Origin of the sequence: Nostoc sp. (genome assembly GCF_036919895.1) — a bacterium.
Classification (GTDB): domain Bacteria; phylum Cyanobacteriota; class Cyanobacteriia; order Cyanobacteriales; family Nostocaceae; genus Nostoc.
Genome location: NZ_JBALBW010000085.1, coordinates 1 through 57,671 on the forward strand (window position 1 = coordinate 1; position 57,671 = coordinate 57,671).

Annotated in this window: 51 protein-coding genes and 2 pseudogenes (1 of these 53 running past the window's edge); 23 read left to right on the forward strand and 30 right to left on the reverse strand. The window is 42.1% G+C overall.

Going from position 1 to position 57,671, the window contains the following annotated elements; genetic code table 11:
- From V7K55_RS16920 to V7K55_RS16930, 3 genes and pseudogenes are all read left to right on the forward strand, one after another.
- Window positions 1-1,286: pseudogene (locus V7K55_RS16920) on the forward strand (calcium-binding protein); the annotation flags it as partial.
- Window positions 1,287-2,070: 784 nt separating this feature from the next.
- Window positions 2,071-2,499, forward strand: coding sequence for a hypothetical protein (locus V7K55_RS16925; protein WP_334833247.1), 429 nt, complete (start codon window positions 2,071-2,073; stop codon window positions 2,497-2,499).
- 211 nt (window positions 2,500-2,710) lie between these two features.
- Window positions 2,711-2,944, forward strand: a complete 234-nt coding sequence (locus V7K55_RS16930) for a DUF3134 domain-containing protein (protein WP_292704576.1) — start codon at window positions 2,711-2,713, stop codon at window positions 2,942-2,944.
- Window positions 2,945-3,074: 130 nt separating this feature from the next.
- On the opposite strand, the gene mltA is transcribed toward V7K55_RS16930, so the two are convergent.
- Window positions 3,075-4,346 carry a murein transglycosylase A gene (mltA, locus tag V7K55_RS16935; protein ID WP_334833255.1) on the reverse strand — a complete coding sequence of 424 codons (1,272 nt, stop codon included), beginning with the start codon at window positions 4,344-4,346 and terminating at the stop codon, window positions 3,075-3,077.
- 83 nt (window positions 4,347-4,429) lie between these two features.
- Window positions 4,430-5,773 carry a proton extrusion protein PcxA gene (locus V7K55_RS16940; protein ID WP_334833257.1) on the reverse strand — a complete coding sequence of 448 codons (1,344 nt, stop codon included), beginning with the start codon at window positions 5,771-5,773 and terminating at the stop codon, window positions 4,430-4,432.
- 87 nt (window positions 5,774-5,860) lie between these two features.
- Here V7K55_RS16940 and V7K55_RS16945 point away from each other — a divergent pair, with 87 nt between their 5' ends.
- The 3 genes from V7K55_RS16945 (at window position 5,861) to V7K55_RS16955 (ending at window position 9,495) form a co-directional block, all read left to right on the forward strand.
- Window positions 5,861-8,050: a recombinase family protein gene (locus V7K55_RS16945; RefSeq protein ID WP_334833259.1), complete on the forward strand. Its 2,190-nt coding sequence runs from the start codon at window positions 5,861-5,863 to the stop codon at window positions 8,048-8,050.
- 217 nt (window positions 8,051-8,267) lie between these two features.
- Complete coding sequence (locus V7K55_RS16950; protein WP_334833261.1) at window positions 8,268-9,104, forward strand: sulfite exporter TauE/SafE family protein; 837 nt, start codon at window positions 8,268-8,270, stop codon at window positions 9,102-9,104.
- Between the two features lies 1 nt (window position 9,105).
- Window positions 9,106-9,495, forward strand: coding sequence for a DUF1634 domain-containing protein (locus V7K55_RS16955; protein ID WP_334833262.1), 390 nt, complete (start codon window positions 9,106-9,108; stop codon window positions 9,493-9,495).
- 63 nt (window positions 9,496-9,558) lie between these two features.
- On the opposite strand, the gene V7K55_RS16960 is transcribed toward V7K55_RS16955, so the two are convergent.
- On the reverse strand, window positions 9,559-10,038 hold the full coding sequence (locus tag V7K55_RS16960) for a YidH family protein (RefSeq protein WP_334833263.1): 480 nt from the start codon (window positions 10,036-10,038) through the stop codon (window positions 9,559-9,561).
- A 173-nt stretch (window positions 10,039-10,211) separates the two neighbouring features.
- On the opposite strand from V7K55_RS16960, the gene msrA reads away from it, so the two are divergent.
- Complete coding sequence (gene msrA / locus V7K55_RS16965) at window positions 10,212-10,880, forward strand: peptide-methionine (S)-S-oxide reductase MsrA (protein WP_334833265.1); 669 nt, start codon at window positions 10,212-10,214, stop codon at window positions 10,878-10,880.
- 68 nt (window positions 10,881-10,948) lie between these two features.
- On the opposite strand, the gene V7K55_RS16970 is transcribed toward msrA, so the two are convergent.
- The gene (locus tag V7K55_RS16970) at window positions 10,949-12,142 is read right to left on the reverse strand and encodes a serine/threonine protein kinase (protein WP_334833268.1); all 1,194 of its coding nucleotides are present in this window, start codon (window positions 12,140-12,142) and stop codon (window positions 10,949-10,951) included.
- Window positions 12,143-12,383: 241 nt separating this feature from the next.
- On the opposite strand from V7K55_RS16970, the gene V7K55_RS16975 reads away from it, so the two are divergent.
- Window positions 12,384-12,704 (forward strand): addiction module antidote protein, encoded by a 321-nt coding sequence (locus V7K55_RS16975; RefSeq protein WP_334833270.1) that lies wholly within the window; start codon window positions 12,384-12,386, stop codon window positions 12,702-12,704.
- A 54-nt stretch (window positions 12,705-12,758) separates the two neighbouring features.
- On the opposite strand, the gene rfbB is transcribed toward V7K55_RS16975, so the two are convergent.
- The 4 genes from rfbB to V7K55_RS16995 all read right to left on the reverse strand — a co-directional run bounded on the left by rfbB (window position 12,759) and on the right by V7K55_RS16995 (window position 16,338).
- Complete coding sequence (gene rfbB / locus V7K55_RS16980) at window positions 12,759-13,820, reverse strand: dTDP-glucose 4,6-dehydratase (RefSeq protein ID WP_334833272.1); 1,062 nt, start codon at window positions 13,818-13,820, stop codon at window positions 12,759-12,761.
- 52 nt (window positions 13,821-13,872) lie between these two features.
- Window positions 13,873-14,868: a glycosyltransferase gene (locus V7K55_RS16985; RefSeq protein WP_334833274.1), complete on the reverse strand. Its 996-nt coding sequence runs from the start codon at window positions 14,866-14,868 to the stop codon at window positions 13,873-13,875.
- Between the two features lie 84 nt (window positions 14,869-14,952).
- Window positions 14,953-15,654, reverse strand: a complete 702-nt coding sequence (locus V7K55_RS16990) for a DUF6391 domain-containing protein (RefSeq protein ID WP_334833276.1) — start codon at window positions 15,652-15,654, stop codon at window positions 14,953-14,955.
- A gap of 420 nt (window positions 15,655-16,074) precedes the next feature.
- The gene (locus V7K55_RS16995) at window positions 16,075-16,338 is read right to left on the reverse strand and encodes a helix-turn-helix domain-containing protein (protein WP_012410583.1); all 264 of its coding nucleotides are present in this window, start codon (window positions 16,336-16,338) and stop codon (window positions 16,075-16,077) included.
- 555 nt (window positions 16,339-16,893) lie between these two features.
- Between V7K55_RS16995 and V7K55_RS17000 the strand changes: the two genes are divergently transcribed.
- Window positions 16,894-17,871, forward strand: a complete 978-nt coding sequence (locus tag V7K55_RS17000) for a carbohydrate kinase family protein (RefSeq protein WP_334833278.1) — start codon at window positions 16,894-16,896, stop codon at window positions 17,869-17,871.
- A 76-nt stretch (window positions 17,872-17,947) separates the two neighbouring features.
- On the opposite strand, the gene crtR is transcribed toward V7K55_RS17000, so the two are convergent.
- Window positions 17,948-18,838: a beta-carotene hydroxylase gene (gene crtR, locus V7K55_RS17005; protein WP_334833558.1), complete on the reverse strand. Its 891-nt coding sequence runs from the start codon at window positions 18,836-18,838 to the stop codon at window positions 17,948-17,950.
- Between the two features lie 478 nt (window positions 18,839-19,316).
- Here crtR and pyk point away from each other — a divergent pair, with 478 nt between their 5' ends.
- The gene (gene pyk, locus V7K55_RS17010; RefSeq protein ID WP_334833280.1) at window positions 19,317-21,086 is read left to right on the forward strand and encodes a pyruvate kinase; all 1,770 of its coding nucleotides are present in this window, start codon (window positions 19,317-19,319) and stop codon (window positions 21,084-21,086) included.
- A gap of 77 nt (window positions 21,087-21,163) precedes the next feature.
- Here pyk and V7K55_RS17015 read toward each other — a convergent pair whose 3' ends face one another.
- The 8 genes from V7K55_RS17015 to V7K55_RS17050 form a co-directional block, all read right to left on the reverse strand.
- Window positions 21,164-22,945, reverse strand: coding sequence for a M61 family metallopeptidase (locus V7K55_RS17015; protein ID WP_334833282.1), 1,782 nt, complete (start codon window positions 22,943-22,945; stop codon window positions 21,164-21,166).
- Between the two features lie 321 nt (window positions 22,946-23,266).
- Window positions 23,267-25,018: an ABC transporter ATP-binding protein gene (locus V7K55_RS17020; protein ID WP_334833284.1), complete on the reverse strand. Its 1,752-nt coding sequence runs from the start codon at window positions 25,016-25,018 to the stop codon at window positions 23,267-23,269.
- A gap of 207 nt (window positions 25,019-25,225) precedes the next feature.
- Complete coding sequence (locus V7K55_RS17025; protein WP_334833286.1) at window positions 25,226-26,443, reverse strand: lipid-A-disaccharide synthase-related protein; 1,218 nt, start codon at window positions 26,441-26,443, stop codon at window positions 25,226-25,228.
- Window positions 26,444-26,556: 113 nt separating this feature from the next.
- Window positions 26,557-27,240, reverse strand: coding sequence for a Crp/Fnr family transcriptional regulator (locus V7K55_RS17030; RefSeq protein WP_334833288.1), 684 nt, complete (start codon window positions 27,238-27,240; stop codon window positions 26,557-26,559).
- Between the two features lie 199 nt (window positions 27,241-27,439).
- Window positions 27,440-28,675: a pilus assembly protein PilB gene (locus tag V7K55_RS17035; RefSeq protein ID WP_334833290.1), complete on the reverse strand. Its 1,236-nt coding sequence runs from the start codon at window positions 28,673-28,675 to the stop codon at window positions 27,440-27,442.
- Window positions 28,676-28,946: 271 nt separating this feature from the next.
- Window positions 28,947-30,134 (reverse strand): HetZ-related protein 2, encoded by a 1,188-nt coding sequence (locus tag V7K55_RS17040; protein WP_334833293.1) that lies wholly within the window; start codon window positions 30,132-30,134, stop codon window positions 28,947-28,949.
- Between the two features lie 1,364 nt (window positions 30,135-31,498).
- Complete coding sequence (locus V7K55_RS17045; RefSeq protein WP_334833295.1) at window positions 31,499-31,849, reverse strand: carbon dioxide-concentrating mechanism protein CcmK; 351 nt, start codon at window positions 31,847-31,849, stop codon at window positions 31,499-31,501.
- Between the two features lie 86 nt (window positions 31,850-31,935).
- Window positions 31,936-32,247, reverse strand: coding sequence for a BMC domain-containing protein (locus tag V7K55_RS17050; RefSeq protein ID WP_334833297.1), 312 nt, complete (start codon window positions 32,245-32,247; stop codon window positions 31,936-31,938).
- 264 nt (window positions 32,248-32,511) lie between these two features.
- Here V7K55_RS17050 and V7K55_RS17055 point away from each other — a divergent pair, with 264 nt between their 5' ends.
- On the forward strand, window positions 32,512-33,426 hold the full coding sequence (locus V7K55_RS17055; protein ID WP_334833299.1) for an alpha/beta fold hydrolase: 915 nt from the start codon (window positions 32,512-32,514) through the stop codon (window positions 33,424-33,426).
- Window positions 33,427-33,623: 197 nt separating this feature from the next.
- On the opposite strand, the gene V7K55_RS17060 is transcribed toward V7K55_RS17055, so the two are convergent.
- On the reverse strand, window positions 33,624-34,244 hold the full coding sequence (locus V7K55_RS17060; protein ID WP_334833301.1) for a hypothetical protein: 621 nt from the start codon (window positions 34,242-34,244) through the stop codon (window positions 33,624-33,626).
- A gap of 2 nt (window positions 34,245-34,246) precedes the next feature.
- Complete coding sequence (locus V7K55_RS17065; protein WP_012409272.1) at window positions 34,247-34,879, reverse strand: ParA family protein; 633 nt, start codon at window positions 34,877-34,879, stop codon at window positions 34,247-34,249.
- A 232-nt stretch (window positions 34,880-35,111) separates the two neighbouring features.
- On the opposite strand from V7K55_RS17065, the gene V7K55_RS17070 reads away from it, so the two are divergent.
- A complete protein-coding gene (locus V7K55_RS17070) occupies window positions 35,112-36,494 on the forward strand; it encodes a cytochrome P450 (protein WP_334833560.1) in 1,383 nt (460 codons plus the stop codon).
- A 47-nt stretch (window positions 36,495-36,541) separates the two neighbouring features.
- On the opposite strand, the gene V7K55_RS17075 is transcribed toward V7K55_RS17070, so the two are convergent.
- Complete coding sequence (locus V7K55_RS17075; protein ID WP_334833305.1) at window positions 36,542-37,135, reverse strand: acyltransferase; 594 nt, start codon at window positions 37,133-37,135, stop codon at window positions 36,542-36,544.
- 256 nt (window positions 37,136-37,391) lie between these two features.
- Here V7K55_RS17075 and V7K55_RS17080 point away from each other — a divergent pair, with 256 nt between their 5' ends.
- The gene (locus tag V7K55_RS17080; RefSeq protein ID WP_334833307.1) at window positions 37,392-38,975 is read left to right on the forward strand and encodes a HEAT repeat domain-containing protein; all 1,584 of its coding nucleotides are present in this window, start codon (window positions 37,392-37,394) and stop codon (window positions 38,973-38,975) included.
- 89 nt (window positions 38,976-39,064) lie between these two features.
- Here V7K55_RS17080 and V7K55_RS17085 read toward each other — a convergent pair whose 3' ends face one another.
- From V7K55_RS17085 to upp, 3 genes are all read right to left on the reverse strand, one after another.
- Window positions 39,065-39,343, reverse strand: coding sequence for a YggT family protein (locus tag V7K55_RS17085; protein ID WP_334833309.1), 279 nt, complete (start codon window positions 39,341-39,343; stop codon window positions 39,065-39,067).
- A gap of 131 nt (window positions 39,344-39,474) precedes the next feature.
- Window positions 39,475-39,828, reverse strand: coding sequence for a hypothetical protein (locus V7K55_RS17090; protein WP_334833311.1), 354 nt, complete (start codon window positions 39,826-39,828; stop codon window positions 39,475-39,477).
- A gap of 77 nt (window positions 39,829-39,905) precedes the next feature.
- Window positions 39,906-40,556 carry a uracil phosphoribosyltransferase gene (gene upp, locus V7K55_RS17095; protein WP_334833314.1) on the reverse strand — a complete coding sequence of 217 codons (651 nt, stop codon included), beginning with the start codon at window positions 40,554-40,556 and terminating at the stop codon, window positions 39,906-39,908.
- A gap of 292 nt (window positions 40,557-40,848) precedes the next feature.
- Here upp and crtH point away from each other — a divergent pair, with 292 nt between their 5' ends.
- From crtH to V7K55_RS17110, 3 genes are all read left to right on the forward strand, one after another.
- Window positions 40,849-42,348 (forward strand): carotenoid isomerase, encoded by a 1,500-nt coding sequence (gene crtH, locus V7K55_RS17100; RefSeq protein WP_334833317.1) that lies wholly within the window; start codon window positions 40,849-40,851, stop codon window positions 42,346-42,348.
- A 176-nt stretch (window positions 42,349-42,524) separates the two neighbouring features.
- Window positions 42,525-42,659 (forward strand): hypothetical protein, encoded by a 135-nt coding sequence (locus V7K55_RS17105; RefSeq protein ID WP_334833319.1) that lies wholly within the window; start codon window positions 42,525-42,527, stop codon window positions 42,657-42,659.
- A 346-nt stretch (window positions 42,660-43,005) separates the two neighbouring features.
- A complete protein-coding gene (locus tag V7K55_RS17110; RefSeq protein ID WP_334833321.1) occupies window positions 43,006-44,352 on the forward strand; it encodes a serine hydrolase in 1,347 nt (448 codons plus the stop codon).
- 129 nt (window positions 44,353-44,481) lie between these two features.
- Here the strand turns inward: V7K55_RS17110 and purT are convergent, their stop codons facing one another.
- From purT to V7K55_RS17140, 6 genes and pseudogenes are all read right to left on the reverse strand, one after another.
- On the reverse strand, window positions 44,482-45,645 hold the full coding sequence (gene purT, locus V7K55_RS17115) for a formate-dependent phosphoribosylglycinamide formyltransferase (RefSeq protein ID WP_334833323.1): 1,164 nt from the start codon (window positions 45,643-45,645) through the stop codon (window positions 44,482-44,484).
- Between the two features lie 65 nt (window positions 45,646-45,710).
- Complete coding sequence (locus tag V7K55_RS17120; RefSeq protein ID WP_334833325.1) at window positions 45,711-46,190, reverse strand: pentapeptide repeat-containing protein; 480 nt, start codon at window positions 46,188-46,190, stop codon at window positions 45,711-45,713.
- A 103-nt stretch (window positions 46,191-46,293) separates the two neighbouring features.
- The gene (locus V7K55_RS17125; protein ID WP_334833327.1) at window positions 46,294-48,057 is read right to left on the reverse strand and encodes an ABC transporter permease subunit; all 1,764 of its coding nucleotides are present in this window, start codon (window positions 48,055-48,057) and stop codon (window positions 46,294-46,296) included.
- Between the two features lie 44 nt (window positions 48,058-48,101).
- Window positions 48,102-49,052, reverse strand: coding sequence for an ABC transporter ATP-binding protein (locus V7K55_RS17130; protein ID WP_334833562.1), 951 nt, complete (start codon window positions 49,050-49,052; stop codon window positions 48,102-48,104).
- 205 nt (window positions 49,053-49,257) lie between these two features.
- On the reverse strand, window positions 49,258-50,112 hold the full coding sequence (locus V7K55_RS17135; protein WP_334833330.1) for a mechanosensitive ion channel family protein: 855 nt from the start codon (window positions 50,110-50,112) through the stop codon (window positions 49,258-49,260).
- A 271-nt stretch (window positions 50,113-50,383) separates the two neighbouring features.
- Window positions 50,384-50,617, reverse strand: a pseudogene (locus V7K55_RS17140) (sensor histidine kinase); the annotation flags it as partial.
- A 359-nt stretch (window positions 50,618-50,976) separates the two neighbouring features.
- On the opposite strand from V7K55_RS17140, the gene V7K55_RS17145 reads away from it, so the two are divergent.
- The 6 genes from V7K55_RS17145 (at window position 50,977) to V7K55_RS17170 (ending at window position 56,139) form a co-directional block, all read left to right on the forward strand.
- Window positions 50,977-51,603, forward strand: a complete 627-nt coding sequence (locus V7K55_RS17145; protein WP_334833332.1) for a DUF1003 domain-containing protein — start codon at window positions 50,977-50,979, stop codon at window positions 51,601-51,603.
- Between the two features lie 112 nt (window positions 51,604-51,715).
- Window positions 51,716-53,194 (forward strand): alpha-amylase, encoded by a 1,479-nt coding sequence (locus tag V7K55_RS17150; RefSeq protein WP_334833334.1) that lies wholly within the window; start codon window positions 51,716-51,718, stop codon window positions 53,192-53,194.
- A 206-nt stretch (window positions 53,195-53,400) separates the two neighbouring features.
- Entirely contained in the window at window positions 53,401-53,625 is a 225-nt protein-coding gene (locus V7K55_RS17155; protein WP_334833336.1) for a hypothetical protein, read from the forward strand.
- A 76-nt stretch (window positions 53,626-53,701) separates the two neighbouring features.
- Window positions 53,702-54,790: a 3-isopropylmalate dehydrogenase gene (gene leuB / locus V7K55_RS17160; RefSeq protein WP_334833338.1), complete on the forward strand. Its 1,089-nt coding sequence runs from the start codon at window positions 53,702-53,704 to the stop codon at window positions 54,788-54,790.
- 90 nt (window positions 54,791-54,880) lie between these two features.
- Window positions 54,881-55,141, forward strand: coding sequence for a hypothetical protein (locus V7K55_RS17165; RefSeq protein WP_104908437.1), 261 nt, complete (start codon window positions 54,881-54,883; stop codon window positions 55,139-55,141).
- A 149-nt stretch (window positions 55,142-55,290) separates the two neighbouring features.
- Window positions 55,291-56,139 (forward strand): prepilin peptidase, encoded by an 849-nt coding sequence (locus V7K55_RS17170; protein ID WP_334833340.1) that lies wholly within the window; start codon window positions 55,291-55,293, stop codon window positions 56,137-56,139.
- Between the two features lie 385 nt (window positions 56,140-56,524).
- Here V7K55_RS17170 and V7K55_RS17175 read toward each other — a convergent pair whose 3' ends face one another.
- Entirely contained in the window at window positions 56,525-56,707 is a 183-nt protein-coding gene (locus V7K55_RS17175) for a hypothetical protein (protein WP_334833342.1), read from the reverse strand.
- Window positions 56,708-56,744: 37 nt separating this feature from the next.
- Here V7K55_RS17175 and accD point away from each other — a divergent pair, with 37 nt between their 5' ends.
- Window positions 56,745-57,671, forward strand: partial view of an acetyl-CoA carboxylase, carboxyltransferase subunit beta gene (accD, locus tag V7K55_RS17180; protein ID WP_334833344.1) — the 5' portion only. The gene runs 24 nt beyond the window's last position; only the first 927 of its 951 coding nucleotides appear in the window; the start codon lies at window positions 56,745-56,747; its stop codon lies beyond the right edge, outside the window.

A 57,671-nucleotide genomic window follows, 5' to 3' on the forward strand; every position in this document is an offset into this window, starting at 1 on the left:
TTCAGCTTGATGCTGAGAGAGGTGGCGATACTTCATCCTTGCTCTTCTTGAAGAATCCATCCGATGTTCAAAAAGCTGTAGCACTACTGAATGATCAGAATTACTCATTTGATAGTGCGATCGATCCAAATACTGGGATGGTCTTTTCTACAGAGGATGCTGCTGCTCAGGGAACGGTACTGTATGGTCAAGGAATTATCAATGCCGGATTGGGAGATCCAGCAACCAGCGATCGCACTCCTGATATTGTTGTCGAACTCAATAATGGCTACTTTTTTGGTAATGCTACGAAGAAACGTGCAGAGCATGGTGGATTTACTGATGCTGACACTCATGTAGCCTTAATTGCTGGTAGTACTGGATTAGCCAGCAGTCTCCAAGGGACGACCAACACTCAAACCGTTTCTACCACCCAAATTGCCCCGACTACACTACAGTCTCTAGGCTTAGATCCTAACCAACTTCAAGGTGTGCAGATTGACGGAACTAAGTTATTACCTGGCTTAACCCAGCCAGCGCCAGACATCACATTTGGTTCAACTAATAGCGATGATGTCACCGTCAACTCCAACCAAATTCTCTTCGCTGGGAACGGCGCAGATACAGTAGAATCTAACAATCCTAACACCACAGTTATGGCGGGTAACGGTGATGATACGGTGTTTGTAGGCAGTAACTCTTCAGTGTTTGGCAATGATGGCAACGATCAAGTCTTTGTTGGTGCAGACGGTCAAGCTGGTAATACCAATGTCGATGGTGGAAATGGTAATGATACCATCACCGTAGTAGAAGCCAAAGCAGATAATAATCTGTTTGGTGGTGCTGGTAATGACAACCTCCAAGTAGTTGAGGGTTCTGGACAATTCCTGTTTGGGGGTTCCAACGATGATACTCTCCGTAGTGGTGGCAGTAATAACCGTCTCTATGGTGGTTCTGGAAATGATATACTTTACGCCAATCACAATGACTTTCTGTCTGGTGGCGATGGTGACGATCGCCTATTTACTGGTAGTGGAGGTGGAAATCGCCTGACTGGTGGCGCTGGTGCTGACCAATTCTGGATTGCCAATGCCGGACTACCAACCAACAAGAATATTGTTACCGACTTCACTCCAGGAGTTGATCTGTTGGGAATTGGCGGTATTGCTAGTGCTACTAAATTCAGCGATCTAACGCTGTCACAAGTTGGCAGTGATACCTTACTGAAGGTAGGATCTACTGAATTAGTTTCACTGCTAGGTGTGACATCTAGTACGCTGACTGCTAACAACTTTACTTTCGCTTAGTATTGTGGTTTAGCCCCTGACTGTCTGATTGGTACACAACACAAATTTGAAAGCTTAAACATATCAATTAGACAGTCAGGGTACATAGACGCGGAGCGGCTTCCCGCAGGGGAGGACACAAAGGGAAGACGATTTAAAAGGGTTTTGCGTTAGTTCCGTATATTTTTGCCAAATTGGGATGCTCCCATTGGCTTTGCCTTCAGTAATACACATGGTGCGTTACGAACTTCGTTCTAAGAGGATGTTTGAAAAGTCCTATTGTAGGTATCAAAACGTTCTATAGGAATCCGATTTGATTTATGAAAAAATCTAAGTATATGTAGCGTGTGTTAGGCGTAAGCCGTAACGCACCTGATTCCAGGGTTTTTGGTGCTGTTATATCTTTAATTATCTAAAAGTCAGAATGGAATACAACCTTATTGCTGTGGTAGCTTAACATCCATAGGGTCATACATAGTTGAAAAAGTTCAATCGTCAACTATGTTATAATTAAATAGTTGAGAAATATTTTCGCTCATGTAACTGACTATCTAGAGGCTTCTCCGAATCTAAATCTCTACAAGCTTGGGTTCTGGAGGTGTTTTTTGTCAGTTTATATTGCAAATTTATCTTTTAAAGGTGAGATTATTTAAGTATTGCGAAAATTTAAATTTTTAGCGAACAGAAGTGTATTGCAATACCTTGCGCGAAATTGATACATCTCACGGTCAAAAAATGTGCTAAAAAGAACAGACAACTTTAGTGTGTCACAAATCCAGACAACATACAGATAGTACTTGAACTTATGTCAACGGATATAATTACCCGTCCTGAGTCCCTCACAGAAGATTGTTTCTTTACTTATGCCCTTGGGACTGATTTGCACGATACTCAATCGACAGCCCAATATTTACGCAGAATCAGAAAAGAAGATAAACCCTATATCGACATAGCTGTTTCTCCCAGACCGGGCTATCGGTTTGAGGTTTGCCTTATTCCTGTTGAAGGGTTCGCAAAGGAAACAATATTGACAAAAGACGGGTTCGCTAAAGCTTTAGCGATTATTTGTGCTGTATCTAATAAAGCTAGGAAACGATTCCCTTCAGGAAATGGACAAGAAATTGTCCGGTGTCAATTTAGCAACTTAGCTGATGCAGTCGCTGTGGCGAACAGATTGTCTGCATTACCCTCTGATATGTACGAAACTCTTGCCAAGCTACCAAATGCTTTGTAAGATTGTGTCCGCTTGAAGATTTATGATTAAGACTGACGCAAAGACATTTTAATGGTAAGTAAGTAGACGGACAAGAGAATAAAAAACTCAATAGTTTATATTTCGTCTCTTACGAAAAGTCTTGTATAACAAGCTTTTTAAGCTTAATGTACAATTTTTGTGTTTTTGTTGTTTTTGTACTGTTACCGATAATTCAAAGTGAGCCTTTTTTATGCCTATCAGTCCTTTGCGTGAAGAACCTCGTAACCAACGAGCGCCTGTAATTCGTACAAGTAATGAATTTATTCTTTTAGAATGGCTAAAGTCAACTGGTCGTCTAATCGAGCGCGAACATCAAGAATCTGAGTATCTAAATGAAGTAGAAGAAATTTCAGAAATGATCGACCTTGACGATATTCCTTACGATCATGATGATGACGATTCTGAAATGGAAATAGAAGCGTAATTCGTAATGGGCTACGCCCCGCGACGCTAACGTAATTACTGTCCAGTAGGCGTTTAATTTTCGCTGAAATGCTAAGATTCCCGATTTTTTTAGAGAAGTCGAGAATCTTAGTATTAAAATGCGAGTGGGTTTAATTCTTGGACTTGAGTAATAAATAAAATAATTGTCCATTGCTGACTGTGACACCAGCCCGATCGCCTGCTAATTTCCCAGTCCCTAAAAAATAATCTACCCTACCTGCACCTTTAATTGCACCTCCAGTATCTTGGTCAAGAACATAGCGGCTAACGATGCGCTCCTCCATTTTTCCGGTAGGATTAGGAAAGGGAATAGAAGCACGAATCAACGCTAAAGCACCAGGAGGCATGAGAGATTTATCTGTAGCGATAGAACGCTCTGCTGTTAGCGGTACGTTGATAGAACCTTGGGCTGGTTCGCCGTGATTTTCTTGAAAAAAAACAAAACTGCGATCGCGCGGAATATAAATATTTAATTCTTGGGGATACTTTTGAAAATAATCGAGAATAATTGGCATCGTCATCCCTTCAAGCGGCAATTTGCCATCATTCGCTAATTCTCGACCCAGACTTTTGTAATTATAAGCGTTATTGCCAGCATAGCCGATCGCTGTCTGAGTCCCATCGGGAAGCTGAAGTCGCGCTGAACCTTCAATTTGAGCTAAATATGGTTCAAGGCGATCGCGAAACCAAAACAACTCTAATCCTCGCAATTTCCCTTTTACAGCTTGTAACCCATCTGCTCCTTCTAACTCTAGGCGGGTAGGATGTGGCTTAGGCCAGGAGTTTAAATCAGGAGGTAATCGATAAACAGGATAACGATATTCTGGTGTGGGGACGCGACTGGCTGCGTAAAGTGGTTCATAATAGGCGGTGAATAAAACAGAACCTTTAGTATTTTTACCGATTGACTGGTAAAGAACAAATTCCCGCTCAATGGCTTGATGTAATTCTGTTGCAGAATTGGTTGTGAGTAGGAGTTCGCGGAATCTTTTCAAGCTTTTGAAGACGCGAACGCGGGTAATCCCAGCCACAGGATAGTTTTGATAAGCAGTCGCAGCATTAGCAGTTTGCAGGTATTGGAGACTGTGAGCGATCGCACTGACTAGCGCCTTTTTATCTGGTATTTTTCCATAGAGAAGTTCATCTAAACAAGAGGTATCACCTTGACAACAAGTAACTGGTAGTCTCTGGATTAATGGCGCTTTTTGGTTTTCACCAGTCAAGGAAACTGGTATATTCCACTTTTTCACCTGACATTCTGGTGAGATGAGTTCCTGATGCACCAAAGATTGCATTCGCACCAGGAAAATCGACAAAACTACAGGGAAGCTGATAGCGATAACTTTGCTAAACTTTCCTAACTCAGCAAGTATCTTTTTCATCAAAATTAAATTTTTTTGAGATTATCCCACTTTGCTCAAATTCAAAAACCAAAAACCAAAAATTTCCCCCATTCTCCATTCCCTTATTCATTCATATTCCGATAAGTGGCAACTGCGGAAGGCGATATCCGATTCAAATATCGGAATATCCAATATTTGAAAATGGTATCTAAAATAACTGGGAATGTAGCAATAAATAAGAAGATAAAATCTCGATTCGCTGGTAATCCCCAATGACGTGATACACCTTCTAACAGTACTTCCCAACCATGAGGAGAGTGGAAACCTACAAATATATCAGTAAACAAAATAATGATAAATGCCTTAGCACTATCACTAAGCCCATAGACGATATTATCAAAAAAATCTTTGACTACAGCAATAGAAGACTTGCTGACAAGCAAAAGCCAGATAAAAGAACCCACCGAGAACATATCTGCAAAAACATTTTTGATAGCATTTGAGCTTTCGTGACGAAATTCTTCAGCCAGTTCTACAGCCTTATTTGCCATTTCAGCTTCCATCTGTTCAGACGACAGTGGAGGAGCATTTCTAATAAGATTTTCAAACTTGAGCTTTTCTTCAAATCTTTCTAATTCTTCAAGAGCTTCCTCTTCCATTTCGGAATTGAGGAATATCTGCATTTGCTCGCTATTTCTAAAATGCTCAACAGATGGCCCTACCACGAAAGCTTTTGCTATCTGATGCGTCAAAAGTGGTACGATAATTAATAGTAAAATAAACCTGATAGATATTATTGTTCTTCTTTGAGTCTCACGAAAATTCTGAATTACTTCTTTTTCAGCATTAGGGTCTAATTCAACTTGCAGACGAGTGAGAGTACTTAAAATAGAACGGGGTAAAACGCCTGTTGTCTCGGCTTTACTCTTTGGTTGTGGTTTTTTATCCGAGTCTTGAGTTGGTATTTTGGGTGGTAAGGTTGGAGCATTAACGATCGGTGATTTTTCGTCAGATATAATATTAACTGGTAGATTTGGAGGTTTAACTACTAAAGCGTTAGAAGTTATTTGCTCAGAATTTATTGTGTATTTAGATATAACTAGATCGATAAAGTTTAGCTTTTCCAAAACTAAAGAAGGACTGGGATGCTCTATACCTGCTTTCTCAGCAGCTTTTTGATTCTCTTCATTTAGAAACCAGCGGCTTCCTCTAAACTCTGTCAGCCGCATTTTGGCAATTTTTAATAGCTTGTTGAGGTCTGACTCAAAATAATCCATCACGCTCTTACTGTACGTGGCTGAGTCAATGTCTATTTTATTACCATTGAAATGCTTATCTTCTATTTCCTTAATCTTTAATGCTGCATCGTAAGCTTCATGTAAAGAACGTTCAGGAGTCTGTAAGTACCATCGATAAGCAGCAAGCAAAAAAGAATAGATTTTTTGGCTAAAAACAGAATTTTTCATTGCAGATAATCATCCAGCATTATTTGGTGATTCTTAACCTTAAGTTAACGCACGAGGTATACTAGCAAATCTACAAGGAGAAAGTTTGTGGTTTCTCATTCGGTTTGGATTGTTGGCACTAGTCGCAGTGGTAAGACGGCTCGCTTGGTAGAGCAATTTTGTAGTTGGGTACAGCCAGAAGAAAAGCAGCATAACGAATCATTTTATACTAAAAAGCCGGGACATAAAAAAGGCGATCGCATACCAGAATTTTTATATCTTAAACAAACAGAGCCAGGAGTTTTAGTCTTAGCTGCCAACGATGATAATCGCCGAGAATTTGGAGATATAATTGTTACATCTACCTTGGGAAAATATCCGGTGCGTGCCAAGACACCGCTAGGTTTTTTCCAGGATGAAGTTATCTTATTTTGGCCGTTGCTAATTAACTCCTTGAACCTGAAAGCACAGTTTCCGGTAAGATTGCGACCAGAAACAGAGCAAGAATTAGCAACCAAACTTTGGCGTTCCCAATTAGACGAAGAAATTTTACGAATTGCGGGAGTGAATGAGTCTCGCTTGGTGCGTCGCATTTTAGACTTGTTGCAATTAGCTGCTTACAGTGGTGTACATTGCGAAGATATTGCTCAAATTTTGGCAAAGGGTCTGGGGGAAAACACTACAACTTTAGAGCCAGAATTTTTGGCATCTTTACTTATTGATTGGCGTAACTGGTGTTTAGAGAGGGGGTTACTTACTTATGGCATTATTACCGAACTCTATAGTCAATATTTGTTGAGCGATCGCAACTACCAACAGCACCTAACTAAACGCTATCAGGCGGTATTGGCGGATGATGTTGACGATTATCCTAGCGTAGCGCGTCTTTTGTTTGAATTGCTATTAGATCGAGGCGCAGTTGGCGCGTTTAGCTACAATCCCGATGGTGCAGTGCGATTGGGATTGGGAGCAGACCCTAATTATCTAGAAGGGTTAGCAAAGCGTTGTCGGGTAGAAATCTTGACCGGGCCGCCTCCAGAGTCCCTCGGAGAGCAAGCTAAACAGATGGTGGAATTAGTTACAGAACCGATGGTGCTGGTGAGTTTACCTGAGATTGTCCATTCCATTCAAACCACCTCCCGCGCTCAACTATTGCGACAAACAGCAGAGGTAATTGCGAATGCGATCCAATCGCAGCAAGTACAAGCAGAAGAAGTAGCGATTATTGCACCAGGTTTAGATGCGATCGCTCGTTATACTCTAGTAGAAATCCTCGTTAAGCAAAACATCCAAGTAGAATCGCTTAACGATCAACGTCCCCTAATTAGTTCACCCGTCATTCGCGCCTTACTTACCATGCTGACGCTAGTTTATCCCGGCTTGGGTCGCCTCGTAGACCGGGATGCCGTCGCAGAAATGCTAGTTGTCTTGAGTAGGAAACAACAACCACCAGAAAACTCTTCACTTTTAACAGACGCGATGAATCGCGTCTCTACCAATATTGATCCGGTACGTGCTGGTTTGATTGCAGATTATTGCTTTGTACCCCATCCAGATCGCCCTAACTTGTTACCAGTGTCAGCCTTCGAGCGCTGGGATAGAATCGGTTATGCGGCTACTACAGCCTATAATGAGATATTGCAGTGGTTAGAACAACAGCGATCGCAACAAGAATTGCGTTTAATTCCCAGTCCCATTTCTCTCTTAGACAGAGCAATTCAGCGTTTTTTGTGGAATGGTAGTAATCTCCCCTACGAACAACTAGCAGCACTGCGAGAATTATTAGAAACCGCCCAACACTACTGGGAAATTGACACCAGATTACGACAAATTGCCCCAGTTGAGACAACGCCTAACGCAACTATTATCGAATTTATTCAATTACTGCGACGGGGTACAATCACCGCCAACCCTTACCCCGTGCGTCCCATCGGTGGAGCGAGAAAGGCTGTCACCTTAGCAACCATATTTCAATATCGGTCTAGTAGGCGATCGCACCGTTGGCATTTTTGGCTGGATGCTGGTTCACCTCTTTGGGCAAAAGGTGGTGCGGCGACGTTATTCGGTGCGCCGTTCTTCCTGCAAAACAGGTTAGGCGAACCTTGGACAGCAGAAGATGAGAAATTAGCAGAAGAACAACGATTACGAAGGATTTTGACAGATTTACTATCTCGTGTATCTGAAAGAGTTTATTTGTGTCATAGCGATTTAGCAGTAAATGGACAAGAGCAACTAGGGCCGCTATTACCCTTAGTAAATGCTTGTGTAACAGTTATTTCTGAGACTAATGTTAAATAAACCTCAGATCCCCAACCCTAGTTTTCACGTAGGGGCAATTCATGAATTGCCCCTACAGGTCATGAATCACTTTTAATTATCAATTTAACAAACAAAAATATTTGTTTCTGTTAGCCCAACTTCTTAAAATATTTGCAGGTGAAATCAACCAAACAGCAATCAGGTTGAGTTTCGTTTTCTAGTCTCAAGCAAAAAAGTTTGTGGCAGGGGAAGCAATTTGAACATCATAGAATTTTCTCTATTGGTATGGTTTGGCTCATTTGCTGCCGGATTTTTGGGGGCACTAACTGGGTTAGGTGGTGGAGTCGTAATTGTACCCTTTTTAACATTGGTATTCGGGATTGATATTCGTTATGCGATCGGTGCTTCATTAGTATCTGTAATTGCTACATCTAATGGAGCCGCATCTGCTTACGTCAAGGAAGGCTATACAAATGTCCGCCTGGGGATGTTCCTAGAAATAGCAACAACCTTTGGTGCAATAGTCGGAGCAATTATAGCAGCGAAAATTTCGACGGGATCGCTTGCTGTTGTCTTTGGAATCGTTTTACTCTATTCCGCGTACTTGTCCCGTCAAAGCCCACCGGAACACCTGAATAATTTGTCGCCAAATTCCCTAGCAATCCGTCTTCAACTGAATGGTACTTATCCAACTCCCACGGGAGAAGAGGCTTATAACGTGCGCGGTGTCCCCTTTGGATTTGGATTAATGTTTGTAGCTGGCATACTTTCAGGATTGCTTGGGATTGGTTCAGGAGCGCTCAAGGTGCTGGCAATGGATCGAATCATGCATATTCCCTTTAAAGTGTCAACTACCACTAGCAATTTTATGATTGGAGTTACAGCCGCCGCTAGCGCTGGCATATATCTGAACCGAGGTTACATTGATCCCGGATTAGCAATGCCTGTGATGTTAGGAGTACTATTTGGTGCTTTATTAGGAGCGCGGGTATTAGTTAGAGCCAGAGTAAACATTTTGCGAAATATTTTCAGCGTTGTGATTTTCGTGCTAGCGGTGGAAATGATTTACAAAGGTCTAACGGGGAGGCTTTAGAATGGTGAAAGGCAGACAGAAGAAATCGGAACAACGCTTTGAACAATTTCTCGGCAATCTATTAAGAACTGGAGTCATCCTTGCCACTGCTTTAGTTTTTATAGGTGGAATTTTGTATTTAATTCGCCACGGAAATCAGCCTCCAAATTATCAGTTTTTTCGGGGAGAATTACCAGAGTTTCGGAGTCCATCAGGGGTGGTTACATCTGTTGAATCTGGTCGTCACCGTGGCATTATTCAGCTTGGTTTATTAGTATTAATTGCTACTCCAGTTGTGAGAGTAGCTTGTTCACTATTAATATATTTCCGACAGCGAGATTTTACTTATATTATTGTGACTCTCATTGTACTGCTTGGATTGTTATATAGTCTACTTGGTGGATATTTATGAGCATTTTACTATAGTTATTTTTAATATAAATTTTGTTACCGAGAAAGAAAAGGATACAAGCCCCTAAATTTCTGAATGGGGATTATTAATTTTTAATTTTGAATTCGGAGCAAAGCGACGTGACTGTGGTTGAGTTGGAAAAGGAGAACGAGGATGGACTCGATCGCGCAATAAGAGCAAAGGAATACTCAAAAGTCCCAAAATAATTACTACTCCAGTCATTATCCAAACCATTAACCTATTTGGTCTATAATCTGCTCGTTCAATTTGCCAGAAAACTTGGTTGTATCGCCAGGCGGCTAACACAACAACCAAAATTCCACAAATTACCAAAGCAAGACCTAAATTTTCCGAGTTGGATAATGGATTGACAGAAGTTTCTTGTTGAGTAATAGCAAGATTCAACTGGCGCAGAAATATCCCAAATCGCGCGATCGCAAAACCAAAGCTAATCAATGCAATAGAAGTACGTAGCCAAGCCAGAAAAGTCCGTTCGTTCGCTTGATGCTCTCTTTGACGGTCAATTTTCGGTATTTTATCCATAAGTACTTCTGACGACTATTTACCCTTAAAAAGTATTCATAACATCGATTAAATAGCATGAACTAGCGCCGCAAGGTCAAGACAGTCCAGCCAAGACTCTCAGAAAACCCCAAGCGATCGCCAGAATCTTTACAATATAAATAAGGTAAAGATATATATCAGAGTCAAAATCAATGGCACTATTCGGATTCGGCAAAAAGCAAGTTATACCCACACCTGAAGAAGCTTTGTCAGGAAGAGCACAGTCTATGTCAGTACCAGCCGCTCATTATGTCAACAAGAACCCTTTAAAAGCTCCTTTTCCCGATGGATTAGAGAAAGTAATCTTTGGCTTGGGCTGTTTTTGGGGTGCAGAACGCAAATTCTGGCAACTTAAAGGAGTTTACACCACCGCAGTGGGTTACGCTGCTGGATTCACACCTAACCCCACTTATGAAGAGGTCTGTAGTGGGCGAACCGGTCACAATGAAGTGGTATTGGTTGTGTTTGATCCCAAAGTAATTAGTTATTCTGAACTACTCAAAGTCTTTTGGGAAAGCCACAATCCTACCCAAGGGATGCGCCAGGGTAATGATAGTGGCACTCAATATCGTTCGGGAATTTATGTCTATTCTGAAAGCCAAAAGCAGCTAGCAGAAGCATCGCGGGAAGCTTATCAGCAAGCCCTGAGCGGTGCAGGTTATGGCCAGATTACTACAGAAATCTTGGATGCGCCGGAATTCTACTATGCCGAAGCTTACCATCAGCAATACTTGGCGAAAAATCCTAATGGGTATTGTGGTTTAGGAGGGACAAATGTTTCTTGTCCCGTGGGTGTAGTTGAATCGCAAGTTAGTAGTTAGAAGGAAGCAGGGAAGTATAGGAGTAGGGGGACAAGGACAATAATTCTTCACTCCTAACTCCTTACTCCTTACAGTGCAGCTTTCAGTAAAGCGATCGCTGTTACCCACAAGATAATACTAATAGGCCCTCCAATTAGAATACCAGCGATCGCCCAGCCTCTTTGATGGGCTTTGAATTGCTCAATACTGCTCCACCGTCTGCTTTTCCAAGCCCATTCATTGCCTTTAGCACCGAGTGCGATCGACATTAACCCCGAAATTTGGGGTACAAAACAGAATATTCCACACCAAACTTGATTCGGCCACATCCAGAACCAAGGCATCAGAAATGCACCCCAGTTCCAACCGAGAATTTCCTCTGGGACTGTTTCATTCTGATTATTTATCCCGCATCCAGAATTGTTGATGATTTCTCTTTGCGGTAAAAGCTGATTTCTGTTTGCAGATTTCACAGCCAAACCAGATTTAAGAACATTCAGCGCTTGGCGGGCATCAGGAAAACGTTGTTCGGGAGCGGGTTCTATCAACTTTTGTAGCCAACTGGCAAAACTGGGACTGAGATTAACTCGGTCGGTAAATTGCAGTCGCAAATCCTGCTGGGGTAAATCAGAGGGTGAAGTCCCAGTTAGCAAATGAATCAGAGTCGCACCAAGTGCATAGAGGTCTGAAGCTGGAACCGCTCGACCACCAAATTGTTCCATTGGGGCATAACCATAAGTACCCACAACGGTAAAAGTAACGCCTTCTCTGGCCGCTTTATCCTGAACTGCGCCAAAATCAACTAAATAAATCCGATTATCTTCGCCCCAGATTAAATTACTCGGTTTAATATCTCTATGTAATACTCCTGGATTTAACTCATGTAGATACATGAGAATATTTAAAATCTCGCTAGCGATTTTTCTCGCTCGCTTTTCAGTAAACCTTTTGCTAAGAGCAAGTTTTTCCTTAAGCGACTCCCCAGGAATATATTGTTGGATTAAGCCAAACCAAAGGGTGCGATCGTCGATACAAAAATAATCTATATATCGAGGAATGCGGGGATGATTTAGCTGTTTAAGAATTTGCGCTTCTCTCTCAAAAAGTTTTAAATCATCCCACTGTACAGTACCGCCAAAGGCTAAAAGTTTGACCACAACGGTTGAATTTTCGCCATCAGAGGCTTGTAAATCCGTTGCTAGCCAAGTTTGACGAATCCCATTGTTACCAAGTTGGCGTTGGATTTGATAACGATCTTGTAATATCTGTTCTGGTTGCAGCATCTTACACCTGCTAGCAGTTTACGCCGATCTGATTCCCTTATATTCAAGGATAGTCATTATCTGGAGAAATTGTGGGAGCCTAATAATTTATTGAAAGTAGTTGAAGATTCCAACTTTGGGGTTATCTATAAAATTAGTGCGAATTATTATTCGCATCTGTTATAAATAAAAGTAGAGATTGAAAGCACACAGAATCAGGACATCGAAGACGCAAAAGCTTACTGGAAGGAGTATCTAAGCCGTGAGAAAATTTAGAACACTCGATGAATTTGAAGAAGAGTATTTCCGTAAGCACCCGGAAGAAATCGACGATTATTTGACCGAGATATTTCAGGAATATTCAGGAGACAACGATTCCGGCGCGTTATTGGCATCGTTGCGCGTTGTTGCTCGTGTACGGGGAATTACTGAGATAGCAGAGAAAACAGGTATGACACGCCGGGGATTGCAAAAAGCCTTATCTACCAATGGCAATCCGCGCCTTGAAAACGTCAATTCCATCATGAAAGCACTGGGATATTGTCTCACACCCCAAAAAATTATCCCTCCAGTCTCAGAGTGAATCACAATAGTAATTACCACTCACTTTGTGACACTATTGCGTGGGGAATTTAAGTTATAGATAATTTTTGCGATAGTAAGCTTGATATTCCGCAGACAACAGAGGTTCCCACCAATCACGATGATTGAGATACCATTCAACAGTTAAACGTAAACCCTCAGCAATTGTTACTGAAGGTGTCCAACCAAGTTGAGTTTTAATCTTGTTTGCATTAATTGCATATCTGCGATCGTGTCCCTGTCTATCCTTGACAAAAGTAATCAATTCCTTTGCTGGATGTACTGGTAAATCAGGTGCTAATTCATCCATCATCTGACACAAAAGTTGCACCAGGTTGAGATTTTCCACCTCATTGTTGCCACCAATATTGTACATTTCCCCTGGTTGACCATGATTGATTACCACATCTAAAGCACGACAATGATCGCCTACATAAAGCCAATCGCGCACATTTTTACCATCGCCATAAACAGGTAACGGTTTACCTATCAATGTGTTGATACACATTAGAGGAATTAGCTTTTCGGGAAACTGATAAGGGCCGTAATTATTAGAGCAATTTGTGATAATGGTTGGAAGCTTATAAGTATGATAATAAGCACGCACTAAGTGATCGCTACCAGCTTTTGAGGCTGAATAAGGACTATTGGGAGCGTAAGATGTAGTTTCACAAAAAGCTGCATCATCTGCGCCCAAACTACCGTAGACTTCATCAGTAGAAACGTGTAGAAAACGATAATCAGATGGCTGTGCTTTAGCCTCCCAATGTTGGCGAAAAGCTTCCAGCAGCGTGAAAGTTCCCACAACGTTGGTTTGCACAAAAGCCGCTGGCCCAAGAATGGAACGATCAACATGAGATTCAGCAGCAAAATGGGCGATAGTATCTATATTTTCTGTTGATAATAATTGATCTACGATGGTGCGATCGCAAATGTCCCCCTGCACAAACCGAAAATTCTCTTTTCCCTCAACCATCGCCAAGTTTAGACGATTCCCCGCGTAAGTAAGCGCATCCAACACCACCACCCGGTCATCTGGATAAATCTGACACCAGTGATGGACAAAATTTGCCCCAATAAACCCCGCACCCCCAGTAACCAATAACCGCCGACTCATTCAATTTCCTCTCTTATCTCTGTGTTCTCTGTGCCTCTGTGGTTCGTTTATATTACTTAAAATATTTCTTCCTCAACTTTCCGTATATCTTCTGAGCAAGTAATTTTGCCATCCGGACTTTTGTCAAACTCTTAATATTAGATGGCTGCTGAATCTTATGGTCAAAAAACTCATTTAACTCATCCAAAATTATTTGGAAACGCTTAATAATATTTTCAGCCCGATATTCAGCAAAAAACTCTTCATACGAACTAAAAGCTACTGAAGAATCAATCACCTTTAGAATCCGTTGCACATCATATTCTTGAGAATATCCAGCAATTTTAGAGCAATTAAATCCAGGATCTAAATAATCTGCCAATCCCCCATTGACGCTAGAAAATACTTGACAACCGCAGGCAAGAGCTTCCATTGGTTGTAGACCAAATCCTTCACTAACACCCTGTTGTGCCCAGTAATCAGCCGAATCATAGAGGTAAACCTTAGCTCGGTTAAATAGTCCAGGTAAATCCTCTATATAAGAGTCAACAACCAATACTTTACAACGTTTTTGTAACGCTGGAATTAATTCTTTAATTAAATAATCAGAAGATTTTCGAGCCTGAACTAAAACATCAATATCTCGTTCTCGACCTAAATTTTTAAACTCATCAGAAATTTGATTGGGCAAATAATAAATTAGAGAATTGGGTGATTTTTCTCCCCAATAGCCCATTGTATAGCGGCTAACTGTAACGATCGGAATACTCGCAGGCAACCTAAATGGATAACCTGCGCTATGTGCATGGTAAACCACATTGTATTTCTGAAGTTTAGCCACGAGTTGAGCTATATCAAATCCCCAACTTATGACAAAAATCACATCACTTAAATTTTTCTCTTTTAGCAAATCATCAAGAAAAAGCTTATCCTTTTCTCGTTGACGGTAAGTTACAACATCAGCACTACAGAAATTTTGAGCCAGATTAAGTGCTTTTAACTCCGCCCAAAGACCACCACAGGCAAATTTGCCATCTGTACCGGGAAGCAAGAAGTAAAGTTTTCTCATAATTTTATTTAGGGCATTGGGAATTGGGAACTAGTTATTATTCTTCTTCCTGATCTTCCCCTACTCCCTTATCCCTGTTCCCCCTCATTCTTGCCAACCTACTTTAACAAAATGTGCCTCACGACCCCAAACGTCGTGTGTACGGGTAATATTTTCAATTGCTAGGTTAAAAGGAATGGCTGTTGTTAGGTAACGCTGGGTTATAGAACCTAAATCAGGTGCGAGTTCGGCTGCTGTCGTCGCTGCTAACCCCAAACCGATAAGTTGCTCAATTGGCCGAAATGGTAGTAACAGATGTACACCGATAGCTAGTCCGGCTGTTAACAACATTGCTACTGATAAATTTGTACCGCAACGGGGATGTACAGCTAAATCCCATTCCCCACTAGTAAGGCGATGTCGAGCAAGTGTGACCGCACGCCGCAAATCACTAATATTCACCTCACCATAAAGGTAAAATCCATGCTCAGTAGACAAACCGCTTAATTGTTCGTTATCTAGCTGAACGTTAGGAGGTTCTCCCTTAGTAGGATAGGCACTGTTTGATTCGCTAAGAACCCAAACAGTCGCATGTTCTAAGGCGTGAACCTGCCGAATCGTTAGAATTTCTTTCAATCCTGGAATAAATGATAGCTGCCTAAGTAAGTCGGCATCTTGTGTGGGTTGCGGAAAGTCTGAAAACTGGTCTTCAAGAGTCGGAACTTTCTCAGATAGAGGTATCGTAAAACCAAAGTTGAAAAATTCAAAGGGAGACGAGCTACCCTGAAAAAAGGCGGAAGTATTCATTACAACACTGCTCCCAAAGCCGATGGGACAACATAGATTTCTTTCAAATGTAACGCTTGCACCACTGAATTGTTGCTAATTTTTGTGGATGATTGTTGAGTTTGGGCATTGGGCATTGAAAAAGCAGGGTGCAGAGGGGAAAACTCTTCTCCCTTGCTCCCTGCTCCCTTGCTTCTTCCCCAATCCCCAGTCCGACATCTGTTCTGCTGAATTTGAAAAGGAATTCTTTGTTATAGTTTCCGAGTCCGAGGGTCAGCTGGCTCCACTAACATAAACTCCGGCTGAGTGAAGGACTCGGAAACTTTTGGTAGAGTGTTCACACTGAAAACTTAGGTGTGAGGAGGGAAACAATCAGTAAACCTCAAAATTGGCTTGCAATTTACCAGACCAAAGCAATTATGTTCTTACTAAATAAATTGCTTATTCGATTTGGTTAGGCAGAAGACAGCAATTGACATCATTCAAACAGACTTTGCCCCACTGTAAGGCCCAGCGAACAAGAGCTACTCGATTTTCTGTCTCGGTCTTGGTCAGAATATTACTGATATGGTTATCAACTGTACGCTTGCTAATCTCCAGTTTTCCTGCAATCTCTTGGTTAGTTAAGCCAGCGGCCACTAGGTCGATAATTTGCAGTTCTCTGTCTGACAGACTAACGGGGGTCTCAGACTTGCCACCAGCCATGACTATTTCTATGCTCCTTTAGTATATGTACTTAATCGCTCTTTCTAATTCTAGAAGATTCTTTTGTTGGTAGGGGTTTCAAGTGTTAGTAGTAATACTATTGTCAATATTTTCTTTGGATTTCAAGTTGGCAAGAATATAAATCACAATAATACATAAGTATTATAGGGAGCATCCACTTTTGGAAGAAACACCGGGCGATTGGAAATCGCGGCTATACAGACTAAACCCACCTGCGCGGGTTTTATAGAGTCCGCGCAGGGGGACTTCGTTTGTATAGCTCCAGAATTCTAGTCTGTTCGCGTAGCGTGCGCCTTAGCGCAGGGCGATCTGCCAAAACGATATGCTCCCAGTATTATATAACACTTATTATTGGCTAGAAATTAGTATAAATATTTAGATAATTTAGGCGATATTGAAAGCATATAGATGTTATGGAGTAGTAAAAATTGCTATTTCATTCTATGAAGGACTGGCGACAGATTAGCAAAAATTGTTGTAGGTTTTATACTGTAAATTCCTAATCCAAAATCGAAATCTAAAATTTAAAATGAAATGAGCAATTCCCGTGTTTTGTGCCTCGGTGAAGTTTTGTTTGATTGTTTAGCCGATCAATTAGGGTTAAAACTGGAAGAGGTTAAATCTTGGACTCCCTACCCAGGAGGGGCACCAGCTAATGTAGCCTGTGCTTTAGTTAAGTTGGGGATATCGGCAGGATTTATCGGAGCCGTTGGTGAAGATGAAGCAGGAAATGCACTAGTCAAGCTATTACAAGATGTAGGTGTAGATACAACAGGGATACAACGCCATCCCACAGCACCAACGCGGCAAGTTTATGTTACACGGGATCTGGCTGGCGATCGCACCTTTGCCGGATTTGGTCAGTATGACACCGCAGAATTTGCCGATACTCGCCTGAAAGCCAAACAATTGCCAGATTCGCTATTTAAAGAAGCAGATTTTCTGGTTTTGGGTACTTTGGAATTAGCCTATCCTGAAAGCGAACAGGCAATTTACCGCGCCCTAGAGTTAGCAGAACATTACGATTTGAAGATTGTGCTAGATGTCAACTGGCGACCTGTATTTTGGGACGAGCCAAACGTTGCTCATCAAAAAATTCCAGAATTATTTAAGCAAGTCGATTTCCTCAAACTCTCCAAAGAAGAAGCGGAATGGCTATTTGAAACGGCAGATCCCGGAGCCATAACTTACCGCTTGGCTTCAATTGAAGGAGTACTAGTAACAGATGGGGAAAACGGTTGCACCTACTGTCTGGGTGAGAACGAAGGCAAATTACCTTCCTTTTCAATCCCCGTAGTTGATACAACTGGTGCAGGAGATAGCTTTTTGGCAGGATTTATCTATCAACTGAGTCAGAATGGCATCCACAGCTTGCGGGATGCTGAAACAGCAAAACGCATTGTTACCTACGCTAGTGCTGTTGGAGCGCTGACTACCATTAAACCAGGTGCGATCGCTTCTCAACCAACAAATGCGGAAGTTGAAGCGTTTTTAACCACACACAAACTCTAAAAACTGGCACAACAAGCCGAGAATATTAGCCAGAAAAAGCTGATATTCTTGGCTAGAAAATGGAAGAATTGCCAATTTATTCTTTTTGGTGATGTAACCGAATTCCTAGAAAGATGTCATAAACAAACTCAAAAAAGTCCTTTTTCTGCAACAATCCTGAAGTTTGATAACATCCTTTTTCATCTAACAGTGGCTTCATCATATAGTATGCAGGTTGGTAATTATACCAAGGAATCGAAGGCCACAAATGATGAATTAAGTGGTAATTTTGTCCCATAATCAGGATATTGAGAACTGGATTAGGGTAGACGCGAGCATTTTTCCAGCGATCGCGTTCTGCAAAAGGACGATGGGGCAAATAGTCAAAAAATAACCCTAGTGCTATCCCTACCACAAAAGCGGGTATAAACCAAAAATTCAGAATGTACCCTAAAAAGTTGTACTGCACTGAGATGTAAACAATCACACCAACAATCAAACGGCTAATGAACCATTCTAGTAGCTCATATTTTCGCCACAGTCGCCGTTGAAAGAAAAATACTTCGTGGTACAAAAACCGCACCGCAATCAACCATAGCGGGCCACCCGTGGAGACATAATGATCTGGATCGTCTTTGGGATGGTTGACATGACCGTGATGCTGTAAATGTACCCTTGTAAATACTGGAAAAGCAAAAGCTAGCATCAATGCACTACCATGCCCTAGCATCGCATTCACTACCCGGTTGCGATGGGCTGATTGGTGACAAGCATCATGAATTACCGTCCCAGCACAATGCAAGGCAAGAGTGTTAACGCTAAAGCACAGCCAATGCGGCCATTCCCAAAGCCAGTAACCAAAGTTAGATAACACCAGCATTGCGACAGCAACCAAAAACAGCAGTAGCGTGGGATTAAAATCACCAGGAGGCGCTAAAAATTCCTTGGGCGGGATTGTCAGTGGCTTTTGTGCCTCCGATGCGATCATCTCTAACATTGACTCCTTCTTAATCAAACATTGCTAGTACTTACACAAAAACACACGCGGTAGGGGCAATTCATGAATTGCCCCTACCTGAGAATAAAGGTTTTGGCTAAAGTTTTGCGTAAGTCCTAATTACGAATATACGATAAATATTAGGAAAGAATAAAGTTTTGTAACCTTTTATATAGCAATATTTATCCACAGCTTTGCATATCAGTAGATGAATAGCGCTATGATTCCAGACAAGAACTAATCTTTACTGATAAGTGGGGTATGACGATTAGCAAAAAGTTGATGGGATAAACTCTTTCGTTGGGAGGATGGATACAACATTGATGTACTATATCTAGTCTATCCCACAGCCCCTACTCTCCCATAAACTCTCTCTAACTGCTTATATCTATTGATATAGCAGTGACTGAAAAGGAGATGAAACTTAAGTTACGATGACTTCCCAGATAGCTCCCTCACTTCAGCCCCTATGCAATTAAGAGATTCTCTGCGCCGGACAAAAATTGTCGCTACTATTGGCCCCGCCACTAGCAGTCCTGAAATGCTTAAGGCGATTATTGAAGCGGGAGCCACGACGCTGCGGCTAAACTTCTCCCACGGAACTCATGCCGACCATCAGCGTAGTATTCGCTTAATTCGGCAAACCGCCTTTGAATTAAATCAGCCAGTGGCTATTCTCCAAGATTTGCAAGGCCCAAAAATTCGCTTGGGGAAGTTTGACAACGGGTCAATAGTTTTGGCAAAAGGCGATCGCTTTACGTTGACAAATCGCCCAGTAGTAGGGACACAGGAAATTAGCTGCGTCACCTACGATTATTTAGCCGAAGAAGTCCCGGTTGGCGCAAAAATCCTCCTTGATGATGGACGAGTAGAAATGGTTGTAGAGGAGATTAACCGGGACAAAGGTGACTTGCATTGTCGCATCACCGTACCTGGTAAACTTTCTAACAACAAAGGCGTAAACTTTCCTGGCGTTTACTTGTCAATTAAGGCAATGACCGACAAAGACCGAGAGGATCTGATGTTTGGTCTAGATCAAGGTGTAGATTGGGTGGCACTTTCCTTTGTCCGCAATCCCCAGGACATGATCGAAATTAAAGAACTAATTTCCAGTATAGGCAAGCAAGTTCCAGTGATTGCCAAAATTGAAAAACATGAAGCTATTGAACAAATGGAGGCAGTTCTGGCTTTGTGTGATGGCGTGATGGTTGCCAGAGGCGACTTAGGTGTAGAACTGCCAGCAGAAGATGTTCCCGTACTTCAAAAGCGGCTAATTGCGACAGCAAATCGCTTGGGGATTCCCATCATCACCGCCACCCAGATGTTAGACAGCATGGTGAGCAATCCCCGTCCCACTCGTGCGGAAGTGTCGGATGTGGCAAATGCGATTTTGGATGGCACGGATGCGGTGATGCTCTCCAATGAAACTGCCGTGGGTAGCTTCCCTGTAGAAGCAGTAGCGACAATGGCGCGAATTGCCGAGCGGATGGAGCAGGAAGAAGCCCAGCACTTAAACTTACGTTCTGTAAAAGATGCTCGGCGCTCCATTCCCAATGCGATTAGTCAAGCGGTAGGTCAAATTGCCGAACAATTAGGTGCGGCAGCAATCATGACCCTAACCCAAACTGGGGCAACCGCTCGCAATGTCTCTAAATTCCGTCCCAATACACCGATTTTGGCCGTGACTCCCCATGTGAATGTAGCGCGGCAGCTACAAATGGTGTGGGGAGTAAAACCGCTATTGGTACTAGGATTACCTTCCACTGGTCAGACATTTCAAGCTGCAATTAATGTGGCTCAGGAGTTGAAGTTACTGTCTGAGGGAGATTTAGTAGTAATGACTGCTGGAACACTTCAGGGAATTTCCGGCTCCACAGATTTGATTAAGGTTGAGGTGGTGACGGCGGTATTAGGTCACGGCATTGGACTAGGACAAGGTTTAGTAAGTGGTCGTGCACGGGTGGCTAATACTGGCATGGATGTTAGTAACTTTAATCCCGGAGACATATTAGTTGCACCGCGCACTAGTGCTGATTTTGTTGAGGCTATTCGTAAATCTGCCGGGATTATTACGGAAGAGGAAAGTCTTACAAGTCACGCGGCCGTGATTGGCTTACGTCTTGGTGTACCAGTGATTGTTGGCGTGAAACAGGCAACGCAAGTGATTCGAGATGGAGCGATTATAACGCTGGATCTGCAACGGGGTTTGATTTACTCTGGGGCAGTGAGAACGCCTTGAGGCTGAGGGCTGGGGACTGGGGACTGGGGCATGGGGAAACTTACCAATGCCCAATTCGCAATTCCCAATTCCCTAAATTAAACAGTAGCGATCGCAACTCCAAGCCATGCAGCAAATTTTTTTTGCTGTGCGGAATTAGGACGATCGACAGGTTTTACCTGATATCGAGTGGGCTGTGGTGACGTGAGGGTAATGGCATAAGTACGGAGTTCGTCTTGGTGGAAAACTGTAATTTGAATGGTATCCTTTGGTTGGTAATCTTTCAGGCGATCGCTGAAACTATTCCCCGTTACCTTAATCCCATCAATTGCTAACAACTCATCACCTGCATCAATTCCCGCTACTTGTGCAGGTGAACCAATCTCCACAAACTTGATAATTTCCCGCCCATTCTCTGTACTTATTCTCATGCCTAAGTAAGGTTCTTCCTGCTGTTCAGCTACTAACTGTAAGCCAAAGGGTTCCAAATACTGATTAAAAGGCAAATCATTAATACTATCAATGTATCGTTTAAAGAAATCAGTCAAATCGATTCCGGCAACAGATTCGATAACATCCTGCAACTGCTCTGGGGTATAGCCAATTTCATCTTTGCCAAATTGCTGCCACATTTTCAGCATCACATCATCGAGGGAACGCTGATTGTTATGAGTAGACCGAATCAGTAAATCCAGCAGTAACGATACCATTTCTCCCTTTAAATAGTAAGAAATTTGAGAATTACCGCTATTAGCATCTGGGCGATAGAGTTTAATCCAGGTATCAAAACTCGACTCGGAAACGGGTTGTACCTTGCGCCCTGGTGTCGTTTCATACCTAGTAATTTCTTTGCTCAAGTTATTCAAAAACGACTTAACATCATAAATCCCTGCCCGCAAAGGAATTAACAAGTCGTAGTAACTAGTAGTACCCTCACAAAACCACAATGATGGTGTGTAATTTTCTTGGTCGTAATCAAAAACCTCTAATGCTTTTGGGCGAATTCGTTTGACATTCCATAAGTGAAAAAACTCGTGCGCTACCAATTGCATAAAGCGATCGTATTTTTCCTGAGCGCGAAATCCAAAACGTTGGTAAATTAAGGAGCAAGAGTCTTTATGCTCCAAACCGCCAAAAGCTTGGCTAAATAAATGTAGCAGAAACACGTATCGTTCATAAGGCAAACCGCCGAACATCTGCGCTTCTACCTGAATGATTTTTTGGATATCAGCAATTAATTGCTGAACTTGGTAATTACCTTGCCCCCAAATTGCTAGTTCATGGGGTTTTCCCAAGACTTCAAATTTATACAATTGGTGGCTACCAATCTCAAAGGGAGTATCCACCAGAGTATCAAAATCGCTAGCTAAAAAAGTATTTGTTTCTTCAGCAACGTGAGGTAGAGCAGTAGTTACCTGCCATTCCGGGTGTGGTGGTACGATGGTGACGCGAATGGGTAGCTTATCCCAGCCTGGTATTCTAAAAAATAGTGCCGCTCCATTGAAATAACCGTGGGTGGCATCCAAGTGATTTGTCCGTACCGATAGCTCATTAGCAAAAATGCGGTAGCGTACAGTTAATTCTGAAACACCCGTTTTATCTACCTGCCAGTGATTTTTACTGATTTTTCGCCAAGGTAAAGGCTTATCCTCTGCAAAAGCCACAAAATCCTGTAAATTCTTGGCATATTCCCGAACTAAATAGGAACCGGGTGTCCATACCGGCAATTTTAAATCGAGAATTGGCGAGAGGTAATTGACAAGGCGTAAAGTCACATCAAACAGATGGGTTTCTGGTTGAGACATTGCTACCAGGTAATGAATTGTTGGCCCAGTTACCTCGACGTAGGTTTTGGGACGAGTTGCTGTTGCTTCAGTCATCTTGTTTGCTGAGATAATTGTTAATGGGGTATCCCCCTTTGCGATCGCGGAGCGTCTTGTAGAGAGAATAGTAATTAGTAGTCAAGAACCCACGGATAAATCCGCTTACTCTCAAATAAAGATTACAGTTTATTTCTTTTGCATAAATCATATAGTATTTATGCATTGTACATAATATTACAAACCGTTTGGGTATTTCAACCATATTTAGCAGCCTGCAATATTTACGATAGGCTACGCGATCGCATCAAAATTTGCACTAGCGCCAGATTTTCTGATATTTGGTTTCCCTCCCGTAGATGTGATTAATCGCGTCTCTACCTACTGCCTATTTCCTTGCTCATCTGTAGAGTAAAATTGTTGAGCATAAAAACGGGCATAGCGTCCTTCCTGAGACAAGAGGGAGGTGTGAGTACCAGTTTCAACCAACTCTCCCTGTTCTAGTACAAGAATACAGTCAGCCTTACGAACGCTGCTCAAGCGATGGGCGATAATAAACACGGTACGGTTTTGCATCACTCGCTCGATCGCTTCTTTAACTAGTGCTTCTGACTCCGAATCTAAGGCAGAAGTAGCTTCATCCAGAATGAGAATTCGAGGATCGTTAACAATGGCTCTGGCGATCGCTAATCTTTGGCGTTGTCCACCAGATAGGTTAACTCCCCGCTCACCTACCCAGCTATGATAACCTTGGGAAAACTGGGTGATGAAGGAGTGAGCATTGGCAATCTTTGCTGCTTCCTCAATTGCTGCCAAATCTAATTCTTCCTGACCGTAACCAATATTTTCAGCGATCGTTCCTGAGAAAAGGGTAATGTCTTGGGGAACAATGCCAATTTGATGGCGGAGGCTGGTGAGTGTGACATCGCGGATATCAATATCATCAATGAGAATTTCGCCCCCTTGAGGGTCATAGAAGCGAAGTAAAAGGTTAATTAAAGTCGATTTGCCCGCCCCAGAAGAACCAACCAAGGCAATGACATCACCAGGAGAAGCGTCTAAGCAGAGATCCTTAAGAACAGGCTGGTCGGGATTGTAGGCGAAATCGACATGACGATACTCTACTTTGCCCATAACTCGTGGCATTGCCTGAGAATTCGATTTTTCGCTAATACTAGGTTCCTTCGCCATCAGTTCAAAGATGCGTTCAACAGAAGCTTCGGTCTGTTTGTACTCGTTGTAATTGCTAATCATCATATCGATTGGCTGAATCAGTAAAGCCACAGCAGCTAAGAAACTGATAAATCCTTGAGTGCTCAGTTGCCCCTGAGAAATCTGCCATCCTCCTAATAAAAACAGCAGTATAATACTAACTGCTTCCAAAAAACCGACAACGGGAAACTGAATGGATTTGAGTTGTAGAGCGCGGTACTTAGCTTGGCGATTGATTTCTGCTTCTTTATTGAATCGCTTCACTTCATATTCTTGGGCTGCAAAAGCCTGAACAACGCGAATTCCGCTAAATACTTCAGTTAGCAGCGCCGATAAATTGGAAACCTGATTTTGGCTCTGGCGAGATAGCACAAGTAATCGCTGACCAAATTGCCCGATCAACCAAGCCATTAAAGGAGCCAAAATCAAACCCGCAAGAGTGAGCGGCCAATTCAGGTAGAGCATGTAAATGGGAATCGCAATTAACTGCAACAAATTGGAAAGAAACTGATGGGATAACTTGTCTACAATCTCGCCAACGCGATCGATATCTTCAGTTAGACGATAAGTCAGGTCGCCCGTCTGTGTCGTTTCAAAGTAATCTAATCCAAGTTTGTGCAGGTGAGCATAAACACGCTTACGCAAGTTTAAAACCATGTTCAGGGTAGCAGCGATCATAAAGACATTCTGCCCGTATTGACAAAGCCCTCGAACAAAAAATACCAAAGTGGCTAGTCCGAGCCAGTAGGCAATCTGGTTAACATTTCCCTGGCCAAGATAAAAAGCGACCTGACCTGCTAAATAGGGCACTGCTAAGGTAAATAACACAAATCCTAAGATACAAGCCAATCCCCGAATTAACAGCGGCCATTGGGGCCAAAGATAAGGCAACAGTTGCCAGTAACTAGAGCGGACTTTCATAGGTAAGTAAGAATTCAAGAGTCAGGAGTCAGGAGTAGAGACGCAATTAATCGGGTCTCTACAAGAGTCAGAATGGGCTAAACCTTAGCTATCCGCTAACAGGAGCGGAGCCGGAGACGCTCCGCGTCAGAATTGAGGTGCATTACGGCGTTAGCCTACCACACCATGTTACCGAACCGTGCTGACTCCTGAATTCTGACGCAATTTCTACTCAGTTTCTCCTAGAGAGTTTAGTATAAAGCGGGCAATTCTCTTAGATGCGCCGGGTGGGCCAAATCGCTCAGGGCCATTTTCTTTACACTTAGCGAGGTAGTCTGAGTCTTCTAAAGTTTCAACTACTCGTTTAGCTGCTTGCTTGAGAATCTCAGGGGTTGCTGGCTTAGTGCCGATGGTTTGGGCAGAAATTCCCAATAGCCGCGTTTGCGCTTCTGCAAATTGATAGGTAAATTGAGGGCCTTCTCCGGGAATCTGAACGATCGGTTTGCCGATCGCTACAGCTTGCTCCACTGCCAATCCTGCCATACCAATCACGAGAGTAGAGTAACATAGGATGTCACTGAAGGCATCTGAATAACATCTCACTTCCACAATCGGTGATTCGTCAGGAGAATTTCCTGGAGGAGAATAAGTGAGTATGCCTTGAGTCACCTGCCAACCTTGACTTTTAGCAATGTCGTCTAGTTGCTCCATCAAACTCGGTATCAAGGCTGCACGAAATTGTAATCCTGAGTCAGGCATCACCTTGGCGATTTCTACCACTAGTTGCAACTGCAAACAAAAATTTCGCGCGGCTTCAGGCATCCGTGATCCTGGCAGGAGAGCGATCGCTCTCTCGTCCGGTTTCAGGTGCAAGTCTTTGCCAGTAGGAACGAGCCAATCTAAAGCCGGAATGCCAGCTAACTGAGCTTTAGTTAAACCTTGCCGTTGGAGGTCATAAACCGTATGGGAATCCTTGGTGAAAACTGCCAGACATCCGGAAGAATTAAGGTTGTGCCACAGAAGCGGATTGAGTCGTAACCGCCCTTCGTAGAGGGCAGAAAGACAAGAGATAAAGGAGATGAAGGGGCGCTTTGTTAAGTAAGCGAATGTCTGGGAGACAAAATCCCCAGTAGCCATAATCAAATCGCAGTTGGGAGCATACTGCAACACCGCTTGTAACTGTCGCCACGTTAACCCAATTAATCCTGATTGAAAATCTTTGAGCAAATAGAGGCGCTTCATGTAAAAGAATCCTCCAGAGGGCATCGTTTTTGTTGGGCCAATAATGGGAACGTCCAAGCTGCGGTAAGCTTTTCCTTCCCCCACAATCGGCATTGCTGCCATCTCAATATCTGGACATAATTGGCGCAGGGTTTGAATCACATGAGAGGTGTGGTTGTCCTCTCCGTGGCCGTTACTGATAAACAAGATTCGCTTAGAAGGCATCTTGGGATTTGGATAGGTCTAAAATGCTTACCTGGTGAGATTTTAAACCTACATTGGGTGACTAGGCCAAGAGAGCCAAAAAATTTATTTGTATCGCTAAATAAATAAAGCAATCACACTTTGCCTGCCAAATTCATCAACTGTTTGAAGTTCACAAGATAATTGATGCTGTTGGCGCTATCAATCTTAATCCACCCTTTTTCATGGAGCTTTTCCATGATTTTGGTAGTTTCATCAACACCAATTTCTGTCACCTCTGCTAAATCTTTAAAGGGAACATTAAAAATTTCTCTTCCTAAGTCTGATTCCTGACCATAGTTTTCACCTAAAGTCACTAGGGTATGGGCGAGTTTGACTGCCGGTGGTGAAGACCGCATTTGTAAGCGCTGGTTAATTTGCCGCAATCGCCGCACCATCAGTTGCAACATCCGGTGATGTAGCTGCGGGTCTTTAAATAATATTTGAATAAAACGCTCTCTAGAGATACTAAGCAAGTTTACGGGTGAAAGAGCAATGACATCGGTTGAGCGTGGAGATTCATCCAAAATTGCCATTTCTCCAAAAAAATCGCCACGACCAAAAATTGCCAGAGCTACTGAATCTTCCCCGACGGTACGCCGGACTTTGACCCAACCAGAAACCACGAAATAAACGGCATTACCCCAGGCATCTTCCATCACAACGGCTCGCCCTGATGGGTATTCATGTTCAATTGCAACGTTGAGCAGCCATTCCAAGGTTTGTGGGTTGGCTGTACTCATCAAGGGGAAAAGTTCACTAAAAACCTCAGTTAGCATGAAATATCTGCAAGAAATGGATTCAAGAGCGTGAAACTAACTTCGCTATCATAAGTTCATTTAAACCGTAATTTTACTTAGAGTTGGATCGCAAAATCTGTATTTATTTGATCTGAAACTCTAAGGTTGATCGGTCTAGAATTCTATTACAACATAACAATTATGTATGCGATCGAAATCAGAGGTTTCACTTACAGACTTATGATTTGCTGTTTGTTGGTGGATTGCTATCTAGTACCAAGATTTTGATCTGTTGGTCTAAATTTTTCACTAATTGAGTCAGGGCAATTAAAGCCTCTGATTGCTGAGAATCAGGGCTGGGATTCAGTAAAAGCCGTTCTTGTAGTTCATGTAACTTGAAACTTAGCTGCTGAGAAATTCCTAAAGCGTCGCGGCTCAGGCGCGTCAATTGTTGTTGTTGATAAAATTTTAGTGCTGCTCCCCGCAGAACTTGGAGTGTTGCCTCTTCACCGTAGATTCCTGGCATGATTCGCAAGCGTAATAATAAACGGTTTTTTTGATATACGTATTCCTTTTCTACCTGTTTTGGTTCTGCAACTGTGGTAAGAGGTAGGGAAGCAAACCGCTTTAATTCATTCAGTACTCCTTGGAAAACAGAGAGTGGCAGTTTGTCTAAAACAGATTGCAAAATCCCATTATCACTCCACAGTATCCTGCCTTCGTAAGCTTGTCTTTCTAAATACAGCCTACCAATTCCCCCACTGAGAATTCGCCCTAGTAATTCTTTTAGTAATTTTTTTGGTGGGAGTGTTGACAGCAACTCAATCGGACTAAGTAATTCGGGAACTTGTGTAAGCAAAATTGGTAAATTGTTTGGTGGTGCTGCCACGGATGTCTTGCCCTCTAGACTCCTCGTAGTTTGAGACGCTTGATGTAGCTCTGGGATAGGAGGCAAGTCTACACGCTGCCCAGAATGTTGGCGCTTTTGTGTCTCAAACACCATCAATGTTGGTTGCTGATTTGATTCTAAGTCGGCATTTATGGAGGGAATAGGTTTGTCAGCAATGCTAGCTGCGTTATTTTGTTGGGAAGAGTCCTCTTTTGGTTGATCCACTTGTTGGGCATTTAGCTGGGATGTATTCTTATGGTTGAGGTAGGCTGATAATATTCTGCGGTGTGCATCGGCTGCGATCGCTTCAATCACCATTGTGCAATTGATATAAGACAAAATGCGACCAGCATAATCTAGTGCCTCGCTATCTTGTGGATGAACCATACCTAGCAAGAGGTTTTTATCTTCTAATCCAAAGGGCAAAATCTGGTGGTAAAGGCAAGCTTCAAAGGATAAAAGATTATCAATAAGTTGGAAGATTCGATCGCGTTCCTCCCCTTCTTCCCAACTAGTTTGAGCGACAGTTAGCATTTGCTGTCCATTTGCTGCGGTATTATTTAGTTCGCCCTCTGAAGACAACATAGGTTTGATTGCGTTGTATTTATTTATATTTTGCCTCTAATTTAGTAGGTAGTTAATAAAGATACTTTGTCGGATTGTTAAAATTTCAATTATATATACTTAATTAGACGTAAGTAGAAGATGAATTTTAGATTATAGATTGGGGATAATACTGAGGATTGGGGATTAGGGGCGATGGGGATTGGGCATAATAATATTTCTTCTTCCCTTGCTCCCCCTGCTCTTCCACTAGCCACTCCCTATTTACCTTGTCTCCCACCACCTGAATTGCCTACTCCTGGGTTCTTAAAGCTTGGGCAGCAAGATAAATTTTTGTCCATTCGCCTAAAACTTGATGGGTTTTGAGTTTCAACTGTTGGGCTGTTGTTTCTATTGAGTTACCTGTTTTCCGCAAATCTAGGATCTGCCGCCCCAGAGGAGTCAATTTTTCATCAAGTTGCTGCCATTGGTTTTGTGTTAACCCCAAGTTATGTTCTTCCAAGGAAATTGAAAGCCAACTTTCTACTAGCTCTGGTTTCCCTTTGAGAGCAAAAACACGCACGGCGTGGTAACTAATTTTTTCTCGCAGACGGTAGACTTCTTTAGTCTGCTTATTCAGTTTTTGGGCAATATCTTCCTGCGATTTGCCTTGCAAATACAGACGTAGCCACTCCACTGCGTCTGTACCCAGATTTTCTTGTAAATAATTTTCAAATTCTTTTTGCACTGACTGACGTAGCGCTTGTTGTTCCTCTAGGAGTTGTGCTTCTTGATATTCTGCGATCGCCTGACTATCGACTAAGTTAACTCGATTGTCACTGTCGTCGGTGAGGACTTCTTCTGAGACGAGTCTAATCAAGTCACGGCCTGGTACTTGGGTTAAGCCACCGCGCTGAGTGCGACGCAAGTAATTTACAAACCGATAAGCTAATAGGGGTTGATTGCGTACTGGCCGCAGACAATATTCCTCTATGCTGGCAAATAGCAGAGCATCTCTCAATCGTCTATCGGTTGTATATTTGGTCAGATCAGCCATTTGTTGTTGCATATAGGCATCAGTTTGCAGCAACTCTTGGAGTACTTCTTGCAATACATCCATGACACTGCGCTGGCGATCGCGGCTGAGGGAAACCCAAGTCTGAATTTTATTCCGTAATGTCACTAAACTTCCCAGTCGCGTTATCAAGTTGCGATAAGCACGTTCTCGCCCAAACCCCAAATAGCGTTGACGTAAAATCCTCCAGCGATATTCCATCGCTTGTTTGGCGATATCAAGTTCTTTAGGGTTCAATAGGTCAAACCGTTTTGAGTCCGATCCCAAAAGCCAGAGAATAATACTTTGTCTAGCAGCTTCATTTTGGTCTGGACATTCCGCAGCCAAGCGCTTTCGCCAATCTAGAGCCAGTTTTTCCACATCCGTTGTCATAGCGAGATTGCGCTCCTCGAAACTCAATTTTGAAGTTTGCATCACAACCCCCATTTGTCCCACCTAATTGTTTAACTGGCAGCTGTCCCTAATTTCATGAGTTCCATGAAAATATCTCAGTGATTCCACTTTTATTACGTCTTAATTCAGCAAAATTATGCAGAAATTTCTGCATTAGTATTTTGCTTTCAATTACCAAATGTCCCAATCCCTTGCATATCAAGCATTTTGGCCGATTGTGTAAATTCTAACTTTTTGTAAAGTTATGTTTTTTAACTGAGAACAAAAATCTGCCTAGAGTCCTGAGTATAAGGTCTTGCATACAGATGGGTTGGGGAAATCTGACATTTTGTAACCGAGCCGAGGAACGAATCTAATTTAACTCAATAATCAGACGTTATTTCACCCATATAAGTTTCAACGCTCTACAATCTCTTACGGAGTAAAATACTTAGTTAAATCTCAATGAATGCGCTTGGTATTAATGATATTTTAATCTGGAAGATCCCCCAACCTTTCTTAACAACCTTTCTTAAAATAGGCTTAATTCCCTCATTTTTTAAGAAGGGTTAGGGGGGATCAAGCCCTAGCTGAATTGTATTAAGTTAAATTTCGTACTATAAGAATCCGATTTGATTTATGAAAGAATCTAAGAGAGTTAGCGTAGCGTAAAGCCTTCTCTTCTCCCTTGGCGTTAGCCTCTCTCAAAGGGCTACGGTGTTCACACAAGTCTTCTAGAATTGCCTCATAGGCTTTTGATCCCCCCAACTCCCCTTAAAAGGCAGGGCTGATTCATTCCCTAAAGAGCGCTAAATATCAATGGTTATAGCGATTTAAAATTGATTATTTTGTTACCAGCGTGCCAAGAAAATGAACAATTTTACTGTTGTTCAAGTGCTTAAAAGTTCATCTTCTCGTCACCCTCACTTACAATTTTCTCACTAACCATCTTGACAAATCCTGTTTGAAATGGGATGAATCAGCCCTGGGGAGAAGGGGAGACGCTACGCGAACGAGAGGTTTGTCTGGGTCACGCTGCGCGAACGAGCGGCTTGATTCTGACCGGAGGCGGAGCGTTTAGCCCATTCTGACTCCTAAATTCTTCTTCAAGTGTTTAAGAGGATGTTTGGTAAGTCGTTAATAAAACCTTAATCTCTAAACTAGCTTCACCTACAACTGTATTTCTAACATTGGCAAGCTATTCTTCAAACCCTGACATTGCCAATAATGAATAGTAAATAGTCAATATTGATTTTGACTGTTGCTTTCCCTCTGCTTCAAAATTCAACTTATGCAAATATAAAAACAGAAAGAATGCAACCTTCAAAAGCTTTAATGGTCAGAAGCCTTACAAGAGACTTCTCAATAAATTCATTTGTGGGGATTCTTTGTTTTGAGTTTCCCGCAGAGGGTTGAATCTATCGACTATTCGACGCTCTAACAATGGGGTTTTCTAGAGATTCTCGATACTGTTGGACTTGTTCTGTGTAACCAATAGGCAGAACAGCTTCGACGTTTTCATGGGGACGAGCAATAATTACCCAGGATTCGAGGGTACCGCCATATACATTTTCTGCGGCTTCAATACCAGCAGCCATAGCGGCTTTTACCTCAGAAACATCGCCACGAATATTAACTGTAAAACGGGCGCTACCCACCCTGATATATCCAACGAGGGTGACTCGACCAGCTTTTACCATAGCATCTGCTGCTGCTAGCACCGCAGGGAAACCTTTCGTTTCAAGTGCTCCAACTGCCTGTAATGACATTATTAATCTCCTGTATGAATAAACGCTGATGGGGTCTACAAGTTAATTGTACGAAGCTTCGCTACAGATTTTGATAGCAAAATTGCTTAGAACATGCGGAAAGGTTCTGATTCTTCAGTGAAATGGATTGGTAATATGGTTTCAACATTTTCCGGGGGATTAGGAACGATGTAGTAGGTAATTACTGCACCAACCTTGACTTTCTCTCCAGCTGCGATTCCGGCTTCAACAGCTCTATTTACTTCAGAAACGTGTCCCCGAACGGCAACTAACAAACGAGCGCTTTCAGCTTGGCCATAGTACACAATTGTGACTGCGGCAGCTTTGACCATTGCATCTGCTGCTGCTAAGACACTAGGAAAACCTAAAGTTTCAATTACGCCAACCGCCATTGGCATGGCATTAGCTCCTGGATTAAGGGATAGGCGATATCAATTGTACGTGGCTTTAGTCCCAATTTTGACATTTTGCAAAACTTTCTTTGGTGGAGTGGGTAGAGACGCGATTAATCGCGTCTCTACAGGAGTTAGAATGTTTTGATTAGCCGCTAGACTATATTTTATGTATTACAAATAATACTTGAGCATATTAGTTTGTGTAATTTTGTTAAACAACAAAATTAGCGATCGCTGGAAGCAAGTTAGTCCGATAAGCTGAAATTTATGTTTCCGAATTTTCTTCCTAAAATAGTTGAGCAACTGACAGAATCTACCTCAATCGCACTGGCTCAGAGTATTCAAACTGCTGCGATCGCTACTCCTTTAATTAATCAACCAGTTACCACAACTTATGTCAAGCAAGGGAGTGGTGGAACTCCTATTTTATTAATTCACGGCTTTGACAGTTCTGTATTAGAGTTTCGGAGGCTTTTGCCACTACTTTCTGGAGGTAATGAAACTTGGGCGATGGATTTGTTGGGTTTTGGTTTTACAGATAGACTCTCAGGAATTGCTTATAGCCCAACTGCCATTAAAACCCATCTTTATTATTTCTGGAAAAGCCTGATTAACCAACCTGTAATTTTGGTAGGTGCTTCAATGGGAGGTGCGACAGCGATTGATTTTACGCTGACTTACCCGGAGGTAGTAAAAAAACTGGTGTTAATTGACAGTGCAGGGTTAGCGGGTGGTTCACCGTTAAGTAAAGTAATGTTTCCACCGTTGGATTATTTAGCAACTCAATTTTTGAGTAGTTTGAAGGTGCGCGATCGCATTTCCCGTATTGGATATAAAAATCAAAATCTTGCTTCTGTCGATGCTCTATGTTGTGCTGCATTACATCTACAAATGCCCAGTTGGAATCAAGCTTTGATTGCTTTTACTAAAAGTGGTGGTTACAGTGCTTTTAGATTAAATATTTTATCACAGATTGTACAACCAACCCTAATTTTGTGGGGTGATTCCGATAAGATTTTGGGTACTAAGGATGCCACAAAATTTAACAGTTCAATTCTACACAGTAATCTCATCTGGATTCAAGATTGCGGTCATCTCCCACACTTGGAACAACCACAAATCACCGCGCAACATATTTTAAACTTTTGTAGTGAATTACATTCAGTAACTAGGCATAAATAAATTAAAGTTTGTAGTAAGGACTTTAGTCCTAATAATCCTTGTTTGTAGCGATGAATCAATCGCTACGTACGATCGTACATAAACTGTTGTTTCTGCCGTTTCCAGACTTAACAGGGAAAGTTTAATTCAAAAATGGCACTACGGGAACGACAGATGAATCAAGTAGTGCCATAGATTATCTGACTGATTAACTAAATCTAGTCAAGTAACCACATCTCATTAGAACTATCGGGATACTCATTTGGTTGATTTTGTGGTTGATTTTGAGCTAATGTTTCCGATGAACGATGTGATTTTTTGTAGTTAAGTGGATTGTAATGGTCTTTGACTGGTTTGATAGCAGTACTTTCTTTGACAACAAGTTTTTTAGAATTATCTTCTGCTGTTTGTTTTAAAGCATTAATTTCTTCTATAAGCTGGGAATTTGCTTCTGCTAGTTGCAGTGCTGTTTTTTTGGTTTCCTCAAGTTCTTTTGTTACCTGTTGTGCTAACAACTTGTGTTCCGATGCTAATGTTTGTTGTTTAGATAATTTTGATTGCAAATCAGCAATTTCTTGCCCCAGAGATGCTTCCTTTTTATGGCTTTTTTCGAGATTAATTGTCAATTCTTTGACAGTTGCTTCTAAATCAGCTTTAGTGGGACTTGTGCGCTTAGTAGAAGTTGGATCGAGTGTCTGTGCTGAGGATTCCTCATCAGATGAAGCCTCTTCTTCGGCAATTGCTTCTGCTGTGACTTCGATCGCAGATTCACCTTCTGGGGGTGTAAATTTTTGTGCCTCTTCTTGTAGTAAATCAGAGAGACTTTGTTTCCTAGCCATTATTATTTTCTCCAATCACGCTGTAATTCATCAGCTGCACGACGGTAGTCTAACTCCGCCTCTCGTGCATTACTTCCTCGCCATTGAGCGATCGCTACACCCTCAAGCGCCGCTCGTTCATGAGCCTTATAAGCACGGATAAAGGTATTAAAAGCAGGAATACCTAATCTAGTAAGAGTGTTTTTTGCTTCTAGCGCTTCCCCAATACTGCGCGTATCGACTTTAGTAAGCAGTACCCGATGCGGTGTTCCCACAGGGATGACGGCTTCCTTGACTGTTTCCACGAGGATAGCTAAATCCATTGCGGATGGGGGTGTAGGCAAAACTAGATAATCTGCGATCGCAACTACCGCCACTAATGCTTCAGAGCGCAGCGCGGGAGGCGTATCCACCACTACTAAATCGTAACCTGTTATCTTTCCTAAATCACTTAAAAGCTTGGGATCTGTTTCTTGAGATAAATCAAATCCCATTCCCTGCTGACTGCGCCCAAACCACCAACTGGCAGAACCTTGAATATCTGCATCAATCAGCAACACCTTTTTTTTCTTCGCAAAGTTTGCAGCCAGATTGACTGCGGTAGTCGTTTTGCCGACTCCTCCTTTACCGTTGAGAATAGCGATGATTTTTGGCACTGCTTGCTTCCGATGCTGCCTCTTGAGTGCTGAGTTAGGAGTACTGAGTTAAGAATAGAGACGCGATGAATCGAGTCTGTAGAAGAGTTATATATTATCCTCTTTGTCTTCTTTTCAGTTCTTAGTCTCCAGTCTCTAGTCCCCAATCATGAATATACCGCTTTCTGTAACCCTAAATAACATGAAAAGTCGTAACAATAAAATTCAGAAGCCATCAAATCTACAAACTCCGATGACAGCAACTTACAATCTACCTGATGGGCCTCAAATGCCGCGCTGGCTACGGATGGTCAAGTTTATTAGTCAGCCAGTAAAATACATGGATGATTTTGCCACAACCTATGGTGATACTTTCGCAATCAAGAGTAGTCGCGGGGACAACCATATTGTCTATTTTAGTCAACCCCAAGCGCTTGAGCAGATTTTTACTGCTGATTCCAGCCATTTTGAGGTTGGAAGGGGGAACATAGGATTAAGATTTTTGCTTGGCGATCGCTCCTTTATGTTAGCGGATGGCGATCGCCACAAACGCCAACGGCAACTCTTAGCCCCTCCCTTTCATGGCGAAAGGATGCGGGCTTACGGCGAGGATATCTGTAAAATAACCCGACAGGTGAGTAGTGAATGGCAAATTGACAAGCCTTTCAAGATTCGTGAGTCGATGCAAGAAATTACTTTGCGTGTTATCCTACGGGTTGTATTTGGTTTGGATGAAGGAAAGCTCTTTGAAGAACTGAGGCGATCGCTAAGTGACTTACTAGACTTCATGACTTCGCCCATGATGTCTAGCACCTTGTTTTTCAGATTCATGCAAAAAGACTTCGGTGCGTGGAGTCCTTGGGGTTGGATTTTGCAACAACGGCAAAAAATTGATCGACTGATTTATGCTTTACTTCGAGAACGTCGGGCCCAAGCAGATCAAAATCGCCAAGATATCCTAAGTTTGATGATGGCGGCTCGTTACGACGATGGTCAAGGAATGTCAGATGAAGAATTACACGACGAGTTAATGACACTGCTAGTTGCGGGACATGAAACTACCGCTTCTGCATTAACATGGGCTTTTTACTGGATTGATCGTTTACCAGAGGTGCGTGAGAAGTTGCTAGAAGAACTCAACACCCTTGGAGTTAACCCCGATTTGAGTAATGTGGCTAAATTGCCCTATTTAACATCAGTTTGCCAAGAAACATTGCGAATTTACCCAATTGCCATGAATGCTTTCTGGCGGGTTGTGAAAATCCCAATTACAATTATGGGCTACGAACTACGAGAGGGAACGGCAATAGTCCCCAGTATTTATTTAGCGCATCATCGGGAAGAAGTCTACCCACAATCCAAGCAGTTCAAACCAGAACGCTTTTTAGAAAGACAATATTCCCCTTACGAATATTTACCCTTTGGTGGCGGTAATCGTCGCTGTATCGGGATGGCCTTTGCCCAATATGAAATGAAAATTGTCTTAGCAACTGTTCTATCTGACTTTCAGGTATCGCTAGTGAATAAACGTCCTGTGCGTCCTGTGCGCCGGGGGTTAACTTTAGCCGCACCAGCCGGAATGCGGATGGTTGCTACACCTCAAGTCAAGCGTGCAAATACGCCAGCCCTAGTTTAGGCAAGTAGGGTGGGAATTTTAATCCCCACCCTACTATCGTGTAATAATTACGAGATATCCTGATTTTCTTGGTTGTTAGCGAGTTGTTCATAATGTTCTTTGTCACGGTATTTAATTGTTCTCATCGGTTGATTTCCCACAATTGCTAAAGGTTCAACATTAGCAGTTACAACCGTACCAGCCGCCACAATTGCACCATCTCCAATGGAAACTCCCGGAACAATTAGGACATTTCCGCCAATCCAAACATTGCGACCGATAAGAACAGGTTTATGAATGTAGACATTATGCTCATAAGGCAAATCATTACTTTGGTAGTCGTGATTTGCAGAGAGAATAACAACATTAAATCCAAGCGTGGTGTTGTCGCCAATTGTGATGCCGCCACGTCCATCTAATAAGACATCCGAGCCGATATAGACTTTATTACCCAAAGAGATATTTTGCGGATGGTCAATTCTAATTTCTCGCTTAAATCGTAGACCAGAACCACAAAATTTTAATTGACTCTTCAGTTCTTGATGCTTGTAGCGCCTAATTTTGGTTTCTAGGTATTCTCCCCACCGTACCAGACGAGGTACTAACCATTGTTCCAATAGTCGCTCTAATTTATTTGTAATTTTATTTTTGATCTCTTTCATAAAATCTCATGGAAGTCTAGGAACTCTCTGGCTTTCAAGCAAGGATGAAAAACGATGCGGGTAGTTTAGCACCCTTCACATTTATTAGGTTTCCCTGATTGGAGTATTTTCTCCCGTGTGAATACCGTTTTTCTAAAAGTAGGATGAGGGATGCTAGCTTTGTGAAGATAAACTGTAGACTTGACAAAAAGCAAACTGATGTAGCAAGATCCATTTAAGTCCCTTTCGTCCCACATCTCGAAGTGGGTAGGAGGCCATGCATGATTGGCAGTATTTCTTTAACCACGATCGCAGCAATTTAAATGAATGCACTTACCGCATCTTTGAGCCGGAGTGGAAAGCAGAGATTCTCCACTGGTTCAGCCAGGAAGATGTAGATAAGCAGCAGAAAGAAGATTTTATCCAAGCTTTAATAGATTTTGATGACGGTTGCGGCGATTTTTATCGGTATCGCGCCTATTTTTTGGCGGCTGAAGCTTTATCCCAGTTCCCAGAATGTAGCTTGGGTGATGCGATCGCTTCTCAAGTGCTGAAATGGAGTTATGCTTACTTTCGGCAAGATAAAAGCGATTGGCAGATACTACCAAAACCATTGGTGAAGACAGCGAGAAAAACGCTGGAATTAACCGATAGGAAACGGGTTATCGCCGCTTTTGTCCATTTGGTTCATACTACTGAAAGTCTCACAGTTCTTAGACTTGCAGCCGAGAAGTTAGGAAAACTCGATCCGGGTAATAAAAGTGCGATCGCAGCCTTGACACTGATAACACCAGTTGTTGAAAATAAACAAACATTCTGCCAGACAAGTCAAAATCCTTGGGAAATACCAGTTGGTGATGAAACTGCGATCGCTGCTTTCATCCACGACATTAAGAGGATTCCAGATCAGGATATTTCCTGGTGTGGAATCGCAGCATTGGGTGAAATTGCAGTAGGTAATCAAACCGCGATTGCAGTTTTAGTTCAGCTTATGGAGACGACACTAAATAAGGGTAATTGTTGCGAAGCGATCAAAACTTTGGGAAAAATTGCTGTGGGTGATCAAACTGCGATCGCATCCCTGATAAAATTCTTAGAGATAAACCAGGGTGATAGAATCTGCTTTGATACAGCTAAGGCATTATGGCAAATCGATCCAGGTAATGCAGTCGCACTCAAGACTCTAGTTTATATTCTCGAAACTTCTGCAAGTGCATCTCTTATAAATTGCGCCGTAACCTATTTACTTAAAATCGATCCAGAAAATAAAACTGGAATTGCTAGAGGAAATACGATTGCTATTACCACCTTATCCCAGATACTTGAAACTACTCAGCATCAAGCCTCTGAAGATGAATGGGAACGTTTATATGCAGCCGAAGCTTTAGTAAAAATTGATCCTGGTAATTCAAAAGCGATCGCTACTTTATCTCAAATACGTGAAAGTAATCAAAATACATTGATGCGTTTGCAAGCATCTGAAAGTCTAGTAAATGCTGTTCAAAATCTAGAACAACTTGATTTAGGCAACAAACTAGTTAAAGAAAAGCTAAAACAAGCTGTCTTTGTTCTTGTTCAGGACATTCAGATTTTTCAGGAATATGATGACTACAAAAATGAATTCAGCATTAAACCCACACATCAACTATCTTATGAATTTTGTCTCTTGGATATAGCTGATAATTTAACGAAAATCCTTCAAAGCGAACATTTACCACAAGTAGTCATAACTCTAAAAGACTATCTAAGTAAACAGTTATACAATAACAATTCATATCGCTATGAAGCTGTGTTTAATATTATCTGGCATTGTGCTGAGAATATGAATTACCCAGATTTCTCCAAAGCTTGGCACAATTAATTGACTGAAGAATAAGCGCAGAGTTCTTATCAAAAATTGTAGAGACGCGAATTGTAAAAGCGTCTCTACAATGTTTATTTGTCTACTAATCAAAATCCCTGTGCGAATGGCAGACGAGCTAGGGTTCTGAGAAGGTCGCCAGCTAAGTTGAGTGCTAAGAAAGCTAAAATCGGAGAAAAATCCATACCGCCCAATGGGGGAATAATTGAGCGGAATAAATTCAGATAAGGGTCGCTTATCTGGGCTAAAGCGGCAAATGGCTGTTTATACCAGTCAATTGTCGGGAACCAAGTCAACAAAACTCGGATAATTAGCAAATAGCTATAAAAGGTTACAAAGGTAACTAGTGTTGTAATCAGTAAACTCATGGATGGCTTTGTTTCCTACTAAGTGTCAAACGCGGTCTTATCTTTACTAATTTTAATTTAGTCCAAGGTCAAAAGTGTTTGGAGATTTGGCACTTACCACACCAGACATTTTCACCACGCCTGAACAAACTTCAGGAGTCTTTAGTCAGGGAGCGGTCATTGCTGGCTTGGGGTGAACTGCTATTCACATTACCCAGTTGCTTCCGCACATCATCAATTGTGGCATTTAGCTGGGCAATTTTATCTTCTAGCGATCGCCTGGCCGTTTCTATACCAGCGCTCTCACTTTCTGAAGCTTTCATCTGACGACGCTTTGCCGCTATTTTCTTCGCTTCGACTTGGCTATCTGTCAGTTGTGTTTCATCCTCTGGTAGCAATTGCGGATCGCGTCGAGAAGCAATCAGCGCCCCGATCACACCGCCAAATACGCCACCAACAAACGCCCCTGCTAAAAAACCACTGCCAAAACCATCTCGCTGACTCATATCTTTACCGCCTTCAACAAACCTTGCAACTTTTACAGTCGTTATGCTATATTCTCCTGCCCTAGCTGCATACTAGCTTAAGTCCCAAATGTGCGATCGCCTGCATCTCCTAATCCCGGTACAATATACCCCTTATTGTTAAGTTTTTCGTCAATAGTAGCGGTGTAAACTATTAAACCTGGATAAGCTTCACTCAGTTTTTGTAAAGCTGGTGGAGCCGCCACTACGCAAACAATCCGAGTTAGGGAAGGATCGACACCCCGTTGTGTCAATTCTGCCATTGTAGCCATAATCGACCCCCCGGTTGCCAACATTGGATCGGTAATTAGCACTCGTGTTTGAGGGTCAAATTTTTCTGGTAACTTGTTCAGATAACAATGAGGTTGCAGTGTTTCTTCATCTCGTGCCAAGCCAAGATGGTAAATCGATGCCAAAGGTAATAAAGTCTGCGCTCCCTCCAGTAATCCTAGTCCAGCCCGCAGAATCGGTACTACTGCTACTGGTATCTGCGGATCGATCACCGTTGCTGGACAGGTATCCAAAGGAGTCTGCACAGCTATTTCTTGGGTTGGCAACCAGTCTCGCGCCGCTTCATAAGTCAGCCATCTTCCTAACTCAGTCATGGCGCTGCGAAATAATACTGAAGGCGTGCCTACATCACGGGCGACTGCCAGCCAGTGTTTGATCAGGGGATGGGGTGGAACATAAACGCGCAATTGTAGCGTCATAGCCAGAAATAGGCGACTTTTTATTGTACAAGAACTGAAACACCATAATACTCCTTCCTGCATCCGGCTGACAGCTAAAATTAATCCTCCCAATTTTATTGATAAAGTTTTTCATTAATAGTTGACATCTATTCTCAATCAAGGGTATATTGTTTTCTAGTGTTCTCCTCTCTTTTAAGGATCGGCAGACGGGATTAGCCAGCAGTAGCAGGTTCGTCCCTCTTTTTTTTTGATTGGGCATTGGTAAACCATTCATGAAGTCTAGACTAAGGACAAATGATAAAAGACAAAAATGCAAGATCAAGATATAGATGCGATCGTAATTGGGTCTGGTATTGGTGGGTTAGTAACTGCGACCCAGCTAGCGGCGAAGGGAGCGAAAGTGCTGGTACTGGAACGTTATTTGATTCCAGGTGGAAGCGCTGGTTATTTTGAGCGCCAAGGCTATCGATTTGATGTTGGTGCATCAATGATTTTTGGATTGGGGCAAAACGGTACTACTAACTTACTCACCCGCGCTTTGTCAGCTGTGAATGTCAGTCAAGAAGCGATCGCAGATCCGGTACAAATTCACTATCATTTACCCCAAGGCTTAGACCTGAAGGTTGACCGGGTTTATGAAAAATTTTTGCAAAATCTTATTGCTCATTTTCGCCATGAAGAACAGGGAATTCGTCGCTTTTATGACGAATGCCAAAAAGTATTCAAGTGCCTTAACAGCATGGATTTGCTGTCGTTGGAAGAACCTCGGTATTTACTGCGGGTATTTTTCCAGCATCCTTTGGCGTGTCTCGGTTTAGTTAAGTATCTGCCCCAAAATGCCGGGGATTTTGCCAGACGCTACATCAAAGACCCACAATTATTGAAATTTATCGATATGGAATGTTATTGCTGGTCGGTGGTTCCAGCAGACATGACACCAATGATCAATGCTGGGATGGTCTTTTCTGACAGGCATTATGGCGGAGTTAACTATCCCAAAGGTGGGGTGGGACAAATTGCTCAAAAACTGGTGGAAGGTCTAGAAAAGGCTGGGGGTAAAATTCAGTACCAAGCTAGAGTCACGAAAATTCTTACAGAAAAAGGAAAAGCGGTAGGTGTGCAACTGGCAAATGGTAAAGTATATCGGGGTAAACGCATAGTTTCTAATGCCACACGCTGGGATACTTTTGAGCAATTACTACCAGCAGAAGCAATGCCACATAATGAGAAAAATTGGCAACAGAATTATCAAAAATCTCCCAGCTTTTTGAGTTTGCATATCGGGGTAAAAGAGTCAGTTTTACCTGCGGGGACAGAGTGCCATCATATTTTGCTGGAAGATTGGGAAAAAATGACAGCAGTGGAAGGGACAATTTTTGTTTCGATTCCCACATTGCTCGATCCAGATTTAGCACCAGATGGATATCACATTATTCATGCTTTCACACCTCACTGGATTGATGATTGGCAAGAACTTTCTCCGAGTGAGTACGAAGCGAAGAAAGAAGAGGCGGCTGGGCGAATTCTTGATCGCCTAGAGAAGATTTTTCCCGGTTTAGACGCAGGATTAGATTATTTGGAGGTAGGTACACCCCGCACTCATCGCCGCTTTTTGGGTCGTCAGGATGGCACTTATGGGCCAATTCCTCGGCGCAAATTGCGGGGATTATTGAAGATGCCCTTTAATCGCACAGCCATTCCAGGACTTTATTGTGTCGGGGATAGTACCTTCCCAGGTCAAGGGTTGAATGCAGTAGCTTTTTCTGGGTTTGCTTGCGCTCACCGGATTGCTGTAGATTTAGGATTTTAGTGTGTATTCTGTCGCCAATCAGGGACTTGCAAATAAAAAATATCCCAAAACTGACGCAAAAATCCTTTCTATTTCTCCTCTCTCTGTGTTCTCTGCGCCTCTGTGGTAGCCTACGGCAAGTCGCTTTGCGTCTACGTTTATTTGGTTGGATAATTTATTTCTTGGAAATCCCCAAAGTGAATCAATTAACGTATGAAGATATTTCCAACTGTCGCCGTGATTGGTTTTGGAAGTTAGCACACAACTCGATCGATTGTACAACCGCTAATAGTGAAACTGATGCTACAGACTACCATACAAAATTTCCATAAATTTTATTTATTAATATTGTAAACTTTCATAAGTGTACTTAGTTTCTACCACATACTATGAAACTTTATTTACCATCATTCGGCTAATCCAGTGTGGAAATAATTCAAAATATAGCTGGGTGTAAATTCACTCCTTTCCCCGAATTACTTGGAGTTTACCGAAAAAACACTTAGTTTGACTAAGTGTTTCATAATACTCTATATTAAGAAGTACTAGTAAAATTAAACACTTGTAACCGATGTTTTTTCATATAAGTCAATAATTTACGAAGTTTTTGATATGTGTGCTTTAATGGTGGACGGCTTTTGTTCGTTCATGAATCTTCATCACACACAACGCTCACTCATGCTCCTCACACACAAAGAAAATATTTTAAAACTTAGCTGGCTTTTACCCAGCTTCTTCAGCTTGTTCCTGTTTGGCTCCAGTGTCAAAGCTGCTGCGATCGCTAATTGGCATTTTGATAGCAATCGCAATCATCTGGATTTCACCACAGATGAGAATGTTCAACCCAAGGTACAATTACTTACCAATCCTACCCGTCTGGTAATTGATTTACCTGGAGTTAAACTAGGATATCCACAGACTAGTCAAAGAGTGGGGTTAGTAATTAAAGACATTAGCATCCGGCAGTTTAACGCAGATACTACCCGTATGGTAGTTACCTTAGCACCCAATTACACCTTCGATCTAGCACAGGTGAAACTGCAAGAGGAATCTACCAATCATTGGTCAGTGCAGTTACCCAAGCCGATACAATTGACTGCAACCCAGCCAAACATTTTAGAAATAACACCGACTCAACCGAGTATTTCTCCAGCAGTGAGTGATAATAGCACTCTGTTTGCTGGCGTGGTTCCCATGCATTCACCGATGAAAGCGTTGGAACCGCAGATTAAAGCCTTGATGAATCGCTACAACTTCCTGAAAACAGGAATGTTTTTTTTGGATTTGGATACTGGGGATTATCTGGATGTTGGAGGCGATCGCGTTTTCCCGGCTGCTAGTACAATCAAACTGCCAATTCTCATCGCTTTTTTCCAAGATTTAGATGCTGGTAAAGTCACCCTTCAAGAAAACCTGACTATGCGGGGTGACTTAGTAACCAATGGTTCTGGAGTTATGCAATATGAGCGAGTTGGCAAGAAGTACACAGCTTTGGAAACCATCACTAAGATGATTACCATCAGCGATAATACCGCCACCAACATGATTATCGATCGCTTAGGTGGAGCCGCAAAACTAAATCAGCGCTTCCGTAACTGGGGACTGAAAGACACCGTAATTCGGCATCTTTTAGCTGACTTGAGAGGAACCAACACCACAAGTTCTCAAGATATGGCGCGGGTGCTAGCTTTAGTTGTGAATAACAAGTTAGTCTCTCCACAGAGTCGGGAGCAAGCTTTAGATATTCTGCGTCACACCACAATTCACACACTGCTACCCGCAGGTTTGGGAAAAGGTGCAGTCATCGCCAATAAAACCGGAGATATCGGTTTTCTCATTGGCGATGCGGGATTTGTGACTATGCCAAATGGCAAGCGTTACCTGGCGGCTATCTTCGTCACCCGTCCCTATAAGGACACTAGGGGAAGAGACTTTATCCGTCAAGTTTCCCAGCTTGTTTACAATTACCTGAACCAAGTGAACCCGGTTGCTGCGGTTGATTCGCCTAATAGTGCTACGAGATAGTCTACACAAACAAAACCCACCTCCGTGGGTTAAAAAACCTTAATTTTCCCTTAGTCCGCGGAGGCGGACTTTGCCTGTATAGCCGCGAATTCCATTCGCCCAATGCACAGATGTGCGCCTCTACGGTAACTAGATAATTTTAATTTTACTTGCGGCTCTAGTAGCTTTTTCCCTAGCCTCTTGGACATTCACACCCTTCGCCAAAGCTACGCCCATTCGCCGATATGGATGAGCATTAGGTTTACCAAATAATCTAATATCTACATCTTTTTCTGACAAAGCATCAGCTACGCCTATAAAACCAATAGAATCAGATTTTTCCGAGGCTAAAATTACCGCACTAGCTGAGGCTCCTAGCTGTTCTATATGAGGAATTGGCAAGCCTAAAATTGCTCTGAGATGTAGTTCAAATTCATTAAGATTTTGTGAGATTAATGTCACCATTCCCGTATCGTGAGGTCTGGGAGAAAGTTCGGAAAAAATCACTTCATCTTTGGTAATGAAAAACTCAACACCAAAAATTCCGGCTCCTCCTAAAGCATCAGTGACTTTTATAGCTATTTCTCTAGCTCTTAATATTTTATCTTCAGAAATTAATGCGGGTTGCCACGATTCTTGATAATCTCCTCTTTCTTGGCGATGACCAATAGGAGGACAGAAAATTGTTGGTGCATTCCACTGCTTAATTGTCAATAAAGTTATTTCGATTTCAAAGTTAATAAATTCTTCTACAATGACTTTTTGACTGTCTCCCCTAGAATTAGCGATCGCATAATTCCAAGCTTTCTCAACTTCACTCTTATCCTGGACTACAGACTGACCTTTCCCAGAGGATGACATCACAGGTTTAACAACATTAGGAAAGCCAATTTTATCTGAAGCTGCAATCAATTCTTCTAGAGTTGTTGCATAACCATAAGTAGCCGTTCTGATGCCCAATTGTTGATGCGCCAGTTCCCGAATTCTGTCGCGGTTCATTGTATAGTTAGTAGCAGCCGCAGTCGGTATAACTGTAATCCCTCGCTGTTCAAATTCGATCAGTTTTTCTGTTCTGATTGCTTCAATTTCTGGTATAATAATATTTGGCTGATGTTTTGTCACTACAGCTTCTAAATCATCAGCACTGAGCATAGAAATAACTTCATAAGCATCAGCAACCTGCATCGCTGGAGCATTGGCGTAGCGGTCAACGGCAATCACATAATTACCAAGGCGTTGAGCCGCGATCGCAAATTCCTTACCTAGTTCTCCTGAACCTAGTAACATCAATTTTTTGGGCAATTTAATATTCATTAATTTATCCAGGTTAATTTCAATCTAATAATCTTATAATTTTTTGTGTTTTAATTATCGCCTTCTCAAGAATTAAATCTAGCTCCGCGCAGTTGTAAATCTTGACGTTGTAGTTGAGTTAAACCAGTACCTACGCCAAAGTGACACTTATCTACTAAAGTCTCCAACAAAATAGTCTCATTCAAAGTTGCACCTTGTAAATCTGCATTTCTCAAATCAGCTTTCATGAAATTTGCGAATAATAGGTCTGCATTAACTAAACTACTGCCTTGCAGATTTGCTCCAGACAAATCTCCTCGGATAAAGTTTACTCCATCTAAAATTAAATCAGATAAATCTGCTCCTATTAGATTAGGAAACTTTAGCTGACTTGGATATTTAAAAAACCTCATCATACAGATTATATTTGCTTCATTTAGGCGGATTTTAGTTAAAAAATCATAACGAGCGATGCCCAGTTGCTTAAGAATTTGTAGACGCTGTGGGGAACCTTGTTCTAAAAACTCGATGGCTGTATGGCGTAGATATTGAGTTGGATTTAGCATGATTGTCAGATTGTCGCTATCCTTATGCTAGTTAAAAGTTTAACCTTAATACAAGAACCCCGACTTCTCAAAGAAATCGGGGTTCTAATAGATAATTTATTACCTAGCGTCCTGCTAACAATGCTTTCGTAGCAGATTCGCCTACTAATCTTACCTGCCTTGTTAACTTGAAATTCAACAACGCTAAAACACTCAACTGAGCGAGGAATGCCATAAAAATTGTTGTTGCACTAGCGTATTCTATAGCTACCCAAGGAAAAGTTGAAAATAACCAGACAGTAGGATATGCCGATGAGGAGATACCGAGAAGTCCTAGAATCAGCGATGGTAGAAACATCGCTGTACCTAAAGTTCCAATTGCCCAGAAAGAACGTTTAGGAGTTTTTAGCAAAAGTATTAATTGGGCGATGGTAGCATAAATCAACATTAAGCTAACAGATAAAGCCAGGGCTAAAAGTAATTTAAACTTGTCAAAATTGTCACCCGCCCAATGACTATGGACTGTATCAAGAACAGATGTAAGTGAAATCCAGACTAGCCAAGGGATACTAACAATTGCCAAATTAATAGCGATCGCCACGATTGCAGGGCTTTTTTCAGCAAAAATTAGATCCTGCCAAACACTCTTGCGACTAGAAAATTCCTGATGTCGATATCTTGCCCAATCTTGTACGGCTTGACGGTGAGGGGAAAGAATCGCAATAAAACTAAAAAGCGATATGAAGTTGTATATTCCCACCAAGGTCAAACTTTGCTCAATTTGTTGATCGACATTGGTAATTTGCTCCCAATTTTGCAAGATAAATCCCCACATCATCATCTGGGAAAAAGCTATAAATAGATAACTTTGTCCCTTGTTGATCGTTGAGGCTTGAGGATTGCGGAAGCAACGTTTAAGAGCTTGGAAAATACCGTAAATACACAATCCAAAATTCAATAGATGGAAGCCAATAAGACTAACAAAATTTCTTCCTAATGGTAAATAGAAAAACTCTAAGTTTTTCAGGGGAGAACCATTATTTAAATGTAAAAAGTTAGGAAAGAGATAATTCGTTGTCTCCACAGGGTTAAACAGTGTAAACCAAGCAACTGAATTGTTTGAATTGTAGCTATAAGATGGTGCCATTAAGATTGGCATCATTAAGAAAATGAAAACTGCACCACTACCTATCCAAGGCTGAAAACCGCCAAATTTATTACTAACTAAACCAAAAAGCAGTGCAGCACTGGAGAAGAAAACACAGCTTGCAGCAAGAATAGCGTAGTAACTAAAAATGGAAGTAAAAGCAATTTGGGCAGAATAACCAGCCCATAAATGTAAAGGAACTGAAACTAGGATTACGAGATAAATTAAACTCGGTGCTCCTAGCAATTTGCCAGTCAATATATTTGTTTCTGATTGGGGACTGAGACGGATAAAATTCAGCGTACCGCGAGTTTCTTCTTTGGCTAAATCATTGATTATTAAATAAGTTCCTGCAACTAATAGTGTAAATACAAAAATTACACTAAACGTCAGGAATATATATTCCCAGTGATCTCGCCACCACAACTGCCAATCGATTTCGTTTTGCGGACAAATATTATTTAAGGTTAAATCATTGTACTCAGCAATTCTAGATTGATCTGATTGCTGTAAAGCCTGATTTTGTCGCTGTTGATATGATTGACTCAAACGACAGTATGTGTCGGTTAGCCAGTATTTATCATCAGGGAACTCGCGGAACTGATATAAAAAGACTACCAGTTGCAGTAGTAAAGATGTTGCAACTGCGATCGCAATATTAAAAAATTTCAGCCTTCCTTTGAGTTCGCGCAAGAGTTGCGGATTCCAATCGCCGATTTTGTCTATTAAATTGGGCATCATAGGAAAACAATCTCCAAAAATGGGGAGTTATATTTATTGACGAATTAAGATGCTTGTTTGTGACCTAATTTTAAGAAAATAGTTTCTAAGTCTTCTTGAGTGCAGTGAAAATCAGTCAAGGGAATCCCTGCTTTGATTAGCGATCGCAACAACTCAGCACTATCTTCTTCTTTACCGGAAAAATTCACCCTCACGCTATTTTTTCCTGATATCACCTCCCACTCTTCTACTAAATGATGATGTTTCAGTTCCCTTAAAAGTGCCTCTAGGTTCCCCAGAGTTGATATGACAATTTGCTGATGGGAAAGACGTTGATAAAGGTGTTGTAACGAGGTACTTTCTACCAAGAAGCCAAGTTCCATAATTCCTACAGATGTACATAGTTCAGCTAAATCGCTGAGAACATGGGAGGAAATAATTACAGTCATCCCAGCTTCTTGCAAAGCCTTGATGACTTCACGGAAGTGCATCCTAGCGATGGGGTCAAGCCCAGAAACTGGCTCATCTAGTAGTAGTAAAATCGGTTCGTGGATAATGGTTCGCGCTAAACTTAAGCGCTGTTTCATCCCCCGCGACAGAGTAGAAATCTGACTGTGGCGTTTATTACCAAGTTGGATGAGTTCTAAAACTTCATGTAGGCGTTGAGTGCGGCGTGGTTCTCGCAAGCGGTAAAGACGCGCAAAATAATCTAGATAGTCCCAGACTGTAAGATCCTCATATAACGGGTAGTCATCGGGTAAGTAGCCTAGACGACCCTTAAGCTTGGGATTACTCTTGTCACGGAGTAGGCGATCGCCATTAATATAAATCTCACCCGTAGTTGGTTCCTCAGCAGTTGCCAACATACGGATGAGAGTTGTTTTACCCGCGCCATTGGGCCCAATCAGTCCATATACTTCCCCCGCCTGGATTTCTAAATCAACATCATTGACAGCAACGTGCCGGTCAAATTGCTTAGTGAGTCCACGGGTGCAAATTGCTAATTCTTTTACCATCGCTGCTGGAGTGCGGCTTGTGATTAACACTTAACGTAACCTTTTTCTATAGCTTTTGTCAGGCTGGTTTCAGAAATTGAAACTGACTCTCACGAAATTGGCTACATAAAAAAGTAGGTAAGGCATACGCCCTACCTACTTATTAATTCTTATTGTGCTATTTAGGAAATTTTTGCAAATGCAATCTTGAGTTTTTACTCTAATATCAAGTTATTTCTGATAGTGGTGGGATGACATTATTAATTGCATGAGCAGATGAACCGCTAACTGCATAACGGTATTCAGGAATTGGATATCCAGCTTCACTAAAGGTTTCGCGGATAGCTTTATTGGTGTCGAAGTAAACCTGCCAGTAGTGGTCATTATTGCAATAGGGACGGACTGCTAGTACAGGCCCTGCAAAGTTGAAATCCTGAATTTCTACATCTGGTGCTGGATTTTGGAGGACATTAGGGATTTGGCTAATTTTCGCTTTTAAAAGTGCGATCGCTTCGTTATGTTTCACTTCATGATGGAGTTGAGCCACCAGATCAACGCGACGGTAAGGATTGGCAGAATAATTCTGAATATTGTCAGCAAAGATTTTATTATTGGCAACAATCGTCAATACGTTATCAGGTGTATTAATACTAGTTGTGAACAGTCCAAGTTCTGTAACAGTGCCTGTGACACCTGCTGTAGTGATGAAATCACCAACTTTAAATGGTCGAAAAACGATTAAAAATGCTCCGGCTGCAAAGTTGGCCAATAGTCCCCCCCAGGCTGCACCAATTGCAATGCCGGCTCCTGCTAGCAATGCAGCGAAGGAAGTTGTTTCAACTCCAAAGAAGCCGAGAATTGCCACAACTAGAACAATTCTCAGTGTGACACCAATGATATTCACAAGATAGTTAACAAGTGTCGGGTCAACGTGTTGACCTCGGAAAGCACGTCGTACTAGCTTCAATCCAAAGTCAATCAAGCGTTGAGCAATCAGCCATAGAGCGATCGCACCTAAAATTTTCAGCCCAAACAGAGTTAAAAGTTGACTAGCAATTAGGCTAATTTGTTTGAAATCCATAATTTTTTATGTCTATGAATTATTAAACACAATAAACATACAATAAATTAAATAAAAATTTCCTATAAATAGTTTTTTTTAATTTTTGGTGTGCTGTGTGTGCAGCAAGTAGCAAAGTGTTCTTGGAGGATGTCTCAACAATTTTGGGCGAATATAAAAGCTTTATTGTGGCGTAGATATATTATTGCCAGCCCTAAATTTGCATTAATTTAACTTGAATTAGCTAACAGTGCCTTATTTGGCGAGTCGCGACACATCTGTTAAAGGTGATTTAGGAATGGCTCATAAGCGGTAATTTTATCTGGAACGTCGAGCCTTTGCCCTCATTACTCATCAGATGGATGTGACCGCCGTGAGCTTGGACAATTTATTGAGCGATCGCGAATCCTAATCCAAATCCGCCACTTTCTCTTGCATGTTCTGTGTCAACCCGGTAAAAGCGATCAAAAATATAAGATAAATCTGCTTCTGGAATTCCAATTCCAGTATCAATGACTTGAATTACAATAATGCATTGAAGTAATTTGATTTTTGAAAAAGATTACGAGATAATACGGATAAGATTAAAAGTATAAGAGCAGACAATGATAAAACAGCATCTACAAACGGTAACACTACCAAAAGGAGTGACAACTGCGATCGCTGAGTTATAGCTTCTTTAAAACTGCATTTGTTAATGTGCATTGTCAAGTAAGTTCTAAAGCTGTGAAAGATTCTCGCCAAAATGCGACAGCCTACACATGGAAGTGAATTTAGAAGAAACGTTTCTCCTACGCCCTTTTGGTTGTAAAACAATTTCCCATTTGCCGACAGCATCAGAAGATAAGCAATAATCGAGTAAAATTCAGATTCAGGGGTTGCGGCATGAGGTACAACGCAGACGATACAGCCAACAAACACTTCGGTTCAGGTGCTAACGAACTCAAAGAGAAAGCTTCTCGAAATCAAGTGATCACGGCTCCACTACCAGACGCGATTGCAAAAAATATTGAAGCGATTATTTCACTTCATACCCAGGAAGTTCGAGATATTCCCGCCCACCAACGCATACTAGAAGCGATCGCTACATTCTTTGGGCGATCGACATTTCTGTATAGTTTGCTAGTCATACTAGCTTTGTGGATTTTTGGCAGTTTTTTTCAGCGCCTTTTACCATTTCATATAACCGCGTTTAGCTGGTCGAATCAAGGCTTAGACGCTGCTGCATTGGTAATTTCAACTGGAGTATTGGTGCGACAAACTCGCCAAGAAAACTTTGCCGAACAGAGGGCGCAACTGATGCTACAGCTTAACTTGCTCTCCGAGCAAAAAATTGCCAAGATTATTGCTCTATTAGAAGAACTCCGTACCGATTTGCCTGATGTGCTAAATCGCCATGATTCGGAAGCTCAATTGATGCAGGAACCGGCTGACCCAATCGCGGTATTAGAAGCACTCCAGAAAAACTTGGCTCAAGAACTATCATCTACAGAAGAAAACAATATGAGTTGATCGCAGTTTTTTAGTAGATTTTTTTCTATTTAGAAACATCAAACAAAACTTCAAGTATAATTTTTGTGTCGGCAATAACAATTCATCGTAATATTTGACCAGAGGGATACAGATGGCTCAACTGAATGGCGTAATGATGCAGTACTTCCATTGGTATATCCCTCCAGATGGCAATCTTTGGAATGAGTTTAAAGAGAAAGTCAAAGAGTTAGCTGATGCAGGTGTTACATCTGTTTGGTTGCCCCCAGCTTACAAAGGAACAGGGGGTGGCTACGATGTCGGCTACGGGGTCTACGATATGTACGATCTAGGCGAATTTGACCAAAAAGGCTCGGTTCGCACAAAGTACGGCACAAAAGACGAGTATATCGCTGCTGTCAAGGCGGCAAAAGCTGCTGGCATTCGAGTATATGCGGATGTTGTCCTCAACCACAAGTTAGGTGCAGACCAAGAAGAAGAGGTGGAAGCAACGCCCTATAGTCCAGACGATCGCAACCAAGCGATCGGTGAGATGCAAAAGATTAAAGTGTGGACTCACTTTACCTTCCCAGGTCGCAAGGGCAAATACTCCGATATGGAATGGCACTGGTGGCACTTCGACGCAGTTGATTACAACGTTTACAACGAAGGTGAGAACGCAGTTTATCTATTCAAAGATAAACAATTTGACGACAACGTTGACCTAGAAAAAGGCGCTTTCGACTATCTCATGGGATGCGATCTGGATATGCAGAGTCCAGAAGTTCGGGAGGAGTTGAATCGCTGGGGTGAGTGGTTTGTAGAAACCACTAATATAGATGGCTTTCGTTTTGATGCCGTTAAACACGTTAGAGCCGGCTTTTTCCCAGAATGGCTGCAACACTGTCGCCAAAAGGCAGGTCGCGATCTCTTTGCCGTCGGTGAGTATTGGTCTTATGAAATTGAAGCGCTACACAATTTCATAAGCGTCACCGGTGGTGATGTGATGTTGTTCGATGCGCCATTGCACTATAACTTTAGCGCTGCCAGCACACAAGGCAATGACTACGACATGCGGCAGATATTTGATAACACCTTGGTGCAACAGCAACCCGCTTTAGCCGTCACCTTAGTTGACAATCATGATTCTCAACCTTTGCAGTCATTGGAGTCTGTAGTAGAAGCCTGGTTTAAACCGTTGGCTTATGCGTTGATCCTCCTGCGAAGTGATGGTTATCCCTGTATCTTCTATGCTGATTACTATGGTGCTAATTACAAAGATAAGGGCCCAGATGGCAATGAGTATGAGATTTGGCTCGATAGTCATCAATGGATAATTGATAAATTTTTGCACGCCCGTCAAACCTATGCCTATGGCGACCAATACGATTATTTCGATCACGCTAATACAATCGGCTGGACACGCTTAGGAGACGAAGAACATCCTGGCGGGATGGCGGTTGTTCTGAGTAATGGGGGAGAGGGGACTAAGTGGATGGAAGTTGGGCAACCCAACAGCACTTACATTGATATCACTGAACATTTCAGCGAACCCATCACAACAAATGATGAGGGCTGGGCTGATTTTCGATGCAATGCTGGTTCTGTTTCTGTGTGGGTTCTACAGTCTTAGTCTGGGTTTTAGTAGCATTCATGCAGAAAGTTAGGCGCTTGACAAACTTTGCCTAAAAGAGAACTTAGGTAGTACCAAGCGCACTAGCTTTTATAGGGTGGGTTACTCCAGAGCATCTTCGCGATTTCCGTCTTCAATTGGGTAGTAATTTTTGGATGTTTCAATAGATACTTAAAACTACAGGCAATCAAGCCTTAGCTCGCACGATGGCGATTAATGGGTTGGTAGCAGCAGATATCTTTTATCTGTTAAGCATTACCCAGCTTTTACCATCTCTAGTTGCCAGAATCCAAGGTAAACACACACCCGTAGCCTATGCACCTGCGATCGGAATTGTGGCTGTAGGGATTTTACAATGTCTGTTCAGCCAGTGGAACATGATGAATCAAGTATTTAACACGCCAGATAATTACGTTAGAGCCGTACCCTAATAGATTAAAAATTCCATCGGTACATTTTGCTAGGTATGATATTTAATCTGTAAGCATTTACCCAGTAAAACTAGCTATGACCCAGAACTACCGCATTACTCTACTCCCCGGCGATGGCATTGGCCCTGAAATTATGGCAGTGGCGGTAGATGTGCTGAAAGTCGTAGGGAAGCAATTCGATCTGAAGTTTGAATTCCAAGAAGCTCTCATCGGTGGTGCAGCAATTGACGCTACAGGGGAACCCTTACCATCTGCCACTCTAGAGGCTTGTCGTAACAGTGATGCTGTGTTGCTTGCTGCGATTGGTGGTTATAAGTGGGATTCCCTGCCATCTAATTTACGCCCAGAAGCAGGTTTGTTAGGGCTACGGGCAGGTTTGGGATTATTTGCCAATTTGCGCCCAGCGAAAATTTTGCCCCAGCTAATTGATGCCTCGACTTTGAAACGCGAAGTTGTCGAAGGCGTGGATATTATGGTGGTGCGCGAACTCACTGGTGGGATTTACTTCGGTAAACCTAAAGGGATTTTTGCCACAGAAACTGGTGAAAAACGCGGTGTAAATACAATGGTTTACACCGAATCGGAAATTGAACGCATTGGGCGGGTAGCTTTTGAGGCGGCAAAAAAACGCGGTGGAAAACTTTGTTCGGTAGATAAGGCAAACGTACTAGAAGTATCTCAGTTGTGGCGCGATCGCATCACCCAACTTAGTACGGAATATCCAGATATCGAACTCTCTCATTTATATGTAGATAATGCTGCTATGCAGTTAGTACGCGCTCCTAAGCAGTTCGACACCATAGTTACAGGCAATTTGTTTGGCGATATTCTCTCTGATGCTGCTGCCATGCTCACAGGTAGTATTGGGATGTTACCCTCAGCTAGTTTGGGGGCTTCTGGGCCTGGTGTGTTTGAGCCAGTTCACGGTTCCGCCCCAGATATCGCTGGACAGGATAAGGCAAATCCTTTAGCACAGGTTTTGAGTGCAGCGATGATGTTACGTTACGGCTTAGACCAACCAAAAGCAGCAGATCGCATCGAACAAGCCGTATTACAAGTTTTAGAACAAGGCGATCGCACAGGGGATATAATTTCTCCAGGAAAAAACCTCCTGGGTTGCCGCGCTATGGGAGACTCACTCATTAAAGCTATTGAACAAAAATAATTTTTTAGAGCAAACTAGGCAATTTGGCAACCTTTGCTATAAGTTTCGGGTAGACTAAAGTGAAATCTAGCAATCAAATAACAGTCGATAGTGTACGCATTACGACAAGGACAAGTAAATTTTACTGCCCCAAAGAACCAATCGCCTTTGATTGATCCTGCTGTAATCAGAGCTGCTGGGCAGATATACTATACTCACTGTGAAGTCCACCCCGAAATCGCGGGACAACCTTCCGGTGTAGCAATTAATCGTGTGACTCATCGAGGTAAGGTTATTTTTACTAACCAACCAGTTCTTTTACCTCAAGAGTGTTTTGTACCCTTAAGTCAAATTGAATCACACATGTATTAGTCATTGGTCATTGGTCACTGGTCATTTCATTAGTCATTAGTCATTGGTCATTAGTTCTCGACAAAGGACAAATGACACAGGACTAATGACAAAAGACAAAAGATAAACGACAAATGACACAGGACTAATGACAAAGGACAAATGACTGTATGGACATTTTGTTCGCTATTCCAGCGAGTGTAATGGTCTTTGCTTTGGGTACATCTATTGGTAGTTTTCTCAATGTTATTGTTTATCGGCTACCTGCTGGGTTGTCAATTCTTTGGCCACCTTCTCGTTGTCCTAAATGCTTAAATCAGCTAAAAGCCTACGACAATGTACCAGTTTTCGGCTGGATTTCATTAAAAGGGCGGTGTCGATATTGCAAAAGCAAAATTTCTGTCCGTTATCCCGTGGTAGAAGGGGTGACGGGCATAATTTTTTTGCTGGTTTTTTTAGTATTTCAAGTTTCTACTTTAACAATAGGCTATTGGGCTTTTTGTAGTTGGTTATTGGCACTATCGCTTATCGACCTAGATACAATGACCTTACCTAATCCACTTACTCAGTCGGGTTTAATGGTAGGAATTTTATTCCAAATGGTGGTTGGTTATCTACCAGAGGGTAGTTCTGTGGCATTGGTAAATCATCTTATGATGGCGATAGTCAGTGCAGTATTAGGTTTATGGTTATTTGATGCGATCGCCCTACTGGGTTCAGTTGCCTTTGGTAAAACTGCAATGGGTGCGGGTGATGCCAAGTTAGCAGCCATGATGGGAGCCTGGTTAGGGTGGAAATATTTGCTCTTAGCTACTTTTATCGCCTGTGCGCTGGGAGCCTTAATTGGTAGTGCTGTTATTATGCGTAGACGCAAATTCGCAAGTAAAGAGACATCGAGACAAAAATTAGGACAAAAGATGCCTTTTGGCCCTTTTCTCGCGTTAGGATCTATGATTACCATATTTAGCGGTGAAGCCATTTTGTCTAGCTACCTGCGGTTATTTTTTCCAGCATCTTGAATCGGAGTTGGGGATGATGGAGATGGGGGTGTAAGCAATGCCCCATACCCAATAACCTTTCATAAGAAATATTTATAATTCGTGACTGTAACCAACATTACCCCATCTGCCCTTCATATTTTGATAATATTCTGCTTGTGACTTGTATTACCCTCTTAACAACGATTAACCGTTGGCAAGCACAACTAGTACAACAGATGCTGCTTATTCAGAACACTAGCGATGCGAATCATTGATTTGAGTGGGAGGGGAGAGCATCTTATTTGGAGGTTGGTATTCTCATAGCTTTGTCAGTACGTCCATATAATTAAGTCTGCTGAAAAAAAGAGCAGGAGACTTGTATTGGCACAAGTATTTTCGTTAAGCTGGCAACCAAAGATGATAATTAAGGTCTGAATTGCTTAAAAGCGTAGTTTGACGATGTAGTAATTAGTGAGCCAGTACGGTCTTGGGGTTTCCCCCATGAGTAACTGGCGTTCGCCCTAGGCGTGCCGGAGGCATCACCCGAAGGGTCATTAAGTAAAAACAAATAACTGATGACTAAAGATAACCCAATACGGTTTGACATGTTTTTGACCTCATACCCACTTAAAATAAAATAAAAAATGGCTAACAACGAAGAATCACGTGGTTTAAAGTCTCTATTTGATTGGTTTGCAAATCGGCGGAAATCAGGATCTACCAGCCTCGAACGCCAAGAACGTGAAATTGCTGATGGTCTATGGCATAAATGTTCTAAATGTGGAGTGTTGGCATACACAAAAGACCTGAAGGCCAATCAGATGGTTTGTATCGAATGTGGTCATCACAATCGAGTAGATAGCGATGAACGCATCCGTCAATTAATAGATAGCAATACCTGGAAACCTCTAGACGAGCATTTGCGTCCAACCGATCCGCTAGAATTTCGCGATCGCAAACTCTACAGCGATCGCCTGCGGGAAACACAAGATAAAATTGGCTTAATAGACGCGGTTCACACTGGTTTAGGTCAAATCAATAGTTTGCCCATTGCCCTTGGGGTTATGGACTTCCGCTTCATGGGTGGTAGCATGGGTTCGGTTGTGGGAGAAAAACTCACCCGGATGATTGAGCAAGCCACTCAACGACGATATCCTGTTGTTATCGTCTGCACCTCCGGCGGCGCAAGAATGCAAGAAGGAATGCTTTCTCTAATGCAGATGGCGAAAATTTCCGCAGCCCTACAGCGCCATAAAGACGCGCGACTATTATATATTCCCGTTTTGACCAATCCCACAACGGGCGGCGTTACCGCTAGTTTTGCAATGTTGGGCGATATCATTTTGGCAGAACCCAAAGCAACGATTGGTTTTGCCGGTCGGCGAGTGATTGAGCAAACCCTGCGGGAAAAACTCCCCGAAAATTTTCAGACTGCTGAAGATTTGCTCCTGCATGGTTTTGTTGATGATATCGTACCCCGTACCCAATTAAAGAACACCCTAACCCAGCTGATTGCTCTACACCAGCCTGTACTAACAACACCTCACATGGTGTTGTGGGAAACAATGTCT

Coding starts and splice junctions, on each gene's coding strand:
- purT (WP_334833323.1), bottom strand. CDS start 45,645: ATGAATATTAAATTGCCCAAAAAATTGATGTTACTAGGTTCAGGAGAA.
- V7K55_RS17085 (WP_334833309.1), bottom strand. CDS start 39,343: ATGAGTTTACTGATTACAACACTAGTTACCTTTGTAACCTTTTATAGC.
- V7K55_RS17040 (WP_334833293.1), bottom strand. CDS start 30,134: ATGGGGGTTGTGATGCAAACTTCAAAATTGAGTTTCGAGGAGCGCAAT.
- V7K55_RS17150 (WP_334833334.1), top strand. CDS start 51,716: ATGGCTCAACTGAATGGCGTAATGATGCAGTACTTCCATTGGTATATC.
- mltA (WP_334833255.1), bottom strand. CDS start 4,346: ATGAAAAAGATACTTGCTGAGTTAGGAAAGTTTAGCAAAGTTATCGCT.
- V7K55_RS17060 (WP_334833301.1), bottom strand. CDS start 34,244: ATGGCTAGGAAACAAAGTCTCTCTGATTTACTACAAGAAGAGGCACAA.
- V7K55_RS17175 (WP_334833342.1), bottom strand. CDS start 56,707: ATGTCAAACCGTATTGGGTTATCTTTAGTCATCAGTTATTTGTTTTTA.
- V7K55_RS17125 (WP_334833327.1), bottom strand. CDS start 48,057: ATGATGCCCAATTTAATAGACAAAATCGGCGATTGGAATCCGCAACTC.
- V7K55_RS17090 (WP_334833311.1), bottom strand. CDS start 39,828: ATGAGTCAGCGAGATGGTTTTGGCAGTGGTTTTTTAGCAGGGGCGTTT.
- V7K55_RS17155 (WP_334833336.1), top strand. CDS start 53,401: ATGGCGATTAATGGGTTGGTAGCAGCAGATATCTTTTATCTGTTAAGC.
- V7K55_RS17045 (WP_334833295.1), bottom strand. CDS start 31,849: ATGTCATTACAGGCAGTTGGAGCACTTGAAACGAAAGGTTTCCCTGCG.
- V7K55_RS16985 (WP_334833274.1), bottom strand. CDS start 14,868: ATGAGAAAACTTTACTTCTTGCTTCCCGGTACAGATGGCAAATTTGCC.
- V7K55_RS17080 (WP_334833307.1), top strand. CDS start 37,392: ATGCATGATTGGCAGTATTTCTTTAACCACGATCGCAGCAATTTAAAT.
- V7K55_RS17020 (WP_334833284.1), bottom strand. CDS start 25,018: ATGAAAGTCCGCTCTAGTTACTGGCAACTGTTGCCTTATCTTTGGCCC.
- rfbB (WP_334833272.1), bottom strand. CDS start 13,820: ATGAGTCGGCGGTTATTGGTTACTGGGGGTGCGGGGTTTATTGGGGCA.
- V7K55_RS16925 (WP_334833247.1), top strand. CDS start 2,071: ATGTCAACGGATATAATTACCCGTCCTGAGTCCCTCACAGAAGATTGT.
- upp (WP_334833314.1), bottom strand. CDS start 40,556: ATGACGCTACAATTGCGCGTTTATGTTCCACCCCATCCCCTGATCAAA.
- crtH (WP_334833317.1), top strand. CDS start 40,849: ATGCAAGATCAAGATATAGATGCGATCGTAATTGGGTCTGGTATTGGT.
- V7K55_RS16990 (WP_334833276.1), bottom strand. CDS start 15,654: ATGAATACTTCCGCCTTTTTTCAGGGTAGCTCGTCTCCCTTTGAATTT.
- V7K55_RS17030 (WP_334833288.1), bottom strand. CDS start 27,240: ATGCTAACTGAGGTTTTTAGTGAACTTTTCCCCTTGATGAGTACAGCC.
- leuB (WP_334833338.1), top strand. CDS start 53,702: ATGACCCAGAACTACCGCATTACTCTACTCCCCGGCGATGGCATTGGC.
- V7K55_RS17025 (WP_334833286.1), bottom strand. CDS start 26,443: ATGCCTTCTAAGCGAATCTTGTTTATCAGTAACGGCCACGGAGAGGAC.
- V7K55_RS17035 (WP_334833290.1), bottom strand. CDS start 28,675: ATGTTGTCTTCAGAGGGCGAACTAAATAATACCGCAGCAAATGGACAG.
- crtR (WP_334833558.1), bottom strand. CDS start 18,838: ATGATCGCATCGGAGGCACAAAAGCCACTGACAATCCCGCCCAAGGAA.
- V7K55_RS17120 (WP_334833325.1), bottom strand. CDS start 46,190: ATGCTAAATCCAACTCAATATCTACGCCATACAGCCATCGAGTTTTTA.
- V7K55_RS16960 (WP_334833263.1), bottom strand. CDS start 10,038: ATGGATAAAATACCGAAAATTGACCGTCAAAGAGAGCATCAAGCGAAC.
- V7K55_RS17110 (WP_334833321.1), top strand. CDS start 43,006: ATGCTCCTCACACACAAAGAAAATATTTTAAAACTTAGCTGGCTTTTA.
- V7K55_RS17050 (WP_334833297.1), bottom strand. CDS start 32,247: ATGCCAATGGCGGTTGGCGTAATTGAAACTTTAGGTTTTCCTAGTGTC.
- V7K55_RS17130 (WP_334833562.1), bottom strand. CDS start 49,052: ATGGTAAAAGAATTAGCAATTTGCACCCGTGGACTCACTAAGCAATTT.
- V7K55_RS16995 (WP_012410583.1), bottom strand. CDS start 16,338: ATGGCTGGTGGCAAGTCTGAGACCCCCGTTAGTCTGTCAGACAGAGAA.
- V7K55_RS16940 (WP_334833257.1), bottom strand. CDS start 5,773: ATGAAAAATTCTGTTTTTAGCCAAAAAATCTATTCTTTTTTGCTTGCT.
- V7K55_RS17055 (WP_334833299.1), top strand. CDS start 32,512: ATGTTTCCGAATTTTCTTCCTAAAATAGTTGAGCAACTGACAGAATCT.
- V7K55_RS16930 (WP_292704576.1), top strand. CDS start 2,711: ATGCCTATCAGTCCTTTGCGTGAAGAACCTCGTAACCAACGAGCGCCT.
- V7K55_RS16970 (WP_334833268.1), bottom strand. CDS start 12,142: ATGCTGCAACCAGAACAGATATTACAAGATCGTTATCAAATCCAACGC.
- V7K55_RS17170 (WP_334833340.1), top strand. CDS start 55,291: ATGGACATTTTGTTCGCTATTCCAGCGAGTGTAATGGTCTTTGCTTTG.
- V7K55_RS17135 (WP_334833330.1), bottom strand. CDS start 50,112: ATGGATTTCAAACAAATTAGCCTAATTGCTAGTCAACTTTTAACTCTG.
- V7K55_RS17075 (WP_334833305.1), bottom strand. CDS start 37,135: ATGAAAGAGATCAAAAATAAAATTACAAATAAATTAGAGCGACTATTG.
- V7K55_RS16955 (WP_334833262.1), top strand. CDS start 9,106: ATGGTGAAAGGCAGACAGAAGAAATCGGAACAACGCTTTGAACAATTT.
- V7K55_RS17070 (WP_334833560.1), top strand. CDS start 35,112: ATGACAGCAACTTACAATCTACCTGATGGGCCTCAAATGCCGCGCTGG.
- V7K55_RS17015 (WP_334833282.1), bottom strand. CDS start 22,945: ATGACTGAAGCAACAGCAACTCGTCCCAAAACCTACGTCGAGGTAACT.
- V7K55_RS17000 (WP_334833278.1), top strand. CDS start 16,894: ATGAGCAATTCCCGTGTTTTGTGCCTCGGTGAAGTTTTGTTTGATTGT.
- V7K55_RS17145 (WP_334833332.1), top strand. CDS start 50,977: ATGAGGTACAACGCAGACGATACAGCCAACAAACACTTCGGTTCAGGT.
- msrA (WP_334833265.1), top strand. CDS start 10,212: ATGGCACTATTCGGATTCGGCAAAAAGCAAGTTATACCCACACCTGAA.
- pyk (WP_334833280.1), top strand. CDS start 19,317: ATGCAATTAAGAGATTCTCTGCGCCGGACAAAAATTGTCGCTACTATT.